The sequence below is a fragment of the Syntrophaceae bacterium genome, from assembly GCA_013177795.1.
GTDB lineage: Bacteria > Desulfobacterota > Syntrophia > Syntrophales > UBA2192 > UBA2192.
Genome location: JABLXY010000001.1, coordinates 974,124 through 1,026,914, shown reverse-complemented (window position 1 = coordinate 1,026,914; position 52,791 = coordinate 974,124). Strand labels below are relative to the sequence as shown.

The 52,791-nt window shown below is 64.9% G+C and carries 55 protein-coding genes, 1 tRNA gene and 1 riboswitch (1 of these 57 cut by a window edge); of the genes, 29 read left to right on the top strand and 27 right to left on the bottom strand.

What is annotated here, in order from left to right; genetic code table 11:
- Positions 1–154: 154 nt before the first annotated feature.
- The 3 genes from ftcD to HPY67_04820 all read left to right on the top strand — a co-directional run bounded on the left by ftcD (position 155) and on the right by HPY67_04820 (position 2,165).
- Positions 155–1,042, top strand: coding sequence for a glutamate formimidoyltransferase (ftcD, locus tag HPY67_04830; protein ID NPV04039.1), 888 nt, complete (start codon positions 155–157; stop codon positions 1,040–1,042).
- Between the two features lie 35 nt (positions 1,043–1,077).
- Positions 1,078–2,037, top strand: a complete 960-nt coding sequence (locus HPY67_04825; GenBank protein ID NPV04038.1) for a hypothetical protein — start codon at positions 1,078–1,080, stop codon at positions 2,035–2,037.
- A gap of 51 nt (positions 2,038–2,088) precedes the next feature.
- Positions 2,089–2,165, top strand: a tRNA-Arg gene (locus tag HPY67_04820).
- Between the two features lie 545 nt (positions 2,166–2,710).
- On the opposite strand, the gene HPY67_04815 is transcribed toward HPY67_04820, so the two are convergent.
- Positions 2,711–4,246 (bottom strand): hypothetical protein, encoded by a 1,536-nt coding sequence (locus HPY67_04815; GenBank protein ID NPV04037.1) that lies wholly within the window; start codon positions 4,244–4,246, stop codon positions 2,711–2,713.
- Between the two features lie 751 nt (positions 4,247–4,997).
- Here HPY67_04815 and HPY67_04810 point away from each other — a divergent pair.
- The 3 genes from HPY67_04810 to HPY67_04800 all read left to right on the top strand — a co-directional run bounded on the left by HPY67_04810 (position 4,998) and on the right by HPY67_04800 (position 6,059).
- On the top strand, positions 4,998–5,201 hold the full coding sequence (locus HPY67_04810; protein NPV04036.1) for a cytosolic protein: 204 nt from the start codon (positions 4,998–5,000) through the stop codon (positions 5,199–5,201).
- Positions 5,198–5,683, top strand: coding sequence for an NUDIX domain-containing protein (locus HPY67_04805; GenBank protein NPV04035.1), 486 nt, complete (start codon positions 5,198–5,200; stop codon positions 5,681–5,683). Before HPY67_04810 ends, HPY67_04805 begins: the two co-directional genes overlap by 4 nt.
- 79 nt (positions 5,684–5,762) lie before the next feature.
- Positions 5,763–6,059 carry a hypothetical protein gene (locus tag HPY67_04800; protein ID NPV04034.1) on the top strand — a complete coding sequence of 99 codons (297 nt, stop codon included), beginning with the start codon at positions 5,763–5,765 and terminating at the stop codon, positions 6,057–6,059.
- Between the two features lie 79 nt (positions 6,060–6,138).
- Here HPY67_04800 and HPY67_04795 read toward each other — a convergent pair whose 3' ends face one another.
- The 3 genes from HPY67_04795 to HPY67_04785 all read right to left on the bottom strand — a co-directional run bounded on the left by HPY67_04795 (position 6,139) and on the right by HPY67_04785 (position 7,723).
- Positions 6,139–6,732, bottom strand: a complete 594-nt coding sequence (locus HPY67_04795) for an HAD family phosphatase (protein ID NPV04033.1) — start codon at positions 6,730–6,732, stop codon at positions 6,139–6,141.
- A gap of 149 nt (positions 6,733–6,881) precedes the next feature.
- Positions 6,882–7,328 (bottom strand): DUF4136 domain-containing protein, encoded by a 447-nt coding sequence (locus tag HPY67_04790; protein ID NPV04032.1) that lies wholly within the window; start codon positions 7,326–7,328, stop codon positions 6,882–6,884.
- A gap of 95 nt (positions 7,329–7,423) precedes the next feature.
- Positions 7,424–7,723 carry an EF-hand domain-containing protein gene (locus tag HPY67_04785; GenBank protein ID NPV04031.1) on the bottom strand — a complete coding sequence of 100 codons (300 nt, stop codon included), beginning with the start codon at positions 7,721–7,723 and terminating at the stop codon, positions 7,424–7,426.
- 174 nt (positions 7,724–7,897) lie between these two features.
- On the opposite strand from HPY67_04785, the gene HPY67_04780 reads away from it, so the two are divergent.
- Both HPY67_04780 and HPY67_04775 read left to right on the top strand, forming a co-directional pair.
- On the top strand, positions 7,898–8,353 hold the full coding sequence (locus tag HPY67_04780) for a hypothetical protein (GenBank protein ID NPV04030.1): 456 nt from the start codon (positions 7,898–7,900) through the stop codon (positions 8,351–8,353).
- Positions 8,354–8,398: 45 nt separating this feature from the next.
- Positions 8,399–8,812, top strand: coding sequence for a hypothetical protein (locus tag HPY67_04775; protein NPV04029.1), 414 nt, complete (start codon positions 8,399–8,401; stop codon positions 8,810–8,812).
- A 12-nt stretch (positions 8,813–8,824) separates the two neighbouring features.
- On the opposite strand, the gene HPY67_04770 is transcribed toward HPY67_04775, so the two are convergent.
- Complete coding sequence (locus tag HPY67_04770) at positions 8,825–9,742, bottom strand: MBL fold metallo-hydrolase (protein ID NPV04028.1); 918 nt, start codon at positions 9,740–9,742, stop codon at positions 8,825–8,827.
- Between the two features lie 365 nt (positions 9,743–10,107).
- Here HPY67_04770 and HPY67_04765 point away from each other — a divergent pair, with 365 nt between their 5' ends.
- The 3 genes from HPY67_04765 to HPY67_04755 are packed head-to-tail and all read left to right on the top strand — an operon-like array spanning position 10,108 to position 12,180.
- Complete coding sequence (locus HPY67_04765) at positions 10,108–11,097, top strand: NAD(P)H-quinone oxidoreductase (protein ID NPV04027.1); 990 nt, start codon at positions 10,108–10,110, stop codon at positions 11,095–11,097.
- 46 nt (positions 11,098–11,143) lie between these two features.
- Positions 11,144–11,656, top strand: coding sequence for a YeeE/YedE family protein (locus HPY67_04760; protein ID NPV04026.1), 513 nt, complete (start codon positions 11,144–11,146; stop codon positions 11,654–11,656).
- Complete coding sequence (locus HPY67_04755) at positions 11,653–12,180, top strand: YeeE/YedE family protein (GenBank protein NPV04025.1); 528 nt, start codon at positions 11,653–11,655, stop codon at positions 12,178–12,180. The genes HPY67_04760 and HPY67_04755 overlap by 4 nt, the downstream gene beginning before the upstream one ends.
- 48 nt (positions 12,181–12,228) lie before the next feature.
- Here the strand turns inward: HPY67_04755 and HPY67_04750 are convergent, their stop codons facing one another.
- Positions 12,229–12,690, bottom strand: coding sequence for a hypothetical protein (locus tag HPY67_04750; protein ID NPV04024.1), 462 nt, complete (start codon positions 12,688–12,690; stop codon positions 12,229–12,231).
- Between the two features lie 153 nt (positions 12,691–12,843).
- Between HPY67_04750 and HPY67_04745 the strand changes: the two genes are divergently transcribed.
- The 6 genes from HPY67_04745 (at position 12,844) to HPY67_04720 (ending at position 17,673) form a co-directional block, all read left to right on the top strand.
- Positions 12,844–13,146 (top strand): 4Fe-4S binding protein, encoded by a 303-nt coding sequence (locus HPY67_04745; protein NPV04023.1) that lies wholly within the window; start codon positions 12,844–12,846, stop codon positions 13,144–13,146.
- The gene (locus HPY67_04740) at positions 13,143–14,294 is read left to right on the top strand and encodes a 2-oxoacid:acceptor oxidoreductase subunit alpha (GenBank protein ID NPV04022.1); all 1,152 of its coding nucleotides are present in this window, start codon (positions 13,143–13,145) and stop codon (positions 14,292–14,294) included. Before HPY67_04745 ends, HPY67_04740 begins: the two co-directional genes overlap by 4 nt.
- A 13-nt stretch (positions 14,295–14,307) precedes the next feature.
- Positions 14,308–15,174 (top strand): 2-oxoacid:ferredoxin oxidoreductase subunit beta, encoded by an 867-nt coding sequence (locus tag HPY67_04735; protein ID NPV04021.1) that lies wholly within the window; start codon positions 14,308–14,310, stop codon positions 15,172–15,174.
- 5 nt (positions 15,175–15,179) lie between these two features.
- Positions 15,180–15,779, top strand: coding sequence for a 2-oxoacid:ferredoxin oxidoreductase subunit gamma (locus tag HPY67_04730; protein ID NPV04020.1), 600 nt, complete (start codon positions 15,180–15,182; stop codon positions 15,777–15,779).
- Positions 15,780–15,845: 66 nt separating this feature from the next.
- Positions 15,846–16,601 (top strand): MBL fold metallo-hydrolase, encoded by a 756-nt coding sequence (locus HPY67_04725; GenBank protein ID NPV04019.1) that lies wholly within the window; start codon positions 15,846–15,848, stop codon positions 16,599–16,601.
- Positions 16,602–16,689: 88 nt separating this feature from the next.
- Entirely contained in the window at positions 16,690–17,673 is a 984-nt protein-coding gene (locus HPY67_04720; GenBank protein ID NPV04018.1) for a TGS domain-containing protein, read from the top strand.
- Between the two features lie 56 nt (positions 17,674–17,729).
- On the opposite strand, the gene HPY67_04715 is transcribed toward HPY67_04720, so the two are convergent.
- The 11 genes from HPY67_04715 to HPY67_04665 form a co-directional block, all read right to left on the bottom strand.
- Positions 17,730–20,951 (bottom strand): efflux RND transporter permease subunit, encoded by a 3,222-nt coding sequence (locus HPY67_04715; protein NPV04017.1) that lies wholly within the window; start codon positions 20,949–20,951, stop codon positions 17,730–17,732.
- A complete protein-coding gene (locus tag HPY67_04710; protein NPV04016.1) occupies positions 20,948–22,045 on the bottom strand; it encodes an efflux RND transporter periplasmic adaptor subunit in 1,098 nt (365 codons plus the stop codon). The genes HPY67_04715 and HPY67_04710 overlap by 4 nt, the downstream gene beginning before the upstream one ends.
- Complete coding sequence (locus HPY67_04705; GenBank protein ID NPV04015.1) at positions 22,042–23,439, bottom strand: TolC family protein; 1,398 nt, start codon at positions 23,437–23,439, stop codon at positions 22,042–22,044. The genes HPY67_04710 and HPY67_04705 overlap by 4 nt, the downstream gene beginning before the upstream one ends.
- Before the next feature lie 143 nt (positions 23,440–23,582).
- Entirely contained in the window at positions 23,583–25,115 is a 1,533-nt protein-coding gene (locus HPY67_04700; GenBank protein ID NPV04014.1) for an acetolactate synthase large subunit, read from the bottom strand.
- Positions 25,116–25,131: 16 nt separating this feature from the next.
- Positions 25,132–25,605: a hypothetical protein gene (locus HPY67_04695; protein NPV04013.1), complete on the bottom strand. Its 474-nt coding sequence runs from the start codon at positions 25,603–25,605 to the stop codon at positions 25,132–25,134.
- Between the two features lie 161 nt (positions 25,606–25,766).
- Positions 25,767–27,641: a cytochrome C gene (locus HPY67_04690; GenBank protein ID NPV04012.1), complete on the bottom strand. Its 1,875-nt coding sequence runs from the start codon at positions 27,639–27,641 to the stop codon at positions 25,767–25,769.
- 25 nt (positions 27,642–27,666) lie between these two features.
- On the bottom strand, positions 27,667–28,422 hold the full coding sequence (locus tag HPY67_04685; protein NPV04011.1) for a hypothetical protein: 756 nt from the start codon (positions 28,420–28,422) through the stop codon (positions 27,667–27,669).
- 55 nt (positions 28,423–28,477) lie between these two features.
- Positions 28,478–30,487: a hypothetical protein gene (locus tag HPY67_04680; GenBank protein NPV04010.1), complete on the bottom strand. Its 2,010-nt coding sequence runs from the start codon at positions 30,485–30,487 to the stop codon at positions 28,478–28,480.
- 122 nt (positions 30,488–30,609) lie between these two features.
- Positions 30,610–31,494 (bottom strand): sulfurtransferase, encoded by an 885-nt coding sequence (locus HPY67_04675; protein NPV04009.1) that lies wholly within the window; start codon positions 31,492–31,494, stop codon positions 30,610–30,612.
- 14 nt (positions 31,495–31,508) lie between these two features.
- Positions 31,509–32,429, bottom strand: a complete 921-nt coding sequence (locus HPY67_04670) for a hypothetical protein (GenBank protein NPV04008.1) — start codon at positions 32,427–32,429, stop codon at positions 31,509–31,511.
- 156 nt (positions 32,430–32,585) lie between these two features.
- Entirely contained in the window at positions 32,586–32,765 is a 180-nt protein-coding gene (locus tag HPY67_04665; GenBank protein ID NPV04007.1) for a hypothetical protein, read from the bottom strand.
- Between the two features lie 327 nt (positions 32,766–33,092).
- On the opposite strand from HPY67_04665, the gene HPY67_04660 reads away from it, so the two are divergent.
- The 4 genes from HPY67_04660 (at position 33,093) to HPY67_04645 (ending at position 36,911) form a co-directional block, all read left to right on the top strand.
- A complete protein-coding gene (locus tag HPY67_04660) occupies positions 33,093–33,443 on the top strand; it encodes a hypothetical protein (protein ID NPV04006.1) in 351 nt (116 codons plus the stop codon).
- A gap of 808 nt (positions 33,444–34,251) precedes the next feature.
- A complete protein-coding gene (locus tag HPY67_04655; GenBank protein ID NPV04005.1) occupies positions 34,252–35,460 on the top strand; it encodes a CoA transferase in 1,209 nt (402 codons plus the stop codon).
- Between the two features lie 105 nt (positions 35,461–35,565).
- Complete coding sequence (locus HPY67_04650; protein ID NPV04004.1) at positions 35,566–36,003, top strand: GNAT family N-acetyltransferase; 438 nt, start codon at positions 35,566–35,568, stop codon at positions 36,001–36,003.
- Positions 36,000–36,911: a DUF2156 domain-containing protein gene (locus HPY67_04645; GenBank protein NPV04003.1), complete on the top strand. Its 912-nt coding sequence runs from the start codon at positions 36,000–36,002 to the stop codon at positions 36,909–36,911. The genes HPY67_04650 and HPY67_04645 overlap by 4 nt, the downstream gene beginning before the upstream one ends.
- Positions 36,912–37,004: 93 nt before the next feature.
- Here the strand turns inward: HPY67_04645 and HPY67_04640 are convergent, their stop codons facing one another.
- Positions 37,005–37,829 (bottom strand): hypothetical protein, encoded by an 825-nt coding sequence (locus HPY67_04640; GenBank protein NPV04002.1) that lies wholly within the window; start codon positions 37,827–37,829, stop codon positions 37,005–37,007.
- A gap of 56 nt (positions 37,830–37,885) precedes the next feature.
- Positions 37,886–38,593 (bottom strand): MBL fold metallo-hydrolase, encoded by a 708-nt coding sequence (locus tag HPY67_04635; GenBank protein ID NPV04001.1) that lies wholly within the window; start codon positions 38,591–38,593, stop codon positions 37,886–37,888.
- Positions 38,594–38,839: 246 nt separating this feature from the next.
- Positions 38,840–38,931, top strand: a riboswitch (cyclic di-GMP riboswitch).
- Positions 38,932–38,994: 63 nt separating this feature from the next.
- Between HPY67_04635 and HPY67_04630 the strand changes: the two genes are divergently transcribed.
- Entirely contained in the window at positions 38,995–39,831 is an 837-nt protein-coding gene (locus HPY67_04630) for a hypothetical protein (GenBank protein ID NPV04000.1), read from the top strand.
- A gap of 114 nt (positions 39,832–39,945) precedes the next feature.
- Here HPY67_04630 and HPY67_04625 read toward each other — a convergent pair whose 3' ends face one another.
- Together HPY67_04625 and HPY67_04620 are read right to left on the bottom strand one after the other, a co-directional pair.
- Entirely contained in the window at positions 39,946–40,950 is a 1,005-nt protein-coding gene (locus tag HPY67_04625) for an IS256 family transposase (protein NPV03999.1), read from the bottom strand.
- A complete protein-coding gene (locus HPY67_04620) occupies positions 40,947–41,087 on the bottom strand; it encodes a hypothetical protein (GenBank protein ID NPV03998.1) in 141 nt (46 codons plus the stop codon). The genes HPY67_04625 and HPY67_04620 overlap by 4 nt, the downstream gene beginning before the upstream one ends.
- 151 nt (positions 41,088–41,238) lie before the next feature.
- On the opposite strand from HPY67_04620, the gene HPY67_04615 reads away from it, so the two are divergent.
- From HPY67_04615 to HPY67_04605, 3 genes are all read left to right on the top strand, one after another.
- Positions 41,239–41,544 carry a hypothetical protein gene (locus tag HPY67_04615; GenBank protein ID NPV03997.1) on the top strand — a complete coding sequence of 102 codons (306 nt, stop codon included), beginning with the start codon at positions 41,239–41,241 and terminating at the stop codon, positions 41,542–41,544.
- Between the two features lie 95 nt (positions 41,545–41,639).
- The gene (locus HPY67_04610) at positions 41,640–43,088 is read left to right on the top strand and encodes a DUF853 domain-containing protein (GenBank protein ID NPV03996.1); all 1,449 of its coding nucleotides are present in this window, start codon (positions 41,640–41,642) and stop codon (positions 43,086–43,088) included.
- 150 nt (positions 43,089–43,238) lie between these two features.
- Positions 43,239–43,886: a porin family protein gene (locus HPY67_04605; GenBank protein ID NPV03995.1), complete on the top strand. Its 648-nt coding sequence runs from the start codon at positions 43,239–43,241 to the stop codon at positions 43,884–43,886.
- Positions 43,887–44,030: 144 nt separating this feature from the next.
- On the opposite strand, the gene HPY67_04600 is transcribed toward HPY67_04605, so the two are convergent.
- Positions 44,031–44,339, bottom strand: coding sequence for an antibiotic biosynthesis monooxygenase (locus HPY67_04600; GenBank protein ID NPV03994.1), 309 nt, complete (start codon positions 44,337–44,339; stop codon positions 44,031–44,033).
- A 168-nt stretch (positions 44,340–44,507) separates the two neighbouring features.
- Positions 44,508–45,239 carry an MBL fold metallo-hydrolase gene (locus tag HPY67_04595; protein ID NPV03993.1) on the bottom strand — a complete coding sequence of 244 codons (732 nt, stop codon included), beginning with the start codon at positions 45,237–45,239 and terminating at the stop codon, positions 44,508–44,510.
- Positions 45,240–45,500: 261 nt separating this feature from the next.
- Between HPY67_04595 and HPY67_04590 the strand changes: the two genes are divergently transcribed.
- From HPY67_04590 to HPY67_04580, 3 genes are all read left to right on the top strand, one after another.
- A complete protein-coding gene (locus HPY67_04590; protein NPV03992.1) occupies positions 45,501–47,135 on the top strand; it encodes an acyl-CoA dehydrogenase in 1,635 nt (544 codons plus the stop codon).
- A 288-nt stretch (positions 47,136–47,423) separates the two neighbouring features.
- Positions 47,424–47,717, top strand: a complete 294-nt coding sequence (locus HPY67_04585; GenBank protein ID NPV03991.1) for a GYD domain-containing protein — start codon at positions 47,424–47,426, stop codon at positions 47,715–47,717.
- A 182-nt stretch (positions 47,718–47,899) separates the two neighbouring features.
- Positions 47,900–48,391: a cupin domain-containing protein gene (locus tag HPY67_04580; GenBank protein ID NPV03990.1), complete on the top strand. Its 492-nt coding sequence runs from the start codon at positions 47,900–47,902 to the stop codon at positions 48,389–48,391.
- A gap of 78 nt (positions 48,392–48,469) precedes the next feature.
- Here HPY67_04580 and HPY67_04575 read toward each other — a convergent pair whose 3' ends face one another.
- Positions 48,470–48,838, bottom strand: coding sequence for a VOC family protein (locus HPY67_04575; GenBank protein ID NPV03989.1), 369 nt, complete (start codon positions 48,836–48,838; stop codon positions 48,470–48,472).
- Positions 48,839–48,873: 35 nt separating this feature from the next.
- Entirely contained in the window at positions 48,874–49,773 is a 900-nt protein-coding gene (locus HPY67_04570) for a DNA methyltransferase (GenBank protein ID NPV03988.1), read from the bottom strand.
- A gap of 343 nt (positions 49,774–50,116) precedes the next feature.
- Here HPY67_04570 and HPY67_04565 point away from each other — a divergent pair, with 343 nt between their 5' ends.
- Positions 50,117–50,329 (top strand): heavy-metal-associated domain-containing protein, encoded by a 213-nt coding sequence (locus tag HPY67_04565; protein NPV03987.1) that lies wholly within the window; start codon positions 50,117–50,119, stop codon positions 50,327–50,329.
- Between the two features lie 150 nt (positions 50,330–50,479).
- On the opposite strand, the gene HPY67_04560 is transcribed toward HPY67_04565, so the two are convergent.
- Positions 50,480–52,369, bottom strand: a complete 1,890-nt coding sequence (locus HPY67_04560) for an alpha/beta fold hydrolase (protein NPV03986.1) — start codon at positions 52,367–52,369, stop codon at positions 50,480–50,482.
- 66 nt (positions 52,370–52,435) lie between these two features.
- Positions 52,436–52,791: the 3' end of a radical SAM protein gene (locus HPY67_04555; GenBank protein ID NPV03985.1), read on the bottom strand. It continues 553 nt past the right edge of the window; 356 of the gene's 909 nt are visible here — the last part of the coding sequence; the start codon falls outside the window, past its right edge — the gene reads right to left on this strand; it ends in the stop codon at positions 52,436–52,438.

Here is a 52,791-nt window from a genome sequence, read left to right as displayed (position 1 = left end):
CATGAGCGCATCTCCTTTCGCGGAGCACTCTAGCACACCGGGCCGGGGTTGGCGATCCTTCGAGGTGCGTTACGGATATTTTTTTGTCAAAGAACTCAGCCCCTACTCCCTATTGCGACACAGCCTCTAACGGGAGAGGGTGGGGTGAGGGTGAATGAAGATCCTCGAGTGTGTCCCGAATTTCAGCGAGGGTCGGGACCGGCGGACGGTCGACGCCATCGCGGAAGCCCTTCAGCGGGCCGGCGGGGTGCGCCTGCTGGACATCTGCACCGACGAGGACCACAACCGCACGGTCTTCACCTTCATCGGAACCCCCGAAGACGTCGAGAGAGGGGCGGCGGCGGCCTGCGACCGGGCCCTGGAGCTCATCGACATGCGCGCGCAGCGGGGCGTTCACCCGCGGATCGGCGCGGTGGACGTCGTCCCCTTCGTCCCTGTAAAAGACGCCGTCATGGCGGACGCCGTGGAGACGGCCCGGCGTTTCGGCAGGGCCTTCGCGCAGCGAAACGGCCTTCCCGTCTATTTCTACGGCGAGGCGGCCCTCGTCGAGGAACGCCGCGAACTGCCCCGGATCCGCAGCGGGGGCTACGAGGCCCTGGAAAAGCGGATGCGGGACCCCCGGTGGGCCCCCGATGCGGGTCCGTGCGTCCTCAACGAGCGCAGCGGGGCAACGGCCGTGGGGGCCAGGGACTTTCTGATTGCGTTCAACGTCAACCTTGCCTCGGCGGACCTGGAGGCGGCCCGGATCATCGCCGAGACGATCCGCTTCTCCAGCGGCGGGATGAAGCACGTCAAGGCCATCGGCGTGCCCCTCAAGAGCCGGGGCATCGTGCAGGTGTCCATGAACCTCACGAACTTCCGGGAGACCCCCGTGAAGGCGGTCTTCGACCGGGTGAAAGCGGAAGCCGGGCGCCTCGGTGTGGAGGTGCTCGAATCGGAGCTCGTCGGCCTCATCCCCGAGGCGGCCCTGAAGGGCACCACGCCCCAGGAGCTCATGCTCAGGGATTTCAGCGAGGACCGGATCATAGAAAGGCACCTGTAGGCAAGGTCCCGGGTCGAGGTCGAAGGCGGAGTGGAATGGGGGATTTTGTAAGGGAATTCCTGTTCGGCGATGCAGGGATCAGCCGTGACGGGGATGCCGTGCGCTCCGAGATCCGGATGGATCTCAGAACGGAGGGCTGGATCGGCATTCCCCACGGCGGGATCAGCATGGGGGCGGTCGTCGACCTCTATGCGGCCCTCGAGGAAGCGCGACGGCGCCGGGGTCTTCCCTTGCCGCTGGAGCTGGATATCCGGATGGGGGGCAGCCGCCTGAGAACGGGCGAAACAGTCTCCGTGACCGTCGCGCCGGAGGGCGACGGCGCGAAAGGCATCGTGTCGCTGCCCGGGGGCGATTTGCCCTACCTCGAGGCGGTCGTCACGCCGGGGACAAGGCCGGGAACACCCGGCGCCCCTTCCTTTCTGCCGCCGTCCTTTGACCGTCTGGAGCGAAGCCTGTCTCCCATGCCGTACTACAGGAACTGCTTCGTCTGCGGCGTCGGCAGGGTCCACCCGGGGCTCAAGCGGACCTTTCACCTTTACGAAACGGCCGGGCAGGGCCGGGTCGTCATCTCCAGCGCAGGCTTCGATGCCGCGGACAGGGAAGCGGTGCTGCGCTTCGAGAGAGGGGGCCGGGTTCACCCCCTGGCCCTCCTGGCCCTGGTGGACGAGACCATGGGCTGGGCGGGCTTCATGAACTATGCAAGCGGCGCCGTCACCGTCCGGCTGGGGGCCACCCTGCACCGCGAGATCGCCCTCGGGGAGAAATTCGTCGTCTTCGGCCGCGGGGAAAAGGTCCGCGGGAAAGGGGCCCGGATGCTCTACTGGACCTCCGGCGGCATCGCCGCCGTGGGGAAGGGGGGCGCCTTCGAGACCGTAGCGACCGCATCGGGCCAGTTCTTCGGCGTGCCGGAGTTGACGGAGCAGATGCGCAGGGAGCTGATCCCAAAGGATCTGACGAGACGGGCCTTCGAGATCGCCGAATCAGGTCCGCCTTGACAGTCACGTCCTGTCGTGCTACCGTCCCCCATCCTGCCATTGAACGATCGTGCCCCCTTAGCTCAGAAGGATAGAGCAACGGATTCCTAATCCGTGTGCCCCGTGTTCGAATCACGGAGGGGGCACCAAGAAAAAAAGGGTTACAGACCATGCGCTGTAACCCTTTTCTTTTCTCTGCCTTCTTCTTACCGCTATTTTGCCGCTTTGAAAAAACAAAAAGGCCAGCCAGGTGAGAAATCACGAATGGCTCTAATGCCCCCGCTGTGCGTTTGAGGGTCGCGGACCGGAAGGTGAGGGAGGGGGCGAGGGGTCGCCCGCGTTGTCGTGCAAGAGCTCGAGGGGAAGCCGGCCGGTGACGATGCTGGAGGCGCAGCCGTGGCGGTCCCCGCGGCTTCACACCATGGTATCGCCGACGCGGCAGTCACCGAGATACAGGTATTCCTTGGCCGTGGAAACCTACCGGTGGAATCGGCGGGAGGGGCAGCGGCCTCGGGGTGCGTCGATTCACGCTCCGTCGGCCGCTGACTTCAGTCCTGTGTTGAGATTGATCTGTCCAACGACCTGCGTTTTGAGCGGAGGGTCACGGGTTTACATCACCGGTAGACGCACTCGATCCCGTCCAGCCGGACCCAGGCTGATGCAGAATCGGCAGCGGGGGGGCCGCTTCTCAAAGTCAGCCGGTCCTTGTGCACCGGGGAGGCCCTGCCTTCCGCAGTCTGCAGGCTGCAAGAGGTGCAATGATCCCACCGAAAAGCAGGAGCATGGCCTCACCGGGGAACTCCAGGGCATAGACGATCAGGATCAGGGCCCAGCGGACCGCCGCCTTTGCGGGTTCGTGCCGGCTGATGAACGAGGCGACCGGCGGGGATACCCCGTTGTAAAGACCGACCAGCAGCCGGCCGGCGGCGTTCGTGAGGAGATAATTGTCCCTGAAGGAACGGAGCACACGGACGTGCGGATCCAGGGGGCTGCCAAAGGCAGCGGTGGCGATGAAACATCTGCCGCTCTCTCCCCCGGGCGCCACGCAGGCAGGCCCCACGAGAACCAGGCTCACAGTGGAGATCTGCACGTCCCCCTCCAGCCTGCTCGTTTCATAGGCGACGAGGAAGTTGGCGGAACGAGAGTTGAACGATGCGACGGGACTCACCTGGTCGTAGGGGGCACTCGAAACGACGAAGTCGCCGCCGCTGGGCGAACCGTCTGCACCTACATAACGGGCGTAGATATCGCGCGAACCACTGCGGCTGTCTTCCCAGGCGACCAGGAACCTTCGGTTGATGCCGTCAAAGACCGCAACGGGGTTCCCTTGGCCGCCGGTGGCGTCGGAGATGATGAAGTTGGAACCGCTCGGTGTTCCGTTCGCACGCAGAAGCTGACCGTAAATGTCGGAAGACGAGCCGCTTCGATCGTCCGACCATGCGACGAGGAACTGCCGGCTCGCGCTGTCGTATGCCACCGAAGGGTTCCGCTGGTCGCCGTCGGCGTCGGAGATGATGAAGTTGGAACCGCTCGGTGTTCCGTTCGCATCCAGAAGCTGACCGTAAATGTCGGAAGACGAACCGCTTCGATCGTCCGACCACGCGACGAGGAACTGCCGGCTCACGCTGTCGTAAGCCACCGAAGGGTTCCGCTGGTCGTTTGTACTCTCTGAAATCGGGAAGTTTGATCCATACGGGGTGCCGTCCGCACGCACCAGTTGGCCGTAGATGTCGTACCCGTTGACGCCTCGGTTGTCTCCCCAGACGACGAGGAATCTGCCGCTGGTACTGTCATAGACCGCTTTCGGGTTGCGCTGATCCCCGTCCGCGTTCGAGATGGTCAAGATGGGACCCAGAGGGGACCCGTCGGCACGGACGAGCCGTCCGAAGAGGTTGGCGGCGCCGGCGGGGCCCTCTTCCCAGACGACGAAAAACCTCCCCTCGGCGTCATCGTAGGCGACGGCAGGGGCGCGCTTTTCGGCATTACCCTCGGAGAGAACAAAGGCGCTGCCGACGGCGGTGCCGTCACATTGCCGGAGCTGCCCGTAGACCTGCGCTGTCAACCCGATGTCGCGCCGGACGAAGACCAGCAAGTGGCGGTCGTTCCGTGAATCGAACGCCAGGGCGGGGGCCTCATCGGCCGCCGCCTCCGGCGCGTGAAAAGCCGCCAGGGACAACAGAAACACGAGCAAGCCGATCCCGCCGAAAGCACGCCTGACCGCACCGTCCATGAGCGTCCCTCCTGCCGGGAGGATCCCCTCCCCTGCGATCCCGCCACTTCAGGGTTCGAACCGGAGTTGCTCCAGGAAGAGCCCCCAACACGGCCGCACGGACCGATCCGTCGAGCGAATTTTACATCCACTTCTTGCATCTTTGCAAGGTGCCCGATGTCTCATGAATAAATGTTACCGGAGAGGGGGAACAGATCGCTGACGGGAGAGAGCCCGCTTATAGCAGAGGCCGAAGATTTTTCACGCTTGCGATCCATGGCCCCCCTGAGCACGAAGGGGTTGAGATTCCAGAACCGAGCGGCGAGGGCGATTTTGGTTTGAATTTGTGAAAGAGCCGCCACTCGGTGCGGTACAGCTCGTTGAGCAAGGGGACCAGAGCCGGGTCATTGAAGCGTTGATAGCCGAGCCACGGGCGGATGCGGGTCTATTTTTTCTGTTCGATGTGGGCGTTTCGTCCTTTCGGCAGGCCCGGCTGCGGGTGAACTGAACGGGCCGGACGCGTTCGGTGACGTGGCGCACGAGATGCCGGTTGAGGAACTCGCCGCGATCCCAGAGGGCCCGCTGTTCGGTCCAGGTGGTCGCGATATCGACGCAGTCGAGGCTGCAGACGAACTGTCCGGCCATGGGGAGCCCGCAGTGGGCGATGGTGAGGCAATTCACCCTTGACCGGCGATTGGCGAATGCATAAACTCTTCGAACATCGTGACGGAGAGACCTGCGCTGCTGAATGCCGCGCGATCCGGAGATTGCCATGGACTGCAAGAAGGAGAAGAACCTGAAAATCTGTACCTGTTCCTACGATCCGTGCTCCCGCAAGGGGATCTGCTGCGAGTGTATCGAATACCATGTCAAGAAGCGTCAGCTTCCCGGCTGCTGCTTCCCGAAAGACGCCGAGAGGACGTACAACCGCTCCTTTGAGCACTTCGCGAAGCTGGTGATGGAGAAGCGGGTTTGACCGGGGCAGCCGTCGCGAGGCGAAGCGCGGGGCTGCTCCTCTACCGCCTCCGGGGAAGGGCCGTGGAGGTGTTCCTCGTGCATCCCGGCGGCCCTTTCTGGAGCAAAAAAGACCTAGGGGCTTGGTCCATCCCCAAGGGCGAGATTGCGGAGGGCGAGGACCCGCTCGAAGCGGCCCGCAGGGAATTCGAGGAGGAGACGGGCTTTCGCCCGGAGGGGGAGTTCCGCGAGCTCGAACCGGTGCGGCAGCGAAGCGGAAAAGTCGTCCATGCTTGGGCCGTCGAGGGCGACTGCGACCCGGCGGTGATTCGGAGCAACACCTTTTCGATGGAATGGCCGCCGCGGTCCGGCAGGCGGCAGCAGTACCCCGAGGTGGACCGGGCGGGGTGGTTCGACCTGGAACGGGCGAAAGAGAAGATCCTCGAGGGGCAGAGGCCGCTGCTTGCGCAGCTGCAGGGTCTCCTTGGGGAGCGGGGCGTCTGACCCTGAGCGAGGAAGGTGAAAACGGCATGCCCCGGAGCCTGGGGAGCACCGGCCGGGGATACAGACAAGGAGGGGACTGATGCAGTTTCTTGTGATCGCGTACGACGGGACCGATGAAAAGGCGCCGGAGCGACGGATGGCGGCCAGGGAGGCACACCTGGCGGGCATTCAGAAGATGGCGGCCGAGGGGAAAGCGCTTTACGGGACAGCCATCCTCGACGAGCGCGAGCGGATGATCGGGTCCGTCCTCGTCGTTGATTTCCCGTCCCGGGCGGACCTCGATGCCTGGCTGAAAGCGGAACCCTACGTGACGGGGGACGTGTGGAGAAGGATCGAGATCCATCCGGCGAGGGTGCCGCCGATGTTCGCAAGGTGAAGACAGGCTGACGGCCTTCCCTTCGTCCCCCGAAGGAAATGCCTCGGGCGTTCCGGTGCATGACTGGGGGGCCGGGGATCTAAGAGAGAAGATCGAAGAGGTCCTTGCGCAGCGTCGGCGCGTCGGTGAAGAGCAGCCCCCGCAGGCCCAGGTCTATTGCCGCGGCGATGTTGGCCTCCACATCGTCGATGAGCAGGACCTCTTCGGGGGGCACGGCGAGGGTTTCGAGCAGGACCTCGAAGATCCTTCTCTGCGGTTTGGATGAGCCCACTTCCCAGGAGAGGACGATGGGGTCGAAGATCCGGTAGGCCTCCCTGTCCATGAATGGCCTCGCGGGCTTTTCCGTGTTCGAAAGGATCCCCGTCCTGAAGCCGCGGCGATGCAGGTCGAGGGCCACGGCGAAGACGTCGCCCTTCTCCACGTACGATTTTTCGAATGCCGCAAACCACAGCGAGGGGGGCATCTTCCCCTTCGCGCCCGTCCGTCTCCGGATCCCCTTCCAGAACTCCTCCTCCGAGATCTTCCCCTCCTGGAAGTAGGGGATGAGCTTGCGGTAGGCCGCGAGCATGCACCCGGTGCCGATCCCGAGCACTTCCCGGCTGTGCCGGAGGATCCCCTCCGTGGGGTTCTCGATGAGCACGCCCCCCCAGTCGAAGATCACCGCCCTGATCATGACCCGTGACCCCTTCCCGTTCCCCGGCTGTGCAGTGCTGCCCGGGCGTTTCCCGTGCAGTCAAAAAAATGCGCCGAAAGCATGGCCTGCGGCGCCTTTACTCTTGCGGTTGTCCTTTTAAAGCCTTCTTCCGTCCCTGGGCCCTTCTTTCACTTCATCGGCGGAAAGCTCTTCAGGATTGCTTCCACGGCGCTCTGCAAGTCGCCCGAGCCCGCGTCGGCGCTGATGGACCCCGTCGCCGTGCCTCGCCAGATCGCCTGCCTGCCGTCGGCCTTCTGGATCGCGAGGGTGAGCATCCGGAGCCGGTAGCCGTACTCGCTGATGCCGATCTCGTTTTCGTAGCTGATCGTGATCAGCATGTCCGGGTTCTCGGCGGTCCTGCGGAACCCCTTCTTCTCGAGGACCCGGTCGGCGTGGTACTGGACGTTCTTCACGACGAGGTCCCGCCCCGAACCCGTCCCTCCCGCGGCCCAGTTGTAGCTCTTGAGCCCCGTGAAATTCGCGGCGGGGTCATAGGCATGGTTGATCGTTGCGGCGCAGCCTGCAATCATGATTCCCGCAGCGAGCAGGGCCGCGGCGACTCCGAACCGTCTCATGGATTTCATCCCGTACATGCATTCTCCTTCCGCCCGAACAGAGGGTCTCGTCCCCGAAAGCACCCGGGGACATTGCGGGCCGGGCGCGGGTGGCCCTACCGCATGATTTTCCGGACCTGCTTCACGTACTCATCCTCCGTGATCACGCCATCCCCGTTGGCATCCCAGTATCGGCAATCCTTCTCGCCCTTCTGCTTGTCCTTCCAGATGGCGAGGCACTCGTTCATGCTGAGCCTGCCGTCGCCGTTCTTGTCGGCCTGGGCCAAAATTTCGCGATACGCTTCCCTGAGCACCGCGTCGGGGGGGCCCATCGTTTGCGCCGGCGCAACGGCGGGGCATGCAAGGCACAGTGAAACGGCCAGGAAAATTCCGGCCTGCCGGCTTCTGCGTGTCATGTTGTACCTCGTTTCGATGATGGCTGATCGGGGTGCTCCCGCGATTTCTATAGCGCGGTTGCCGGAGGGGTTGCAACAGGTATTTTACCCGTTTCGACGGTCGAAAAAAGGGTCGCCCGGCCCAACCGGTCTGTGATAAAAAAACTGCGAGAATGCAGAGGTGAGAGGCGAGGCATGAAGGATGGAGTTTCCGGAAGGGCAATCCGGTTCGCCGCGGCAGCCCTTCTCTTTTTGGTGTTTCTTGCGGCTGCCTGCGGCTCCCCGCAGGCACCCCAGACGGAGGTTCCCAAGGCGAAAGGCACGGACGGGCCGCCCGCGGCCCAGCCGGTCGTCCTTCGCCCCGACGTCGGGTTTGCCTCCCAGCAGAAGCTGCTCGATCACTACCGGAAGCACGGAAGGGAGTTCGGGGCGATCACCCTCGAGCAGTACCTGCGAAAGGCCCAGGAACTGCGGGACAGGCCGGCAGGGGGGGCCGTTCTGGAGTCCGTGCGTCCCGACGGGGTGGTGACCCGGTTCGACCGCGAATCGGGGGATTTCATCGCCTTCAACCGCGACGGCACCATCCGCACGTACTTCAGGCCGGCCGACGGGGAAGCGTACTATCATCGCCAGCTCCGGCGAAAGCATTGAGACCGGGGCGTTGAAATCATGGCATGGCGGGAGAATGGGTGACAAATGAATGACATGAAAGAAAAAGACCCCGTCGGGGAGTTTTTGAGAAGGCGAGGCTGCCCGGAGCACGTCGTCCGCGGGGGGCTTCAGGGGCTCGTGGAGGGCTGGGAGGAGGTCGTCCGGTCCGTCGGGGAGGGCTACAGTCTGGGGCTCGACGACTATTTGAACGACATGGACGGCCGGCAACTCCTCGAGGAGGCCCTCGCCGTCGCCCCGGCACAGGAGAAAAAGATCGTCCTGGCCCGTGTCCGGAAGGCCGATGCGGATATGCGCGCGCTCCTCAAGCCGTCGGGACGGTGCCTTTGGGGTGAAGAGACGGCCCGCCAGGAGGGGTGGACGGAACGAAAGAACTGGTGGTATTTCAGCCGGCCGATCAAGGCCGGCGAGGAACTCCTCGCGGATCTCGACGAGGGATGACCGTTTTGGCCCTCACCCCGGCCGCTGCACGTTCACCGCATGACGCTTCATCCCCGCGATGCTGATGGGTAGGACCGTTCGTTCCCGGTTGCGGACCTCGTCGGGGAGGCTCGAAAGCCTCGCCAGCCCCGGGTCCTTCTCGAGAAGCTCCTCCAGCACCCTCTTTTCGAAGGTTCCGTCCTCCGCTGCCGCGTGTTTCACCGATAATTCCATCCACAAATCGGCCTGCTCGATGGCCGTCTTCATGACCGCCCTGTATTGACGGCTGCAGCCCCAGTGGGCAAAGCACAGCAGGGACGCGTCGAGGGAGGCAATGGTGTCCAGCGACCGCCGGTAGGCCGGATAGTGAAATCCGCCCGGGGGGGCGCCGACGCGAAGGTAGAACCCGTCGCCCGTCTCCAGGAAGATGCCGGCCGCCTCTCCCGCAAAGACGATGTCGCCGATCTTGAAGGCGAGGTGGTGGGGGGCGTGCCCCGGGGTGTCGTGGCATTCGATGAGGACCCCGCCGGCATCGAGCCGCTCCTGGAAGTGGAGGCATTCCTTGGGGACCGGCCTCGGCCTGCCGTACATCTCGGCTATGGGGCCCAGGTTCCTCAGGGAGACGTCCCAGAGCCTCCCGGGGTTTGCCAGGTGTTCCATGCCGCGCGGGTGGCAAAGAACGGGCGTGCACGGGTAGGCGTCCAGAAGCTCCGCCGTGCCTCCCCCGTGATCGAGGTGAACGTGGGTGAGGAGGACCCAATCGAGCCGCCGCACGCCCAGCCCGGCGAGGGCCCGGGTCAAGTCGGGGATCGTGGCTGCGGGGCCGGGATCGACGAGGATGTTCAGCCCCTGCGCCTGCAGGAGCCAGCTGGAGATGAACCGGCTGAAGCCCCGGCGTGGCTGCTCGAGATCGATCAGCTTGAGGTTTTCTCGGGGCTCGATGATGTCCATGGGCCGATGCCTGTCTTCGTGTCCTGCCCCCGGTTTGCCAGGCGTGCCCGTAATCTAATGCAGGGCGGGCACTCCGTCAACCGTTATCAGCGTCCCGCCCGACGATCGGCAACGGCCATGCCCTCCCTCGAAATGGGCACAGCCGGAGCCTCCCGCGGCGTCGACCCTTTTCCGCTGCGGATGCCGCTCCGCCTGGAATCTCTCCAGGCACGACGCGTTTTCAACACGATGTGCGTCGCCTTGCGGGCGCAGCGTACAATCCCGTTGACTCCTGTTTGCGGCGTGGGTATCCTTGGTAGAAATCACAAACGGCAAAACGCGGAGCGGGAGGGCGGTCCCGTTGTGCCTGCATGCGGGGAGGTTCCATGAAAGCGGTCCTGATGGAAGGGTTCGGGGGTGTCGAGGTCCTGAGGGTGGGCGAGGTGCCCGTGCCGCAGCCGGCGGAAGGCCAGGTCCTCATCCGCGTCATGGCCACCTCCGTCAACCGGCCCGACCTGGTCCAGAGGGAGGGGAAGTACCCGCCGCCGCCGGGGGAATCCGACATCCTGGGCCTGGAGGTGGCGGGCCTCATCGAGGAGACGGGGCCCGGTGTGACCGGCTGGAAACGGGGCGACCGCGTCATGTCCCTCGTGGGGGGAGGCGGCTACGCCGAGTACGCCGTGGCCTACGCGAACCACCCCATGCGCATCCCCGACAGCATGAGCTTCGAGGAGGCGGCCTGCGTCTGCGAATCCTACATCACGGCCTTCCTGAACGTGTTCATCCTCGGGGAGCTGCGGGACAACCAGGTTGCGCTGCTACACGGCGGCGGCGGCGGCGTCAACACGGCGGCCGTGCAGCTCTGCAGGGCCCTCGTCCCGAACACGAAGCTCATCGTGACGGCGTCGCCCGAGAAGATGGACCGCGTGAAGGCCCTGGGCGTGGATCTGGTCATCAATTACAGGGAGACCCCCGATTTTTCGGAGGCCGTCAAGGCCTTCACCGGCAAGCGGGGCGTCGACGTGATCCTGGACCACATCGGGGCCAAGTACCTCGAGCCGAACATGAACTCGCTGGCCTATGCGGGCAGGCTGGTTCTCATCGGCGTGACGAGCGGCATCAAGGCCGAGCTCAACCTGGGCCTCTTGATGGTGAAGCGCCAGCGGATCATCGGCTCGGTCCTGCGGTCCCGACCGGTTTCCGAGAAGGGCGAGATCGTGGCGGAGTTCACGCGCCGGGCCCTGCCGAAGTTCGCCGACAGGACCATCGTGCCCCTCATCGAGAGGGTCTTCCCCCTCGAGGAGGTGCAGGCCGCCCACCGGATGATGGAGGAGGACCGGCACTTCGGAAAGATCGTGATGAGAGTGGGCCCATGAGACCCGAAACCCGACACCCGTTGCTATGGAGGTTCGCATGAAAATCATGACACGCGGGGGATGGTCCCCCTACATTGCCGGGGCTCTGGCGGGGGTGCTGCTCGTGATGTCCGTGTTCCTGACGGGCAAGTATTTCGGCGCCTCGACGACCTTTGTCCGCACGGCGGGCATGATCGAGCAGGTCGTCCTGCCCGAGCATGCGGCGGGCCAAGAGTACTACAAGAAGGAAAAGATCAGGATCGAGTGGCAGTGGATGTTCGTCCTGGGGATCTTCTTCGGGTCCCTGGCGGCGGCGGTGTTCTCGAAGGACTACCGGCCCACTCCCGTGCCGCCCATGTGGGAGTCCCGCTTCGGGCCGTCAAAGGCGAAGCGATGGGTTGCGGCCTTCCTCGGGGGCATCGTGCTCATGTTCGGGGCCCGCATGGCCGACGGGTGACCAAGCGGCCACGGTTTGAGCGGTCTGGCTCAAATAGCGGTGAGCGGCTACATCGCCCTGTTCTGCTTTTTCGGCGCCGGCGTCATCACGGCGCGGATTCTCTACGGAGGGAAACGGTCATGAACGAACTCATCTCCGGCCTCATCACCGGCGTGATCTTCGGGTTCCTCCTCCAGAGGGGGCAGGTGCTGCGGTACGACAAGCAGGTGGGCGCCATGCGCCTTCTCGACATGACGATCATGAAGTTCATGCTCTCGGCGATCCTCGTCGCCATGATCGGGCTCTACGCCCTCCATGCGCAGGGGCTCGTCAAGTTCAGCATCAAGGAGACGATCATCGGGGCCAATGTCATCGGCGGGCTGCTGTACGGCATCGGCTGGGCCGTGGTGGGGTACTGCCCGGGGACGGCCGTGGGGGCTCTGGCCGAGGGACGCTGGGACGCCCTGTTCGGCATCGCGGGCATGCTCCTGGGCGCGGCCCTCTTTGCCGAGGCCTACCCGCAGGTCAAGGCGACGGTCCTCACGTGGGGAAGCTACGGCAAGATCACGATCCCGACGGCGCTCGGCGTGAGCCCCTGGCCCGTCATCGCGGTGCTCACCGTGCTGTTTTTGGGGCTTTTCTGGTTCTTCGAGAAGAAGGGGCTGTGACAGGAGCGCAACCGCTGATTCTGCGCGGCGTCCGGCGGCAGCCGCTGCTTAGGGCCTTACCGCCTCGGGGGACGGCGGGTAGATCTCGACGGTGTCGAGGCCGGTCCTCTTGATCACGGCCTGGATCTCCGGGGCGGAGTACCAGTCGCCGATCCGCTCGCCCCGCTGGTCGACCATCTCGAAGCCGCCCAGATTCCGGTTCGTCTCCAGGGCCTTGGACTGCATGCCTGCGACGAGCCTCTGCATCGCCGCCTCCCCGTCGACCCGCACCCAGTGACCGGCCGTGTCGAACCGAAACCGCCTATCCACGCCGATGATGACGACAGGGTGCGACTCGGGCCCGCTGAACCAGTAGTCCTGATCGGCCGCGAGCCGGAAGGACCGATAGTTCTCCGTTGCGTCCGCACTGGGCCTGAGCATGCCGTAATTCTCCCCTGACCGGCTGACAAAGAATACGATGAAGCCGATGAGAAGGGCGATCGCGACGATCAGAAAGGTTTTCTCGTCCATACCCGTCCTGTTCACGTATAATGGACCGGCCGGAGCCGGTCAATGGAAAACTTCGGGCGTTACAACGCACAAAAAAGCTTGTCGTATCGGCAACAACGTGATATGAGGCGCCTTTCCGTCCGGAAGGACGGATCCCGGCAGGACTGCAAGGACATGGCGAAAGCGACCGTTACGAAAACGAGACCCGAATCCGCCGAAACGGAAGGCACCGGAACATCCCGGAAACCCGAGAAGCCGAAAAAGCGTTACCAACCGTTCATCATCCGGGCCTGGTGCAAGAACTGCGGGATCTGCGCGGCGTTCTGTCCCAAGCAGGTGTTTCGCCGTGACGATGCGGGGGCTCACGTGGAAAAACCCGAGGAATGCATCGGCTGCCGGTTCTGCGAAATGCATTGCCCCGATCTGGCCATATCGGTGCAGGAGCGGGTTGCCGCAGCGGGAGAGACGGGCACATGAGCGGATGGTCGAAAGAAGGCAGGATCCAGCTGCTCCAGGGAAACGAGGCGCTGGCGGAAGGCGCGCTTGCCGCCGGGTGCCGGTTCTTCGCGGGCTACCCCATCACCCCGGCCTCGGAGATCGCCGAGCACATGGCGCTCAGGCTCCCGGCCATCGGCGGCACCTTCATCCAGATGGAGGATGAGATCGCCAGCATGGGCGCCGTCATCGGCGCGTCGCTTGCGGGCGTGAAGGCCATGACGGCCACGAGCGGCCCCGGCTTTTCGCTCATGCAGGAAAACATCGGCTTCGCCTGCATGGCCGAGACCCCATGCGTCATCGTCGACGTGATGCGGGGCGGGCCGAGCACAGGGCTTCCCACCCTGGCCTCCCAGGGCGACGTCATGCAGGCCCGCTGGGGCACCCACGGGGATCACCCGATCATCGTCCTGGCCGTCTCGTCCGTGAAGGATTGTTTCGACATCGCCGTGTTCGCCTTCAACCTTGCCGAGAAGTACCGGGTCCCCGTCATCATCCTCTCCGACGAGGTGGTGGCCCACACGCGGGAGACCTTCGTCCCGCCCCGGCCCTGCGAGATCGAGGTCGTCGACCGCCTGAAGCCGACGGTGCCGCCCGAGTGGTACCGACCCTACGAGGACACGGGGACGGGGGTGCCTCCCATGGCCGCCTTCGGCGACGGCTACCGCCACCACGTGACGGGACTGACGCACGACGAGAGGGGGTTCCCGACGCAGCGGTCCGACGAGATCGACGCCCTGATGCGCAGGCTCTTCCGGAAGATCACGCAGGGCTTCCACGAGATCCAGCGGGTGGAGGGCTTCATGCTGGAGGATGCCGAGATCGCCGTGATCGCCTACGGCTCCGTGGCCCGCTCGGCCCGGCGGGCCGTCCTCGAGGCCCGCGAGCACGGGGTCAAGGCGGGCCTGCTGCAGCTCGTCACGCTTTTCCCCTTCCCGCGGCGCCACGTTGAAAAAGTCTTGAAAACGTGCCGGGCGGTCCTCGTGCCGGAGATGAACATCGGGCAGATCAGCCGGGAGGTGAAGCGTGTCCACCGCGACAGCTCCCGCGTGGAGACCCTGAACCGTATCGACGGTCGTCTGATCACCCCGCGTGAGATCAGCGACTGTCTCATCAAGATGTACTACTGAGAGGAAACGACCCATGGCAGAGGGCATGACCGGGCTCGTGCACAAGTACCTCCGGCACGAGAAGAAGTTCCCCCACATCTGGTGCCCCGGATGCGGCAACGGCATCGTCCTGGGGTCGCTCATCCGCGCCATCGACCGGATCGGGCTCGACAAGGACAAGGTCGCCCTCGTCTCCGGCATCGGCTGCTCGGGGCGCATGACCACCTACGCCGATTTCAACACCCTGCACACCCCCCACGGCCGGGCCCTGACCTACGCCACGGGCCTGAAGCTCTCCCGCGAGGATCTCACGGTGATCGTCATCATGGGCGACGGCGACGCCACGGCCATCGGCGGAAACCACTACATCCACGCCGCCCGCCGCAACGTGGACATGACGGCCATCATCGTCAACAACCAGGTCTACGGCATGACGGGCGGCCAGTACTCGCCCACGACCCCCTATGGGGCCAGGACGACGACGACCCCCTACGGGATGGTGGAGCACGCCTTCGACATCTCGGCCCTGGCCGTCGCGGCGGCAGCCTCCTACGTGGCCCGCTGCACCGTGTACCACGCGGCCCTGCTCGACCAGCTCATCGAGGCGGCCATCCGCAAGAGGGGCTTCAGTTCCGTGGAGGTGCTCTCGAACTGCCATACCCAGTTCGGCAGGCGCAACAAGATGGCAAGCCCCGTGAAGATGCTCGAGTGGTTCAAGGAGAACGCCGTGCGGATGCACGCCACCTCGAAGATGAAGCCCGAGGAGATGGAGGGGAAGTTCATCATCGGCGTCCTGGCCGATTCGGAGCGGCCTTCCTACAACGAAGAGTACGAGCGGGTCCGCGAGAGGGCCATGGGGAACGGCAATGTTCCGAAGCCCCCGGCGCGGTGCGAGGGATGAGGGCGATGCCGGACAAGAGCGCTGAACAGGCAGTCCGTCACGAGATCCGTCTCGCCGGTTCGGGCGGGCAGGGGATCATCATGGCGGCCATCGTGCTCGCCGAGGCGGCCGGCGTCCACGAGGGAAAGCAGGTGAGCCAGACCCAGAGCTACGGTCCCGAGGCGAGGGGAGGAACCTGCAAGGCCGAGGTCGTCATCAGCGAGGCCCCCATCGACTACCCCAAGGTCACGCGGCCCGATTTCCTGCTGGCTATGAACCAGGCCTCCGTCAACACCTACTTCGGCGACCTCAAGCCGACGGGTCTGCTCATCGTGGACAGCACGCTCGTCAGCAAGGTTCCCACGGCCAAGACCGTCTCCATCCCCTTCACGAAGATCGCCCGGGAGGAGTTCGGGACGGACATGGTGGCCAACATGGTGGCCCTCGGCGCCCTGGGCTATCTCAGCAAGGACGTGTCCCTCGAGAGCCTGGAGGAGGCCCTGATCTCCCGGGTTCCGCCCGGCACGGAGGAACTCAACCTCAAGGCGCTGCGTGCGGGGGTGAAGGCGGCGGAAAACTACGATCTGAAGAAACTGCCCCAGACCGTGGCGGAGGAGGAAGAGTAGAGGCTGCAGGTTTCGACACGGCCCGCCCCGTTGGATCGTTGACGAAGCGACAGGTTGAGGCATCCTGTGACGCACCCCGAATCGGCGGTACAGGTCCGGTTTCTCGGCAGCGGCGATGCCTTCGGCAGCGGCGGAAGGCTACAGAGCTGCATCCTCGTCAGCCACCCCGGCGGACGGTTTCTCATCGACTGCGGCGCCTCGGCGATGATATCCCTGCGCCGCTTCGGTGTCGACCCCAACTCGATTGACGGCATCTTCCTCACCCACCTCCACGGCGATCACTTCGGAGGGCTTCCTTTCTTCATCCTCGACGCCCAGCTCGTGAGCCGCCGCACGGCGCCTCTCCTCGTGGCAGGCCCGCCCGGGCTGTGCAAGAGACTGCCCGCCGCGATGGAGACCCTCTTCCCCGGCTCTGCCGGCGTGAAACGGAAATTCGCGATCGATCTCCGGGAGATGGCGCCCGGGGCTCCCCTTGCCGAGGGTGCCGTCCGCGTGACGCCGTTCATCGGCCTTCACCCCAGCGGCGACAATGCCTATTCCCTGCGGTTCGAGGTCGAGGGGAAAGTGATCGCCTGCTCCGGCGACACGGAGTGGACCGGGGCGCTGGCCGAGGCCGCCCGCGGGGCCGACCTGCTCATCGCCGAGGCCTACCACTACGACAAGAAGATCCCCTTCCATCTCGACTACCGGACCCTCATGGAAAAGACGGCCGGCCTGGGCATCGGACGGACCGTCATCACCCACATGAGCGCGGACATGCTCTCGAAGACGGGGCTGGCCGCGTGCGAGGTCGCCGACGACGGGAAAATCTTCGAGGTCTGACCCGCCGCCTGGATTTGCCCTTGCGTTCGTTCCCGCCGGGAACATAGAATGGATACGCAGCGAGACCGACATTCGGAGGGGAGATCGAATGCCGGCCAACCTCCCGCCGGAATACTTCGAGGCAGACAGACGGTACAAGCAGGCCTCCACGACGGCCGAGAAGATCGCCGCCCTGGAGGACCTGATCACCACGGTCCCCAAGCACAAGGGGACCGACCACCTGCGCGCCGACCTCCGGAGGAAACTCTCCCAGCTCAACAAGGAGGCCCAGGAGCAGCGCAAGAAGAAGGGCGGCGGCCGCGAAAGCCTCTACAATGTCCCCCGCGAGGGGGCTGCGCAGGTCGCGATCGTCGGATTCGCCAATTCGGGGAAGTCCTCGATCCTGGCGAACCTCACCAAGGCCGCCCCCGTCATCGCCGATTACCCCCTGTCGACGGTTTTGCCTTGCCCGGGCATGATGCCCTACGAGGATATCCAGATCCAGCTCGTCGACCTTCCCCCCATCCCCAACGAAACGACGGACGGCTGGGTCTCCGGCATCATGAGGGTGGCCGATGCCCTGCTCATCGTCGTCGACCTCAGTGAGGATGCCGACGTCCAGCTGGAGCTCATCCTCGACCAGATCGGGAGGTGGAACATCCGGACGGAGAAGCCGAAGGAGGCGGAGACGCGCGTCCTCGTGAAGCGGGCGCTGGTGGCGGCGAACAAGAAGGACAAGCCGGGGGCCATGGAGAACTTCGAGAGGCTCAAGGCTGCCTACGGCAGCCGCTACCCCATCGTGGCCGTCTCGTGCCTGAAGAAGGACGGCCTCGAGGACCTGAAGCAGGAGATCTTCCGGCTGGCCTCGATCATCCGTGTCTACTCCAAGCCGCCCGGCAAGGAACCCGATCTCTCCATGCCCTACACGGTGCCCGTCGGCTCCACCGTCATGGACGTGGCCGAGAAGGTGCACAAGGACTTCGTGACGAAGCTCAAGTACGCCCGCGTGTGGGGCTCGGCGAAGTTCGACGGCATGCGCGTCGAGAGGACCCACGTGCTGAAGGACAAGGACATCGTCGAGCTGAACATGTAGAAAGCCCCGCCCGTATATTTTTCACCCGTGATATCAGGGGAGGAAGAAGCGTTCCGCTACTGTTGCAACGCCGCATCCGTCTCGTCGGGTCCCCTGTTGCGGAAGAGCTCGTAGTAGAGCAGGGGGATCACGACGAGGGTGAGCCCCGTGGCCGCCACGGCGCCGAACATCATGGCGATGGCCAGGCCCTGGAAGATGGGGTCGAAGAGCATGACGAAGGAGCCCACCACGACGGCTGCCGCCGTGAGCACGATGGGCCGGAACCGGACGGCGCCTGCCGTCAGGAGAGCATGGCGCAGGCCCCGGCCCTGCCGCAACTCGTGCTCGGCGAAGTCGACGAGCAGGATGGAGTTGCGCACGATGATGCCGGAGAGGGCGATGAAGCCGATCATCGAGGTGGCCGTGAAAAAGGCCCCGAAGATCCAGTGGCCCGGCAGGATTCCCACCAGGGTCAGCGGGATGGGCGCCATGATGATCAGGGGCGTCACGAAGCTGCGGAACCAGGCCACCACCAGGATGTAGATGATGACGAGCACGGCGGCAAAGGCGATGCCCAGGTCACGGAAGACCTCGATCGTGATCTGCCACTCGCCGTCCCATTTCATCGCGTAGGTCTCCTCCAGCCAGGGCTGGACCGCGTCGTACTGCTTCAGTTCGTAACCCTCCGGGAGCTTCAGGTTCCGGACGGCATCCTTCATCTTCAGGATCGCGTAGACAGGGCTCTCCTCGGAGCCGGCCACGTCCCCGATGACATAGGTCACGCTCTTGAGGTTCTTGTGGTAGATCGTCTTCTCGCCCACGCCCTCGCGCACGCTCACCAGCTCGGCCAGCGGGACCTGGCTGCCCAGCCGGGACGGCACGTTGAGGGACTGAAGCGTCGAGGGAGTAGCCCGGTCCTCCAGGGGCATGCGGAGAAAGATGTCCACGGGCTCCTTTTCCTTCTCGAGGTGGACGAGGCCCGCCACGGCCCCCGACAGGGCGATCCGCATGCTCTGGGAGAGTGCCTCGATGGAGATGCCGCTTTCGGCTGCCTTCGTCCGGTTCGCCTCGAAGAGGAGCTTCTTCTGGTCGGCCTCGACGTACCAGTCCACGTCGACCACCCCGGGGGTCTGCTCGAAGATATCGCGGATCTGCCGGGCGATCTCGATCCGGCGGTTCGCGTCCGGCCCGTAGACCTCGGCCACGAGCGTGCTCAGCACGGGCGGACCCGGCGGGATCTCGGCCACCTTGATCCGGGCGCCGTAGCGGTCCGCGATCTCCTTGAGGCCCGGCCGCAGCCGCTTGGCGATGTCGTGGCTCTGGGCCTTCCGCTCGCCCTTGGCGACGAGGTTGACCTGGATGTCCGCTACGTTCGCGCCGGAGCGCAGGAAGTAGTGGCGGACGAGGCCGTTGAAGTTGAAGGGCGCCGCCGTCCCCACGTAGAGCTGGTAGTCCGTCACCTCGGGCACCTGCTTCAGGTAACCGCCCATCTCCTGCGCGAGCGCCGCCGTTTTCTCCAGGGCGCTCCCCTCGGGCATGTCGATGATCACCTGCATCTCGCTCTTGTTGTCGAAGGGCAGCATCTTCACCGTGACGAGTTTCAGCGGGACGAGGGCCATCGCCAGAAGCAGCAGGCCCCCCACGCCGGCCAGGGCGAGCCGCCTCCTCTTTGCGCTGTCCATCAGCGGGGCAATGATCCGCTCGTAGACGGGGAAGAAGTCCTTTTCGGGCCTGTGATGTGCCTTCCTGCCCGCTTTCCCCAGGATGTGATAACTCATCCAGGGAGTCACGATGAAGGCCACCAGCAGCGAGAAGAGCATGGCCGCCGAGGCCCCCACGGGGATGGGGCGCATGTAGGGGCCCATGAGGCCCGACACGAAGGCCATGGGCAGGAGGGCGGCGATAACCGTCCAGGTGGCGAGGATCGTCGGGTTGCCCACCTCGTCGACGGCCCGCACGGCCTGATCGACACCGGCACCATGGTGCTTGAAGTGCCGGTGGATGTTCTCGACGACGACGATGGCGTCGTCGACGAGGATGCCGATGGAGAAGATGAGGGCAAACAGGGTCACGCGGTTCAGCGTGTAGCCGTAGAGGTAGTTGATGAGCAGGGTGAGGGCCAGCGTGACAGGGACCGCGACGGCCACGACGGCGGCCTCGCGCGTCCCCAGGGCCAGGGCGATGAGAATGATGACGGAGACCGTGGCGATGAGCATGTGCTCGAGCAGCTCGTCGGACTTTTCCCTGGCCGTCTCCCCGTAGTTGCGCGTCACCGTGACGTTCACGTCCGAGGGAATGAGCCGGCCCCTGAGCGCATCGACCTTCGCCAGCGCATCGCGGGCCACGACACTGGCATTGGCGCCCTTTTTCTTCGCGACGGCGATCGTGACGGCCTCGTTCTGCCCGGCGGGGCTCCCGGCGATGCCCTTGCGCGGGCTCGCGGGCCCGAGTCCCATGAAGACGTAGCCGGCGGGCTCCTCGGGGCCGTCCTGGAGAATCGCCACATCCCTCAGGTACACGGGCCTTGCGTTGTGCACGGCCACGACGACGCGGCCCACGTCCTCGATGCTCGAAAGGAGGGCTCCCGTATCGACCAGGATCTCTCGGTTGCCCGAGGGGTAGCTGCCGGAGGGCAGGGAGTAGTTGGATCTGCCGATGGCGTCCATGATCTGGAAGGCCGAGACGTTGTAGGCCTTGAGCCTCGCCGGGTCGAGGGTGATCCGGGCCTGCCGGCGCTGGCCGCCGATCACGGTGAATTCGGCCACGTTCTGGTCCTTCTTGATCTCCGTGCAGAGCTCGAGGGCCACCCGCCGAAGCTCGTAGCCCGTGATGCGGGGGCTTTCGCTCCACAGTGTGAGCGTGAGGATGGGCACGTCGTCGATGGACTTGGCCTTGACCATCGGCTGGGAGACGCCGGGCGGGATCCGGTCGTAGTTGGACATGAGCTTGTTGTAGAGCTTGACGAGGCTCTCCTCCATGCTCTCGCCCACGTAGAACCGGACGATGGTCAGGTTGAACCCCGGCTTGACGATGGAGTAGATGTACTCGACGCCCTTGATCTCCCAGAGGAGCTTTTCCATGGGCCGGGTGACGCGCTCCTCGACCTCCCTGGCCGAGGCGCCGGGGTAGGTCACGATGACGTCGATCATCGGGACGACGATCTGCGGCTCCTCCTCGCGTGGAGTCACGAGGACGGCGAAGACTCCCAGCAGGAGCGAAGCGACAACGATGAGCGGGGTGAGCTTCGAGAGGATGAAGGCCCGGGCGATCTGGCCGGCAATCCCGATGCGGTCGCTCATGGGGATGCTCCCCCGGTTATCTGCCCGCCGTCGACGGCTTTTTCCAGTCCGGCCGTGACGATGCGGTCGCCGGCCTGGAGACCCGAGAGAACCTCGATGCCGCCTTCGAAGGTTTTGCCGGTGCGCACCAGCCTGTAGGTCACGATGCCCCGGGGATCCACGGCAAAGACGCCCGTGAGCTGGCCCCGTTCCACGACGGCCTCTTTCGGGACGAGGATGGCCTCGCGTTCGCCCCGGGGCAGACGAACCCGGGCAAAGAGGCCGCTCTTGAGCCCCCTGCCGGCCAGGGCGATCTTCACGATGAAGGTCCTCGTCACCGGGTCCACGGCAGGGACAACCTCGATGACCTGGCCCGCCGTGTCGAGGCCCAGCGTGTCTATCGTGACGGCGGCGCTCGTCCCGACGCGGACTTTCCCCGACAGGGCTTCGTCAACGGCTGCCTCCAGCTGAAAACCGCCGTCGCCCTCGACGGTGAACAGGGGCATACCCGGCATGGCCATGCTCCCCGGGTCGACGCGCCGCTCCGTCACGACGCCCGGCAAGGGCGCCGTGATCCGGGTGAAGCCCTGCCAGACGCGCGCCTCCTCGAGCCCGGCCCTGGCCTGTTCGTACTGGGCGTCGGCCACTTTTTTCTGCGTCTCGATCTGGTCGATTTCCTGCCTGGCCAGGGCCTTTTCGTCATGGAGTTTCCTGTAGCGCTGCCAGGTCAGCTCGGCCATGGATCGCCCCTGCTTCGCCGCCTCAAAGGCCTGCTCGGCGGCGCGCACCCTCTGGGCCGCGTCGCGGTCGTCGAGCGTGGCCAGGAGCTGCCCCGCCTGCACGCGATCGCCCGCGCGGACGTGTACGGCCGTGACCGACCCCATGACGCGGCTTGCGATGACGCTCGAGACGCGGGCCCTCACGGTGCCCGACGTTTCATAGAATTCGCCGACCCTGACAGGCTGGACCTCCGAGACGGTCACGCCGGTGACGGCTGGCCTCTTCACGTCCGCCGTGCCGGGGGCCACCCTGTCGCCGCAGCCGGCCAGGAGAGCCAGGGCCATCAGGGCCGTGCGGACAGCCGCGATCCGTTTCCGTTCATCCGCTCTGATCATGGTCGGTCCTTCTTTTCATCCGGTTCGATCCCGAGATCCCGAAGGAGCGTGCCGCCCTCCCAGCCGAGGTTGAGAACGGCGACGCGGTACTCGTTTTCCCTTGCCACCAGGCCTGCACGCGCCCGGTCGAGCACGACCTGGGCATCCAGCATGTCCACGATGGGCGAGAAGGCGTTCTCGTACCGGATCTGCACGAGCCGCTTCCCCTCTTCCGCCGTTTTCAGGGCCTCCCGGGCAAGTTCCAGGTTCGCCCTCGCCTCCTCGACGCCGAGCTGCGCCTGGTAGAGCCCGTACGCTGCGGCTTTCCGCAATCCCTCGAGATGCTCATGCGCCTGCCGGGCCTGGTGTTTCGCCTTCGAGCGCTCGTGCTCGCGCCTCGCCCCGTCGAAGAGGTTCCAGCGCAGAAAGGCTGAGACCTGCCAGCTGTCGCCCGACCCCCCGAAGAGGTTGGCCGGGTCGTTCCACTGGTAGCCGCCGCCGATGCCCACGTAGGGCAGATACTCCATTTCCGCCATGCGGACGCTCTTCTCGGCATTCTCGTAGCGAAGCTCCATGGAGCGGACGTCGCCCCGGGCCCGGGAGGCCTTCGCGTACTCCTCGATATCGCGGATCTCGAAATCCGGGATCTCCCCGGACACTTCGGCCGAACCGGAAAGCCCCAACAGCAGGCCGAGCATGCGCCGGGCGAGATGGAGCTGTTTCTCTGCGGTGACCCTCCGCTGTTTCGCCTCGCTGGCCGCCGTGCCGGCCCTCAGGGTGTCGGCGACCATGCCGAGGTCGGCCTCGTAGCGCAGCTTTGCGATGCGGTAGTGCTCCTGGGCGTCCTCGACCCCTTTTTCAGCCGCCGCGAGTTGCGCCTTTGCCGTGTGGACCATGAGCCAGGCCCGGCAGACCTTGAAGGCGATCTCCTCCTTCTTGCGGGTGAACTCGACGCTTTCGGCCTCGTGCTCGCGCTTCGACATGTCGAGGCCCACCCACGCCTTTGGTGCGAAGATCGGCTGCTCGGCGGCAAACAGCGTCTGGTAGTCATTGACGGGATTCGGGTTGTTGAGACCGTCGATGGCGAAGTCCTGCTGCGCGAAGCGGCCCTGGTTGAGCTTGGCCATGAAGGCATAGGTGGGGTTGTTGGTCCGCAGGGCGCGCTCCTCGAAATAGACCTTCGGCAGGAGGTTGCTCCGGGCCGCCCCGACATCGTCCTTCCGGGCGGCAAGGGAGCTGCCGGCGGCGCGGATCTCGTTGTTGTGCTCCAGGGCGTAGCGGACGGCCTCGATGAGGGTGAAGGCCCGCTCCTGCGCGGCGGACGATGACGGGGGCCAAGCCGAGGCCAGAAGGAACATCCAGAGAAGGGTCCATGTCAATCCGGACGCAGCCGCGGCATGGATCCTGTTGCGCATGGGAACCCTCCACTGCTTACCTGCGATTCTCGGACAGTATACAGGAATGCCTCTCCCTCGGGCAAGCCGGAGAAAGAGAACGGCGGACGGCAGGGCTGGCCGTTCCGAATCCGGCCTGTGCCGGGCAGACGGTCCGGGACGGTTTACAGGACCATCTCGATAAGGTGCGGGCCGGGCTCGCCGAGGGCCTTTTTCAGCTCCCGGGCCAGATCCTCGGCCGTGTCGACGGCGACACCGGGCACGCCCAGTCCCCTGCTCAAGCTCGGCCAGTCGATGGGCGGGTTCCCCAAGTCCGTGAACGCGCGCGCCCTGGGCCCCGGGTTCGTGATCCCCGCCCGCTGCAGCTCCACGTTGATGATGTTGTAGCTGCGGTTCGAGCAGATGAGCGTCGTCACGTTCAGCCCGGCCTGGGCCTGCGTCCAGAGGGACTGGACGGTGTACATGGCGCTGCCGTCGGCCTGCAGGTTGATGACGGGCCTGTCCGGACAGGCGACGGACGCCCCCGTGGCCGAGGGCATGCCCTGGCCGATGGCGCCGCCGGTGAGCATGAAGTAGCTGTGGGGAGGCAGCGTTGCGCCCAGCGGGAAGTACGTCATGGAGGCCGTGAGGCCCTCGTCCATGATGATGGTGCCCTCCGGCTGGAGGGCCGCCAGGGTGAGACAGGCCTTCTCGGGTGTCAGCCTTCCTGACGGGACCTCGGGGACCTTGAGTCCCGCCACGACCGGTCCCGGCGCCCCCAGCTCGTCGGCGAGCGCCTCGAGCGTTTCGGCGGCGTCCTGTGGATCCCTGTCGATGCGAAGCTTGGGGACATCACGGGCGACGGGGTGGCTCCACTGGCCCTCGTAGCCGAAGAAGTTGACCGGCTGGTCCGTCCCCGCGAGCACAACGGCGCCGTAGGGGGCAAGAGCGGCCGCCGCAGGCTCGGGGAAATAGGGCACGCGGGCGACGGGCACGGTGCCGGCGCCCCGGTCGACATAGGCGGGGAAGTTGATGCAGAAGAGGTCGCAGCCCACGGCGGCCTTGATGCGGCCGGCCGCCGCGAGTCCGCGGCGCCGCAGGGCGCGGCCGTTCATGATGAGCGCCGTCTTGGACGCCGACTTCAGCATCCTCGCGGCGGATTCGATCACGCCCCGGTCGGGCGGATCGGGCACCGGGCCGTGCACGGCGGGGATGCCGCCCCGGTACTCCTTCCACTGGAGGTCGCAGGGGACGATGAGGCTGGCGACCTGCCCACGCAGGGACGCCTCGACGGCATCGGCCGTGTCCCGCGCGATGCTCTCGACGGAACGGACCGTGCGCTGCCACCCCGAGAAGGTCCGGCAGAGGCCCTCGATGTCCATGGCCAGGGGGGCGTCGGCCTTGACGTGCCACGAGGCGTGCTCGCCGATGACGTTGAGCACGGGCGTGCGGGCCCTCTTGGCGTTGTGCAGGTTGGCGACCCCGTTGGCGAGCCCCGGCCCGAGGTGCAGGAGGCAAAGGGCGGGCTTTTCCTTCATGCGGCCGTAGCCGTCGGCCGCGCCCGAGCACACGCCTTCGAAAAGGCCCAGCAAGGGCCTGATCCCCGTGATGGCATCGAAGGCCAGGATCATGGGCATCTCCGTCGTGCCGCCGTTGGCAAAGCAGGCGTCGATGCCGGCCGCCTCGACGGTCTTCAGCAGGGCTTCCGCGCCGTTCATCGGTTACCTCCCTTGGTCAGGTCTTCAGGAATCGGATGAGCAGGATGTAGCGCCTGCCCAGGTTTTCGAGGCGGAGGCGGACGTTGACCTTGTCCGTTTTCCGGATGTCGTACAGATCGGGCAGCAGCTTCAGCTGCTCGATCTGGAAACGGATCCGCTTGAGGAAGCTCTCCAGGTCGAGGCCCGCATAGTGACGCAGCATCGGTGCATCCTTCACCAGGGACGCATCCACCGTTCCCTTCCGGATCGTCGAGAAGTCGAACCCCTCGTCGATCAGCCGTGCCAGGTTCTCCACCCGCAGCCGGGCGATGACCTTGGCCGCGTCGGCCTCCCGCTTGAGACCGTGTTCGAGAACGAGGGCGGCGTTGAACTCGATCTCCGAGAGAAGGCGGTTCCGGTCCCCCCGCGTTTTCTTTCGGATCTCTGCCAGGTCCCGCAGAAGGCTGCCGCCGTCCTTGCCGATGCCGAAGATGTCGCGGATGAGGCCCATTCATTCCTCTGCTCGGTCTCTTCGTTCTGCTTGATCGAATCCCCCTCAATCCACCCTTCGCCAAGGGGGATGTTTCGCTTCCTGCCAGCCCGTTCATACCATGAACGGGACAAAAAAGGCAGAGCCCTGCGGGCTCTGCCCCTTCGTCTCTCTTTCGGCTGCTACGTAAACAGCAGCGACCACACGATCAGCACCGTCAGGAAGAGGCCCAGCAGGAGGCTTGCCAGCCCGAAGGTGGCCGAGATGAGCTTGAGCGGGATGCTCGGGTGTTCGCGCTTCAGGGACTCGAGGCGCCCCTCGGCGACGAGGCGCTCATACTCCAGGGGCCGCTGTTCCTTGAGCTCCTCGAGCCGGTAGGTCCCCGTGAAGATGAGCCGGTCCATCGGGAACTTGTTCGGGATGAAGTGCGTGTTGAAGAAGTGGATCGTGAAGATGAACAGGGCCGCCAGCAGCGCCTCCTCGGAGTGCACCAGGGCGGCGATGTTCAGGACCCAGCCGGGGACGATCCACGAGGACCACTCGGGCTTCCAGAGCAGGATCCCCGATCCCCCGATGGCGAACATGCCCCAGAAGACGGCCAGGAAGTCGAACTTCTCCCAGTAGGTCCAGCGGTCGAATTTCGGGGCCTCGCCCTTGTTGAAGAACCACAGGAACATCCCCTTGAGGTCCTGCAGGTCCTTCAGGTTCGGGAAGAGGGAGTCGGGACCGAGCAGACGGTCGATCCAGCCCTGCCTGCCCTTGCCCTTGGGGAAGAGGAACTTGAGCGATTCCCAGGTGACGTAGATCATGCCGATGATGAGCACCAGGGCCGCGCCGCGATGGAAGAGGCCCGACATGTGCGCGCCGCCCCAGAGGCGGGTGATCGTCTGCGCCCATTCCGTGTCGGCATACTTCAGCGGGAAGCCCGTCAGGACGAGCGTGAAGAAGGACAGCACCAGCAGCACGTGCATGATCCGGTATTTCACCGAGAAGCGCTCCACGTGCTGCAGCCCTTCTCCGGTCGCCACGACGGAGGGGGGCACGATGCCCTCCTTTTCCATGCGGTGATGCTCCCAGTACACCTTCCGCCACCACAGGATCGTGTGGAGCCAGAAGAAGGCGAGCGTCCCGACGAGAAGCCCCCCCATGAAGAGGAACGTGAAGTACAGGGCGGGATACTTCTGCCGGTCCGTGTAGTCCGGGTGGGCCTGGTAGCTCAAGAACCGCGGGTGGAAGCCCGAGTGGCAGCGGCCGCAGTTGGCCTCGAGATTCGCGGGGTGGATGCTGGAGCGGGGGTCCTCCTTCGGGAGGATGTTGTGCTTCGTGTGGCAGTCGCCGCAGCCGGCCACCGGTGCCGGGTAGCCCAGCTCCTGGACCTTCCCGTGGTAGGTGCCCTCGTAGTAGGCGACCATCTTGTCGGAGAGGTTGTTGCGCGCCATCATGACGCTGTCGGCGTGACAGCGCTTGCACTTCTGGGTGTAGAACTCCCGGGCCTCGACGGGGTACTGCTCCAGCGAGGTGTGGAACACCCGGGTGCTGTGCAGGCCGTGGCAGTCCGAGCAGTCGGCGGCGTCCCGGTTTCCCCTCAGGACGGCCTCCCCGTGGCCCGAGGCCGTGTAGTCGTCATTGCTGTGGCACTCGGTGCACTTCCGGATGATGGCGAGCTTGACGTTTTTGTCCGGGTCCTTGCGGATGGCGTGGATGTTGCGGTGGCAGTCGCTGCAGCGGAAGTCTTCCTGGATGTAGTGGAAGTTGTTCAGGTACTCCTTCGCAATCTTCTCATGGCAGATGCCGCAGTTGACGGGGGCGGGTCTTTCCTTGCCGTCTCGGTGTTTCTCGATGTTCGTGATGCCCGTGTGGCAGCTCGTGCACCCGTTGCCGGCGTGGACCGACCGGTTGAAGTCGACCCGGTAGAGCGGCTCGTCATGGCAGAACCGGCAGTCCTGGGCGGCGGAAGACGTGTGCGGCAGGCAGGTGAGCGTGACGGCCGCCAGCATGGCCAGTCCCGCCCGAAACCCGATTCGCCGCTTTCCTGCCGTGACCTTCATCGTTTTCATCCGTTTCTTTGTGGGGAACCCCCCGTCACTTCGCCGCCTGCATCTCCTGCCAGGCCTGCATGCCGCCGAAGAGCCTCAGGACCCGGTACCCCTTCATTTCGAGATAACTGCCGGCCAGGAAGGTCCGGAACCCGCGGTCGTCGATGAGGACCAGGGTGCGGTCCAGCGGGATATCGGAGTAATCGCGGCCCAGCCGGTAGAGCGGGACATTCACGGCGCCCTCGATGTGCCCTTCCTTGAAGGAGCGCTCCGATCGGATATCGACCAGGAGAAGGTCCTTTTGATCCTTGATCATCTGCCTGAGCGCCGTGGCACGGACCGACGGGATGGAGCCCCTGGGAATCCGTTCGACCGTCTCCATGGCGTACCCCGCCTGCTTCCAGGCGGGCATCCCCTTGTCGAGGACGTGAACCTGCGTGTAGCCGGCCTTGACGGCTGCAGCGGCCGCGCGGCAGCTCCGGTAGCATCCCTCACTCTCGCAGTAGAAGACCAGGACCCGGTTCTTGTCGGGCGGGAGGAGCGAGATGTCCTTTTCGATTTCCTCGCAGGCCAGGCACTGCGATCCGGGGATGCGGTGGTCGAGGCACTCGATCTCGCTCATCGTGTTGAACACGGGGAGTTTCTTGTCGTCGGCCATCATGGCGCGGAGGGTCGGGGCGTCGATGACCTTCCACGGCGGAGGGGGCTCTGCGGGCTTCCCGCAGGCCGCCAGCGAAACGGCCAGCATCCATGCCGCCAGCATGCACCACCGGATCAGCGTATTCCCCGACACACGCGCCATCTCTTCCTGAGCCTCAGTTTTCACCCGTAAAACGCAACCCGTAAAACGGTTTCTATTATTCCGATGCCGGCACTCCCGTGAATCCCCAATCCAGCATCTGGGGCTCCGCGTAGGGCTCTTTGGGAACGGGGTAGCTGTTTTTGAGGAACTTCCCGACCCCGCGGACTTTCAGCTTCGTGAAGAACGGTGCATCGTCGGCGTGGCAGTCCGCGCACCCGTCGGGCTTCCCCTTGTGTCCCAGGGTCTTCTTGGCCGACACGGGCAGGTTGCCGTGGTAGATCCCGAACATGACGGCCTGCGTCAGGGCAGGCGCGGGGCGGCCCTGGATCTTGCCCTTCTTGAGCTCGTAGAGCCGGTCGGCGACGAAGACGACGTTTCGGTACCCCATGGCCTCCAGGGCCCTGATCATCGCCAGGATGTCCTCCTCGGTGGCCACGGTGGCCCGTTTCACCTTCTTGCCCGTGTGGGTGCTGACCTCGACCGTGGTGAGATTCTTCTGCGCCGAGGCGGCCCTGCGCACGGCCTCCAGGCCGATGGGCCGCACGACCCCCTCGGCGAGCATCTCCCCGAACCACTGCCGGACCTTGGGCACGGCCGGCACGTAACGCTCGCCATACCCCCTGGCGCGCTCGTGGCGGTCCGTCCAGGGCCTCCACGGCTCCGAGGCCATCTGCGTCAGATCGCCCGGCCGGGTGACGAGGCCCGCCTTGTCCGTCGAGTACCATGCCGGCTGCCCCGTGCTGTGGTCCACGAGGTAGACGCTGCGGGTCTTGCGCTCCGCGGCATGGCACGACGTGCAGTGCAGCAGGTAGAAATGGAACGTCGCCTTGTGAAACAAGGCGCGGTGGAGGTTGTCGGGGTTCTTCGCCTCCTTCGGCATCCCCGGCCGCGTGGGCCTGTAGCCGTCCTCGAGATGGCAGTTCGCGCAGGTCTTCATCCCGGCCCCGTCGAGGTCGTTGCGGGCCGTGGCCGTCGGCGACCACCCCTTTCCGATTCGGTGCCGCAGCCTCTCGGCCTGCGTCCGGCCCGCCAGGGTGTGGCAGTCCGTGCAGCGCAGCCCCGCCTTGAGGTGCAGGTCGCCAGCCGGCAGGTAGAGGGTGCCCGACTTCTGCCCGTCCATCGGGCGGTGGCACTGCGTACAGTTGTCCGTCTCGACGGACTTGTTGATCCGGGCGCTGCCCCTGAATTTCCCTTCCGGCGTGAAGAGATCCCGGTTCTCCCAGGCGTACCGGACGGCGGGTCGGGCTGCAAAATTCCACGAGCCCCTGTCCCAGCCCTCGACGTCCGGTCCGGCCTCGGGGTTGGCGAAGGTGAAGACGGCGCCCCGGATTTCGCCCAGCCCCGCGCCGGCCGTTGCGGCCCAGCGGTAGTTGCGGAGGCTCAGCTGCCGGTTTCTCTCCGCGAGGCGGTAGCCCTTCAGGTGACACATGAGGCAGTCGCCCTCGACGACGCCGCTTGCCCGGAAGTGGCTCTTCCCGTCGGGCGTGTACCGGGAGGAGTAGTCCCCGTCCAGCGCATCGGGCTTCAGCGGCTCTCCCTGGGAGAGGGTTCTCGAGAGGTCGCGCCGGCCGTCGGCCCCTCTGCCGAACTCCATGGGGCCGCCGCCCGGGTGGGTCCAGCCGGGCGCCGCGGCGATGACCTGGCCCTTGCCGTCGATCTTGCCGCCGGCGGCGATCCAGTCGTAGGTGGACAGGCCCATGTCGCGGGCGCTCTTGTTTCTCTTGGCGGCGACGCGCTCCGTGAAGGTTCCCGGCTCGCCCCCCTTGCCGAAGTTGCCGGGCGACAGGACCCAGGGGCGCTTCGGGTCGTAGCCGTCGCGCATCTCGTCGAAGCCCTGCTGGAAGTGGGGGCCTGACGTGATGGTCATGTAGCCGTGGCAGGTCCCGCAGGTCTTCCGGGGCGAGTAGGGGTCGGTGCTGTTGCGTGTGGGGGTGATGCGCTGCCCGAGTTCATTCTTGAGCCAGATGTCCTCGTGCTTCCAGTCGGGCGCGCGTGCGGCGTCGAGCGCGATCGGCGCGCACAGGGCTGCAAGCAGAAGCATACTGGCGATGTTGAACCGGTTCATGAGGAATCCCGCAGTTCAGCGCAGCAGGTCGAAAACGTATCGCTTCTGATCCGGTCCGTCCGGATGTGCGGTCCCGGCGCCCCGCGGGGCGCCGGGACCGGTTCCTGACGTTACGTCTTGGCTCAGGGCTCCTTGGGTGCCGCGGGGTCCGCCAGCCACTCCATGGAGGAGCCGTCGTAGACCTTCACGTTCCGGTAGCCGAGCAGGTCGTGCAGGGCGAGCCACCAGTTCGTGCAGACCTTGCCCGTGTCGCAGTAGACGATGATCTCCTTGTCGAGATCGGTCCCCACGACGGGTTTGGCGGCGGCCTCGATCTCCGCCTTGGTCTTGAAGGTCCCGTCCGCATTGTAGAGCAGGGCCGGGGGCAGATTCACGGCGCCCTTGATGCGGCCGGTCGCGGGCACAAAGTCGAGCTTCTTTTCGCCCTTGTAGAATTCGGGCGGCCGGACGTCGACGATCACGGCCTTGCCGAGGGCGCCCGTGACCTGGGCCTTGTTTGCGAAGAACTGCTTGTTGAACTTGCCCCGGTAGGGCTTCGCCTTGGGTTTCACGGCCTCCTTCGAGAGGGGCTTCTTGTCGGCGATCCACTTCTCGATGCCGCCGCTCAGGACGGAGACGTTCTCCACGCCGGCGTAGCGCAGGGTCCAGGCGACCCGCGTCGCGTCGGTGCGGAAGGGCATGGTCTCGGCCTTCGAGACGACGACCACGTGCGTCGTGGGCTCGATGCCCGCCGCCGAGAGGATGTCCTTCAAATCGTCGTCGGAGGGCAGCTCGTTGAGGAGCACGCCCTTCTTGATGCCCCAGACGCCGTAGAAGACGTTGATGGAGCCCGGAATGTGGCCCTCGTTGTACTCCTCCACCTTGCGGACATCCAGGACGGTCACCTTGGACAGGTTCGCCTCGAGCCACTCCGTCGTGACGAACGGCTCCGCCGCAAACGCCGCAGCGGGCAGCAGCAGGAGAAGGGCCAGCAGGCTCACCATGACTTTCCGTTTTGCGTTGACCATACAAACCTCCTTTTTTATGGACTTACAGGGATCGGTTTCGGTTTCTTGATCAGCTCGAGGTTCACCCGCGAGCTGTCCTTCAGCAGGGTCTCCATGGTGAGGAACCCCTTGCGGTCCTCGTGGCAGGTGTCGCAGTTGCGCGTCCGCTCCGTGCGCTTGCGGATGTTGTGGATCGGCGCGTCCCAGTAGTTCGGCAGGGCATCGAAGTTGGCCTGCCGGATGCCGTAGGGCTTGAAGGTGTCGCGCACCGTGGGGATGATGCGCAGGGTCGTGATCTCCCTGCGGTTGCGCGGGCTCGTCCCGATGTAAAACCCGGGCTTGGCCTCGGAGTGGCCGCCGTGGCAGTTGAAGCACTGCCGGTACTCGCCCGCCGAGTGACAGGCGTAGCAGCTGGCGTTTTGAGCGTGCTTCAGGTGGCCCACCCGCGCCGTCAGCTTCACCTCGCGGCCCGGCTCGTGGCAGTCGGTGCAGCGGGGCCGGTCGCGGACCTCCTCCTTGAGCTGGTAGGCCTTGCCGTCGCCGTGGAGCTCATCCATCGTGTGGCAGTCCATGCACATCATGCCCTTCTGGTAGTGGACGTCGGCGTTGCCGCCGTACTCGCCCGTGTACTCGGGGTAGACGCGGCCGCCGTGGCAGAAGGCGCAGGTCTTGCCCTCGTCCCTGCGGACGAACTTGTGCTTGTTGATGAGGCCGAGGCTCACCCCGGCGATGGCCGGGGACTTGACGTGGCAATCGCCGCACGAGGCGTGGCAGGAGCGGCAGGACTTCTCGAAGACCTTCTCGTCGAAGATCTTCGCCTCCTCCTTCGACATCCGCTTGATCACACGGTTGCGCTGGCCGATCGTCGTGTAGTGGAGGGACTTCCTGTAGTTCGCGGCGATCTCCTGGTGGCACTCCCCGCAGAGGGCCAGGTCGTTGGACGGGCGCTTCACCATGCCTTCGTGGGCGGCGTCCTTGTCGTCGGCCTTGTCATTCCCCTTGTGGCAGTACAGGCAGCCCTTCTCGAAGTGCTTGTCCGTCTCGACGAGCTTCCGGTCGACGAGGAACGTCAGGTGGAAGGTCTCCGCCTTGACCGGCGGAGGCGCCCCCGCTCACCCTTCCGCCTCGCCCTCGGGCTTGACGAAGGGCTTGCAGGTCTTCTTGAGCATGGCCTCGTCGGTGTGGCAGGTGACGCAGCTGCTGGCCTGGTTCTGGGCGGTCGTCGACGAGGAAAGAACGAGGACCAGCGGAAGCATCAGCACAGCGATCAGGGAGATGAGCCGGGCCGTCATGGGTCCTCTTGGGGGAAGAGAATTTGAATCCTGGGCGATTTATTGTATCGTTGCCCCGGAAATTGTCAACCCGTTTTGTGCTCCTGCTCCCGGCATACCCCGGTGGCGTATCTCCGGCCTGCCGGGCCGTTGGGGTGGCCGCGGGCGAAAAAGGACTCAAGAGAATGGCTCATGCAGCCGATAGGGTTGACGGAGCCTTCAGACCGAGCCGCCTTGCAATCGAATCCCGGCATCGTGCTGCGCGTCCTGCGCGGATCGGGGGCTTGCACCCATGGGAGGGCAACCTGTCTCGCCCGTCGAGACGGGGTGAAAAAGGAGGTGTCTTCTATGGATCCGCACAACGGGCATTCCGCGTGGAAATTCCAGTATTCCCACCCGGTCAGGGTAGAAGCGAGGGGGCGGCGGATTTCCCTGCTGTCATGGCTGGCCAACCTCGTCTTCCTCTCCGGGACGCTGCTGTTCGCCTACCAGCTCTACGGGTGGTTCGAGCACAACGAGTGGACGAGGTACCCGTCCGTCGTGCTCGTGAAGTATCTGCCCGCAAGCTGTTTCAGCTTCCTCAACGAGGCTCCGGCGGTCAAGGCCTCCGTGCTGTGGCTCCTGGACCGTGCCGACCTGTCGGTCGTCATGATCCTGGCGGGGTTTCTGATCGCGAAGTTTTTCGTCGATTCGAGATGACCGCAGGGCCGGGAGTGTCCTGCAATCAGGCGGGCTCGGACGCACGACACCGGGTGCACCCCGGGTATCTGCGCAAGCGACAGGTGTCCCGGCCCAGGGGTTGCTACTTGATCCCGTAAAAGACTGCGTTGGGGTTTATCCTGTCATCCTTGACGCACTGAAGGCAGTAGTAGACCGGTATGACCGTGCCGGTGCCTGAACCAACCAGCTCGAAGCAGGCACACTCCTGGCAGAGTTGTATCTCACATCCGGTGCATCTGATGAACGAAACCCTTTTCCCACAGTGTCCGCAGATTTCCCGTTCCGTGTGACCACGGGACTGCATCTCGTCCTCTTTCCTCTCTCCCTTGCCGTCGATGGGGAACGTCGATCGGCCCGTCCGCAAAGAGAACCGTTGGTTTTGGTGCACGGTGCTCATACCAGAAAACCAACATGAATTCAAGCACTCGCTTTGCATGTGATATCAAGTCCTTGGCAGCTGTCACCCCCGTTGAACGGTTTCTGTGGCGCGGCCTGCCGATCCGTGATATAGAGTCGCCGGGTCTCGAGCGGGTCTGTCAGGGCCCCCCGTCGACCGGCCGTACAGGGTCGGGGGGGCCGTCGGCGGTCACTTCTGTCTGCCGCTGAGGGTGAAGGGCATGTGCGGAACGGCAATCCCCCGGTATCCTGAGTGATGCGGGGGTTTTTTATGCCCTCCGCCCGCCGTGGCACGGCAGGAGGTGAACGCACGGAGGCGCAAGGCGGCTCCCAGGCAGAGGCAAAAGGGTTTGAAGGAGAGGCGGTCAAAGCCCGATGAAAGGAGGGGGTTATGCTGGCGCTCGAAGGCATCAAGGTTCTCGACCTGTCGAATTATGTCCCCGGTGCGCTCTGCACCATGATCCTGGGCGATTTCGGCGCCGAGGTCATCAAGGTGGAGCCGGCCAAGGCCTTCCCGATGGCGGACATGGGGTACTCGCCGGGCGGAAAGGACAAGGAGAGGGAGGCCGCCTACTTCGCGCTCAACCGCAACAAGAAGTGCATCGGCCTCAATCTCCGGTCCGACGAGGGGCGGAGGATCTTCCACCGGATGGCTCAGGAGGCCGACGTGGTCATCGAGGGCTACCGGCCGGGCGTCGTGGAGCGTCTCGGCGTCGATTACAGGGCGATCAGCGAAATCAACCCGCGCATCGTCTACTGCTCGCTTTCGGGCTACGGTCAGGACGGTCCTTACCGCCTGTTCTCGGGTCACGACATCAACTACATTTCACTGGCCGGCGTCCTCGGCCTCATCGGGCCGAAGGACGGTCCCCCGTCCGTCCCGCTCAACATCATCGCCGACTTCGCCGGCGTGTCGCTCTACGGGGCCGTCGGGATCCTCCTGGCCCTCATGGCCCGGGGGAAAACGGGCAAGGGCCAATACATCGACCACACCTACATGGAAGGGGCCATCCATCTCATCACGTGGTTCACCCACCGGTTCTTCATGGACGGCACCGTGATGCGGCGCGGCGAGTCGTGGGCCATGGGGGCCTACCCGCACTACGCCGTCTACGAAACCCGGGACGGCAAATACCTCAGCATCGGCTGCCTGGAGCCGCATTTCTGGGACAACCTGTGCAAGGCCATCGGCAAGGAGGAGTACATGCCGGCCAAGTGGTCCATGGACATGACATTCCGGGCCCCCGACGCAAAGATGCTCGAGATCCGCGCCGGGCTCGAGAAGGTGTTTCTGTCGAAGACGCGCGACGAGTGGTTCGACCTGCTGTCGCGGCAGGACATTCCCGTCGGGAAGGTCTACGACATCGGTGAGGTCTTCAGCGATCCCCAGGTGGTCCACCGGAAAATGGTGATCGAACTCGAGCACCCGAAACTGGGCAGGGTGAAGCAGGTCGGGATCCTGCCGAAGCTCTCCGAAACCCCGGGGCAGGTGAGGCGTTTCGCCCCGGTGCACGGGGAACACACGGACGAGATCCTCTCCTCCCTGGGCTATAGCGCCGAGGAGATCGGGAAGCTGCGCAGCGACGGGACGGTAGGATGAGCCCGGGCAGGTGGCATCGGGGTCCATGAAAAGGGAGAGAAAGAGGGCGCAGGTCTTCTGTCCGGCGGCGCCTGCTCTTGACATCGGGAGGTCATGATCTTTAATATGCCAACGCGCGCCGTCCAAGTCCATTACGCATGCCTAGCGGAGCCGACCCCCGGGCAGGTCGGGGACGTGCTGGCGCTTTATCTCTTGCAGGGCTGGTGGGGCCCGACGTCGGGCAGGGACCGCGAAACGGCCGAGGCCATCATCCGGGGCAGCCACTGCTTCGTCGTCGCCGAGGCGGAAGGGCGGGTCATCGGGATGGGAAGGGCCCTCAGCGACAGGGTCAGCGATGCCTATATCCAGGATGTCGTCGTGGAACCCTCGTTCCGGGGCCGGGGGATCGGGCGCCGGATCGTGGAGGAGCTGGTGCACCGTCTCCGGCAGGACGGCATCGAATGGATCGGTCTCGGGGCCGAGGCGGGGACGCACGATTTCTACCGGAGGGCCGGGTTCACGGAGCTGCCGGGCTGCATCGTCATGCTGAAGAAGGACCCATGAATTTCAAGAAGCTGCAAATAGCCGATTACCGGTCGCTCGAGCCGTATTTCGACCCGATGCCCTACCGCCTGAGCGTCTACAGTCTGCCGTCGCTCATCGCCTGGGGCGACTGCGTCTTCGAGACGCATTACGCCGTTGCGGGCGATCTCCTCGTGATCGCCAACGAGTCGCGGCTTCGGCCGGATGACCGGCATCTGATCCTCCCGATATCCCCCGGGGGCGACCCGTCGCCCGAGCGCCTGCGCTCCCTTGCCCGGGAGAGCGGCTTTGACCGCTACTGGTGTGCCTGCGGCGACTATGTCGAGAGGCACCGCCAGGGGCTGGAGTCGGTGTTTCACATCGAGGAGCAGGCGGAGTTCGAGGACTACGTCTACCTGGCGGAGGACCTCGCGGCGTTGAGGGGCAACCGGTTCGTGCGCAAGCGAAACCTCATCCACCAGTTCGAGCGGGAATTCATGCGAAACGGCAGCCGGGCCCTCGTGGAGCCGATCACGAGGGAAAGCGTCCCGGAGTGCCTCGCCTTCCTCGAGGCCTGGTGCGCGCAGCGGGACTGCGATGTCGACGGGGACACCGATCTGGCCTGCGAGCGGCGGGCCGTGATCACGTCCCTGGAGCATCTCGATGCCCTCGGTCTCAGGGGGATCCTGGTCCGCCTGGACGGCAGGGTGAGCGCCTTCGGCATCGCCGCCCGTCTCAACGGGGACACGGGCATTCTGAGCTACGAAAAGGCATTCTCCGATGTCAAGGGGCTCTACCAGTTTCTCGACAGGGAGTGCGCAAGGCGGCTCTTCGCGGGATGCCGGTACATCAACAAGGAAAGCGACATGAGCCTGCCCAACCTCGCCGCGATGAAGAGGTCCTATCACCCGGTCCTGCGGGTCAAGTCCTACAAGCTCACATTGAAATAAGGCACAGGGTCGAGGAGCCGGGACCGGGAACGGTATTCCCGGTCCGGAGGAGTCCCCTGCCTCCCCCTCTGAACAAGGGGGAAAAGGAGGGTCTTATCTGCCGATCCGTTCCGGGACGGCCTTGCCGGCGATCCAGTCCCGGATGACCTGGATCACGGGCTTTTCCACCCCGTAGAAACCGTGGCTGCTCAGGGCGTTGCAAGGGCCGGAGGCGGCAAGGCTGCCGCCGGTCACGATGACCACGTCGACCTGCGGGCTTTCCGTAAGTCTCTTCTTCAGCTCGAAGGCGCCCTGAACGGGCGTGACACGGCACTCGTCGTAGAGGTGATGGATGATGAGGACGGGGTCGTCGATGTCCGAGAAGTCGATGCCCGCGCATTCCGAAGGGCGGTAGACAGCCGTCAGGATCACGCCGCTGATCGCCGGCTCGTCGAACACGGCTGCCAGGTAGGCGGCGGAGAGGGTGCCCTTGCTCGTGCCCACGAGGTACAGGGAGGAGATGCGGTGCCTCTCCTTCAGGTGGGCGATGACTTTGCGCACGTCTTCCGCATGCTCGGGCGAAGTCCGGAACCGGTCCGTCATGCCGGAGCTCTGGTCCGAGGGGGCATCCAGGGTCACCACCATGAAGCCCGCTGCAGCAAGATCGCGGGCGGCACGCAAGAGGAAATTGTTGCTGACCCAGAACCGGCCGTCTCTTTCCCCGAAGTGCTTCGCGCCGTCCGCGCCCGGGAAGAGAAGCAGGGCCGTGGACGGCTTTGCGATGGCCTTCATTACCAGCAGCCGCACTGTCACGCCGGGCCGCGTGGGCACGATTTCGATGGCCTCGTAACCCCCGGCCGAGGCGGATGCAGCTGCCAGCAGACCGACCGCCAGCCCGGCCAGGAGGAGTTGAATCCTTCGAAGCAGCGTCAAATGCATGGGTTGGACGTTCTGCGCTCCCCGTGCCTTCCTCGAGCCTGATACCGCGCGGCGCATCACTCCTCGATCGCCATGAGCGATTGCCACCGCTCCCACTCCGTGCCGACGGGAAGCCCCCTGTCCCTGAGAATGCCGACGATGGCCGGGTCGTTGAACCGCAGGTAGGGGTTCACCTTCAATTCTTCCTGGAGCAGGGAGCGGACGCAATCGGGTTCATGGCCGTCCATGTAGGCATCGAGGTCCCTGTTGGCGGGCTCCAGGCTGCGTGCAAAGGCAACGGCCAGCGCCCTGTAATCGTGCCCGGGAAAGATCACCGTGTCTTCCGGGAGGGCCATGAGCCTCCGCACGGATTCGTAGAAGGCCCGGAGGTCGCCCGAGAAGCAATTGCCGATCGTCCCGGTGAAGAGCGTGTCGCCCGAGAGCAGGTATCGTCCCGCATGGAAACAGACCGAGTCGATTGAATGGCCGGGCGTACGATACACATGGACGGGTTCCCCGTCAAGGGTGATGATGGAACCGTCCTGCAGGTCCTGGAACAGCAGGAGGCGGGCCCCCGATTTTTCGAGGAGTTCCTCGCTGCCCTCCAGATGGTCGTGGTGGCGGTGGGTGTGGGTCACGTAGCGCAGCGCCAGGTGATAACGGTCCGTGAAATCGAGGATCTCCCGCCAGGCCCCCCCGTCGACGGCCATGGCCTCGGACCGGCCGAAGATGAGATACCCCAGGTTGTCGCGCCCGTATCGGAACTGTTCGACGTGCAGGGCCATGGCGGCTCTCCTCCCTTTCCTCTTGGCCCGGCGATCCCCTCGAGACCCCTCTCGGGGAACGGGCCTTCCCCGCCCCCGGTTGCGCCGCGACGGCGTGCCGCGCCCCGGCTGCGGGCCGCCCCGCGTGGCCGCAACCATAGTACAGCCCGGGCGTTTGTTCAAGGGTTCGATTCCGGGCTAAAGGTTTTGCCTCGAACTGCCGATTCCGAGGTCTGAAAAGACCCCCTCCTGTTCTTTCCGCAGGAAGCCTGTGAAGGGCAAACCGTCCGAAAGGGCGGGACGCAAAGCCGCTGACCTACGTCCGCAGAAACGCCGGATAGGGTGGCAGGGCTGCCAGGCGTCATCGGCGCACACCGTGCGGGACGCCTCGGGTGAAAAACCGCATGGAGGTGTCTCCGGCCATGATCGGCAGAAACGCTTCTCTTCCCCTTTCCGTTCGACTCATTGTCATCCTCGTCTTCGCCGCGATCCTGCTGTCCGGCATTCCGGCCGGGGCCGCCGAGGTCACCTTGGCCTGGGACCCGAACGCGGAGCCCGATCTCGCGGGCTACAAGGTCTACAGCGGGACGGCCAGCCGGAATTATTCGGGCACCGTCGACGTGGGCAACTGGACCCGCTGCGTCATGGGGGGCCTCGAGCCGGGCAGGACCTATTACTTCGCCGCCAAGGCCTACAATGCAACGGGGTCGGAGAGCGATTACTCCGCCGAGGTCGTCTACAGCGTTCCCGCGGCCTGCAGCTTCTCCCTCTCCACGGGCAGCCAGAGCTTCGGCCCTGAAGGCGGGACGGGGAGCGTATCCGTCTCGACCGCCTCGGCGTGCAGCTGGAGCGCGGTGAGCGGCGCTTCCTGGCTGACCGTGACGGCAGGGGCGAGCGGGACCGGCCCGGGGTCGGTTTCCTTCGCCGTCGCAGCCAATACGGCAAGCGCATCGAGGACGGCGACCCTCTCCGTCGGGGAACAGGTCTTGACGGTGACCCAGTCCGGCACCGCGGGGCCCTTCACCATTACCTCGTCGGCGGGCCCGGGCGGCACCATCTCGCCGTTGGGCACCTCGACCGTCGCTGGCGGCGGCAGCAAGACGTACACCATCACGCCGAAAACCGGCTACGCGGTCTCGTCCGTGCAGGTCGACGGGGTCAGCGTCGGCGCCGTCTCCGCGTATACCTTCAGTGCCGTCAACGCAAATCACGCCATCAAGGCGCTCTTCAAGAAAAAGAGCCGCCTGGTCTGGTGGTGAGCCGACCCGCCTCCGCGCACCCGGGGCAGAACCCCCGGGGGCGGCTTCGTTTGTCCCAAGGGTAACGTCAAGTGTTATGTGTCATGACGAGGAAAGGGGTCATGGTTTTTTCTTTCAGGTTCTCATGGGTAAAGATGGCATAGAGGATTCTCTCCATGCTGGTTCGATCGGAGAAGACGCCCATGGGCGGGTTCTCCTGCGGACCTCGCGGAATCTGCGTTCGATGAGGTTGGTGGTCCGGATCGTGGGCCAGAGCTTGGGATGGGGCAGCCGGAAGAACGCCAGGAGTTCTTCCTCGTGGCTCATGAGGCTCTTGACGGCCTTGGGATAGAGCGGGCGCCAGATGCGGCAGAAGCGCTGCAGGACGGCTTGGGCCTCGCGCAGAGAGGCGGCATGGCTGATGGCGTGCAGGTCCTTCTTCATGGCGGCCTGGTCGCTCTTGCGGGCGTAGTTGAGGACGTTGCGGGTTTTATGCACCCAGCAGCGCTGCAGGGGCACCTGCGGATAGACAAAGGGCAGGGCGGCCAGCAGGCCCCGGCCCCCGTCGGTGATGATCATCTCGAGCCCCTCGCCCGTGAGTCCCCGTCGATACAGATCCGTGAGGAAGACCTCCCAGGCGCTCTGTGACTCGGCGTGGGCGATCCGGAAGTCGATGATCTCCTTGCGGCCCTGGGCCGTCACCCCCAGGACCACCAGGACGACGCGCGTGGAGGCCCCGGCTCCGGTTCTGCGCTTGAGCACCACCCCGTCGAACAGCAGGAACCGGTAGGCTCGGCGCAGCGGCCGTCTGTGGAAGGCGCTCACGGCCGCATCGAGCCTCCGGGCCACCCGGCTCACCGTCGTGGCGCTGACGGGCTCGCCCAGAACCGGCATCAGGGCGTGGGCGATCTTGCGGGTGGAGATCCCGAGGACAAAGCACGCCAGGATCATCCGCTCCACGCAGCCGATGCGGCGGGCGTAGGCCCGGACCACCCCGATCATGCTGGTCTTGCGGCTCCGGGGCACCCGCAGCTCGATATCCCCCAGCTCGGTGAGCAGGTGACGGCAGTAGCTGCCGTTGCGCCGGTCCGCCAGCGAGCGGCCCACCTCGTCGAGATAGCGGTCCAGCCGGTCGTTCACTGGTCTTCCAAGATCCCGACCAGGGCCTGACGGGCCGCAGAGCGGTAATCCGCATCCCACTCCGGCGACAGGTTCATCTCCTTGATTATCCGGTGCGCTTGTGACAAACTCTTGATCGGCAAACCAACTGTCCTCATGGGGTACCTCCTTATGGGATGTCGCAATCTTGGGGGTACCCCTTTCCTGTCTCTGACACAAGATATGATACGCTACCTGTCCCAAGGACTTTCTTGACATTTCCCCGCCGTCATCTATAGTAACAGCACACCACACACAAGGAGGGATCCTATGAAGCGCATCGTCATTGCCCTTGCGATCGTGTTCCTGTCCGTCACCGTCGCCATGGCCGCCGGCCCCAAGACCTACCAGGTCACCGGTCCCGTCCTCGAGAAGAAGGACGGCGTGATCGTGGTCCAGAAGGGAAAGGAAAAGTGGGAGATCGCCACGACGAAGGACACGAAGATCAAGGGTGACCCGAAGGTCGGCTCGAAGGTCACCATCGAGTACACGATGACCGCCGCGAGCATCGACGTCAAGGAGGAGAAGAAGGCACCCGAGAAGAAACCCGCCGAGAAGCCCCCCGCAAAGAAGTAAACGGCAACGCAGCCTTGCCCGGGTATGCGCGGCCCGCCCCAGGGCGGGCCGCCGTCCCATTCCTGCCAACCCATTCCGACCGCACGGGAGGTCTCATGGCTTCGCAACCGCCCCCCATCCTTGTCGCCAAGGCAACGGACGAGATATACCTTTACCCGAAGATGGCCAACCGCCACGGCCTGATCGCCGGGGCCACGGGCACCGGGAAAACGGTCACCCTGCGGGTGCTGGCCGAGCAGTTCAGCAACATGGGTGTGCCCGTCTTCATGGCCGACGTGAAGGGGGACCTGTCGGGTCTCGCGAAGCCCGGCGGGGACAACCCCAAGATCGCCGACCGGGTCAGGGACCTGAAACTCGACGGGTTTGCCTACGAGGGATACCCCGTTGCCTTCTGGGACGTCTTTGCCGAGAGGGGTCACCCCGTCCGCACGACCGTCTCCGAAATGGGCCCGCTGCTTCTCTCCCGGATTCTCAACCTCAACGAGACCCAGGCCGGCGTGCTCAACATCGTTTTCAAGATCGCCGACGACAACGGTCTTCTCCTGCTCGACTTCAAGGACTTGCGCGCCATGGCCCAGTACGTGGGCGACAACGCGAGCCAGTTCAAGGTCCAGTACGGCAACATCTCCTCGGCCAGCATCGGGGCGATCCAGCGCAACCTCCTCGTCATCGGGGAGCAGGGCGGCGACAGGTTCTTCGGCGAGCCCGCCCTCGACATCAACGACCTCATGCAGGCCGACGCGAAGGGCAGGGGCATGATCAACATCCTGGTCGCCGACCGGCTGATGCAGTCACCCAGGGTCTACGCCACCTTCCTGCTGTGGCTTCTGTCGGAGCTCTTCGAGCGGCTCCCCGAGGTGGGCGATCCGCCGAAGCCCAAGCTCGTCTTCTTCTTCGACGAGGCGCACCTGCTCTTCGAGGACATCCCGAAGGTTCTCCAGGACAAGATCGAGCAGGTCGTGCGTCTCATCCGATCCAAGGGGGTCGGGGTCTACTTCATCACGCAGAACCCTCTGGACATCCCCGACACCGTCCTGGGACAGCTCGGAAACCGCGTCCAGCACGCCCTGCGGGCCTACACGCCGCGGGACCAGAAGGCCGTGAAGGCCGCAGCCGAGACCTTCCGGGCCAATCCCAGGCTCGACACGACGAAAGCCATCCTGGAGCTCGGCGTGGGCGAGGCCCTCGTGTCCATGCAGGACGAGAAGGGGGTCCCCACCATGGTTGAGCGGGCCTGGATCGTGCCCCCGCGCAGCAGTCTCACCCCCCTGCAGCCCAACGAGATCGCGGGCATCGTCAGGGCATCCGTTCTGTACGGGACGTACGAGAAGACCGTCGACCGGGAATCGGCCTACGAGAAGCTTACGGCCAGGGCGGAGAAGGCCGCCGCCGAGGCCCCAGCCGCCCCCGCCAGAAAGGAGGCCAAGTCCGGAACGGAGGTCCTCGTGGGGGCCCTGGCCAAGAGCGCGGCGCACGCCATCGGAAGCCAGATCGGCCGGCAGATCATTCGCGGCGTCCTGGGCTCGCTGTTCGGCAAGAAATGACGGGTGCCGGAAGCGGCGGCCCGCAGCAAGGAAGGCAGGGAGCCCTCCCTGCCTTTTCCTTCCCGTTCACCGGGCTGTCGTGTCAACCGCCTCCGGGCCGCATCGTTTTTAAACCGCAGGATGTGAATTTCTTGCCAGGAGGGATGATCCATGAGAACCCGGGTCGCGGTGTATCTTGCCGTTTTGCTGACGGGCATCCTCGCTCTTTCCGGCTCGGCACACGCCCAGCCCTTCCAGACGACGAGCCCGTTTTATCTCGGGGTCTTCGGCGGCTATGTCGCCCCCGAGGACATGACGTGGACGTCGAGGGCGACGGGGGCCTCGGCCGACCTTGCCCTGGACGAGAGCGGGATGATGGGGGTCAAGTTCGGCTACATCCTGCCCCAGGCGCGGGCCCTGGCCGTCGAGCTCGAGTGGAACTACATGTTCGAGCAGAATATCCCGCCCCAAGTCATCGGCGGGGTGAGAGAATCGGGCGATGTGCGCCTGAACAATGTCCTCGTGAACCTGATCCTGCGCTACCCCGAGGGGAAGGTCCATCCCTACGTCGGAGCCGGCATCGGGGCCTCGTCGATGAACATCCGAAACACGGAATCCGTGGGCGGCACCGTGTACGTGGCCGAGGAGACGGAAACGGGATTTGCCTGGCAGCTCCTGGCGGGCGTGAACGTCGAGCTGGCGCCGAACCTCTCGGCGGACCTGGCCTACCGGTACTTCGGCACGAAACCGGACTTCACCCTGATCGACGTGGATTACCGGACGCACGCCGTCACCTTCGGCCTCAATTTTCATTTTTAGCGGGTCTGTGGGCCGGGGCGCGTCTTCAGCATGAGACAGTGTATGCGAAGGGAAGAGGGTGAGAAGGTTGGATGAGCCGGAGGCTATTCGCACGCCTGCGGTTGCCCCGAGCTTCTTGCCTTCTCCGCCTCTCGACTTCTCTCTTTATGCAGGCGTCAGCACCTGGATCGAGACGCTCTTCATCACGTCCTTGACCCGCTCGCGGTACTCCAGGAAATGCGGCTGCGTGAGGTGGAGCTTCAGTGCATCCACGCTTTCCCACCGCTCGATCAGGGTCACCGTATTTTCGCGCGGCGCCGGCTGGATCGGGATGCCCGTGGGCACGTCCACCGTGGGCCCGTACTCGAGGCAGCCCTTCTCCTTGTGCACCAGGGGCATGACCCGCTTGAGCTCCGCCAGGTATTTCTCCTTGCCGCCGGGGCTCAGCTCGATCGTCGCAATCACGTAGATCATCGGCATTCCTCCCAAGGGTTGTTTGTCCGGAAACTGCCGTCCATCCGGAATCTTCTGTTATCGTGACCGGGCATGCGGGGGGATCGGAACGAGCAGCAAGCGACAGGCCTCAGGCAACAGGACAGTGCAGGAATCCTGGAGCCTGGTGCATGAACCCCGGCGCTCGGCTCACTGCATCTTGCGGATCCTGACCTCGATCCCCTTTTCTCCCTGCAGCAGCTCCACGAGCCTCCGCAGGTCGGTCTCGCCGTGGTGATAGGGGTAAAGGACCTTCGGCCGGAAGGCCTTTGCCGCGTCGGCCGCCATCTCGGGCGTCATCGTGTAGGGCAGATTCACGGGAAGGAAGGCCACGTCGATGTCCCGGAGAGCCTTCATTTCCGGCGTGTTCTCCGTGTCGCCGGCGACATAGACCCGCTTGTCGGCGAAGCGGATGATGTATCCGTTGCCGGTTCCCTTCGGGTGGTAGGGAACGCCCGGGCTTCGCATGTGGACGAGGTTGTAGGCGGGGACCGCCTCGACAGGGACGCCCAGCCATGTCCCCGAAGCGCCGTTCTTCAGGACTGAGGCACCCTTGATCTGCTTCGCCGCCGCTTCCGAGGCGACGATCTCCGTGCCATTCTTCCTGACCGTCTCGATGGCCTTGATGTCCAGGTGGTCCCGGTGCTCGTGGGTGACCAGGATGAGGTCGGCCTTCGGCAGCTTCCCGTAATCGGCCAGCTGCGTCCACGGATCCACGTGGATGACCTTCCCGCCATGGCGCAGCATGAGGGTCCCGTGACCGATGAAGGTGATCTCCAGGTCGCCCGCCGAGGTGGGGATGACATCCACCTCGAAGGCCCCGGCGGCCCCGGGAGACAGGCCCGCGGCGACGAGAGCGAAGAGCAGCAATAGTCCTTTCATGGTCCCCTCCTTTTCAGTTTTCGCCGATGGTACACCGATCGGGGCAGAGATACAAGGGCAGGGACGGAGGGATCCGTTGCAAAGGCGGTGAAAATAGTGTAGAAGGGGGACAAAATGCTGACCGGCGGTCAGTTCCATTGTGGCTTTTTCGTCAAAAATCATTGCATAACAAATGCTTAACGATCAAAGGAGGGGGATTCCATGCTGTTCAATCCGAAGAAATACGCGAGCGACTACCCCTGCGAGAAATCGAAGGAGATCATGCGCAAGACGATCGACTTCTTCGAGCGCAAGGGCAAGCAGCGGATCAAGGCGGACGACCAGTGGTGCGTCTGGTACGATGACTTCATCCAGTTCATCAAGGACAACAGGATCTTCGCCACGCTGCTGACGCCCTCGAAGTACGGCGACGCCGACTGCCGCTGGGACACGTGGCGCAATTGCGAGTTCAACGAGATCCTCGCCTTCTACAGCCTGTCGTACTGGTATGCCTGGCAGGTCTCGATCCTGGGGCTCGGCCCCATCTGGATGAGCCGCAACGAGGAGATGAAGAAGAAGACCGCCCGGCACCTGCAGTATGGGCGGATCTTCGGATTCGGCCTCTCCGAGCGGGAGCACGGCGCCGACATCTACTCCACGGACATGCTGCTCAAGCCCCAGCCCGACGGCACCTACCTTGCCGAGGGCGACAAGTACTACATCGGCAACGCCAACCAGGCCGTCATCGTCTCGACCTTCGGCAAGATCGCGGGGACGGGCGAGTACGTCTTCTTCCCCGTCGACTCGCACCACGAGAGGTTCGAGCTCGTGCGCAACGTCGTGGCGAGCCAGATGTACGTGGCCCAGTTCAACCTGCACGACTACCCGATCCGCGAGGACGAGATCCTCGAGCGCGGCCAAGAGGCCTGGGACGCCTCCCTCAACACGGTCAACGTGGGCAAGTTCAACCTGGGGTGGGCCACCATCGGGATCTGCACCCACTCCTTCTACGAGGCCATCAACCACGCCTCGCACCGCATCCTGTACGGCAAGGCCGTCACGGAGTTCTCCCAAGTCAAGCAGCTCTTCGTCGATGCCTATACGCGCCTCGCGGCCATGCGCCTGTTCGCCCTGCGGGCCATCGACTACTTCCGCTCCGCCTCGGCCCAGGACCGCCGCTACCTGCTCTACAACCCCATGGTGAAGATGAAGGTCACCATGCAGGGCGAGGAGGTCATCAACCTGCTGTGGGACGTCATCGCCGCCAAGGGCTTCGAGAAGGACACCTACTTCGAGATGGCCACGCGCCACATCCGCGCGCTGCCCAAGCTCGAGGGGACGGCCCACGTGAACATGGCCCTCATCGTGAAGTTCATGGCCAACTACTTCTTCAACCCCGGAACGTTCCCCGAGATCCCGCGGCGCAACGACCCCGCCGACGACACCTTCTTCTGGGAGCAGGGGCCGGCAAAGGGCCTCAGCAAGATCCAGTTCCACGACTACAAGCCGGCCTACGACGCCTACGACCTGCCGAACCTGGCGATCTTCAAGGAGCAGATCAAGCTCTTCAAGGCCTTCCTCGCCACGGCGACCCCCACGCCGGAGCAGCAGAAGGACATCGACTTCCTGCTCATCCTGGGCGAGCTCTTCACCTGCGTCGTCTACGGGCAGCTCATCCTGGAGAACGCGAAGATCTACGGCGTGGACAGGGACCTCCTGGACCAGATCTTCGACTTCATGGTGCGCGACTTCTCGAAGTACGCCCTGCAGCTCTACCACAAGCCCTCGAGCACGGAAAAGCAGATGGGGCTCTGCATGCAGATGATCCGAAAGCCCGCTGTGGACGAGGGGCGATACGAGCGGGTGCTCGCCAACCACGTCTATGCGCTGAAGGACGTCTACGAGATGAATCCGTAGGGACAGGCGAAAGGCAAGGAAAACCAAGGCGGAGAAGGCCGCGGGAAGAAATCCCCGCGGCCTTCGCGCACCATGCCCCGCGCCGCTCCCTTTCAGCGGGATTGACACGTCCCGCCCCATTTCTTATAGTGGCAGAAACGAAGCATGCGTGTTGGTCCAGCCCGTCGGCCTGCGGGGTCTGTTTGGGCCCGATCCTCCTGAAACAGTCGGGCACACCGTTGCCCGGCTTTTCCGGGGGAACGGGTCCATGACGATGGCGGTTTCCGTCTGCACAAGGGAGGGAGTCACATGCCGGTGTTCATGATGTTCGGGAAGTACAACGCGGAGGCCCTGAAGGGCGTTTCCCCGGAACGAACGAAGAAAGCGGTCGAAATCATCGGGCAGCACGGCGGGAAGGTCATATCCATGTACGCCGTGCTGGGCGAGCACGATCTCGTCTTCACCCTGCATTTCCCCTCGACGGAGAAGGCCCTGGCAGCATCCGTCGCGCTCAACATGCTGACGGGGATCACCTTCACCACGTCGCCCGTGGTCGACGTCGAGCAGTTCGACCGCATGATCACCGAGATCAAGAACCTGTAAAAGGCCGGAATCGGTCCCGGATGGGCCTGCCTGCGGAGGTCGTGCCGCGACCCGTGAGTGTTCGAGGATCGGCGCGGCAGGCGTGATGTGTGCGTTGGCGTCCGCTGCCCTGCCAAACGGGGTCGTCACGCGGGGTTTGGGGACAAGCGCGCCCGAGAACCGGAAAACAAAGGAGGTTGATGATGTTGAACAGAGCCGCACTCGTTGTCTTGATTCTTTTGCTCTGCGCCGTGCCTGTCGCGGCTGCAGAAGGCGCGAAAGAGGGAACCGGGGATGCCGGCGGCCAGCCGTGGGTCGTCGACATCGACAAGCTGACCGTCAAGAACGTGAACTTCCGGGCCGCCCATTGGACGGGGAAGCACCTGCAGATGACGGTCATGTCCATCAAGCCCAAGGGGGAAATCGGGCTCGAGGTGCACGAGGCGGGCGATCAGTTCATCCGTGTCGAACAGGGCAGGGCCCGCGTCGTGATGGGCCCCGCCAAGGACAGGATGACCTTCGACAAGAGAGTTTCGAAGGACTGGGCGATCTTCATCCCGGCGGGCTTCTGGCACAACATCATCAACGTGGGGGACAAGCCGCTGAAGGTCTATGTGATCTACGCCCCGCCGGAGCACCCTGCCGGGACCGTGCACAAGACGTTCGAGGAGGCCGAGGCCGCCCACGGGCATTGATCGTCGGCGGCACGGTGCGCAACCCCGGGCCGTGACCGGAAGACCCGGAAGCGCCCGGGGGGAGCCCCTCTGTATGCTTTACCGCATCGAGTGGAGCCCCACGAGATTCCCTTCCGTGTCCTGGAAGAGGGCGAAGTGGCCGTACTCGTCGGTGATCTTCGTCTTGGATACGATCACCTTCCCTCCGGCCGGTTCCACCCGCTCGAGGGATTCGGCGAGGTCCTCGCCGGCGTTGAGGTACACGACGGTGCCCCGCGCGCTGGGCTCGTAGCCGTCGCCGCGGACCAGGGCGCCGCTGTTGCCGTGTCCCGCCATGGGGAAGAAGGCCATGAGGACCCCCCCGAGGTCCTGCAGGGGCAAGTCGTAGCCCAGGACGTTGCTGTAGAAGAGCCTCGCCCGCTCCATGTCCCTCACGGGGATCTCGAACCACACGGCGATGTTTCTCATGCAGACACCTCTGTCATCGGGTACGGTCTCGGGAGTCATGCCACGAGCCCCGGGAAGGCTTCAAGGACCTTGCGAACGGCGGCGACGGAGAGGCTGTTGCCCAGGAGATGCCATTTCTTCCGCAGCGTCATGCGGTCCGGGAAACGGAACCCATCCGGGAAGTGCAGGAGCCGGGCAATCTCTTCCGGCGCGAACCGCCGCACGCCTCTCTCGCATCGCAGGTAGGAGCCCGCGTACATGAGGGATCGTCCGTACCCCGAGGTGAAGCAGGTCGTGTAGGCCTGCGGGTCCTTCGGGTCGAGAATGCGGAAGCCCTTGCCGAATCTCTCCACCACGTCGCCGGCCAGGAGGAGCCCGTCGACGCCGTCGCCGTTGAGGTAGACCCCGAGAGGGGTCAGGGGCATGTCCACGACGAGGGTCGGCGGCTCCAGGGGCCCGCGGGAAGCCATGCAGTAGTACCTCGGGCGGCGCATCGGCACGCCCAGCTCCGTCGGGCAGAGCATGCACTCCTGAATCGAGTACCCCCGCGCCGAAAGAAGGCTGACCAGCCTCGCTCTCATCTCCGAGCGTGCGAAGCCCTCCACGTTTTCCAGCGCCAGGTGCCGGGGCATCCCGTCGTCTCCCATCCGGGCCATCACGTCGAGAATCCGGCGGAAACTCAGCGCACGGGGGTCCGCCGCGTCGCGCCCGGCGCCTCGCACCGTGTAGGGCTGGCACGGCGGCGAGAGCCACCAGAAATCGGCCTCGGCGGACTGCAATTCCTCGAGCGTCACGTTCTCCAGGTTCAGCTGCCAGGCGTCGTGCCCGGGGAAATTCAGGCGATAGACCTCGAGGGCTGCGGGGCTCTGGTCGATGGCGCACGCGATGCGGAGATTCGTCCCCGCCGCGGCGGCCGCAAAACCGCCGATACCGCAGAAGAGTTCGAGGGCACGAATCACCATAGGCCGTTCAACGCCTTTTTGCCGTCGCTGAACCAACCATAACAGCCCATCACCAACAAGGCAAGAGGGACACAGGGGCCCGCCGCACCGGGCTGCCGATGGCCGTCGGTCCCGTGCAATGCGGGGAGGCGTCGGCCCGGCACGTCCCTGCAGGCCGTGCCGGAACAGCCGGGGATGCCCTGCGAGGGGCCGTTTGCCTTCGGGTCCCCACTTTCCCCTCGTGTCCGGCTTTGCATTTTCTCAGCGGATATCCAGATTCGAATGATTGCAATCTACAGGATATTTGTTATAAAGATTGCATGTGCTGAAAATGATCAAATCTCAGGAGGTGCGAACGATGCAGAATATCGAATTCAGTGTGAAGGACATGGACTGCAAGTCCTGCGTGAACATCATTATGAAGAAACTCAACTCCTTTGAAGGAGTCAAGAATGTCAAGATCGATCCCGCCACGAAAAAGGTCAGGGTTGAATGGGAGAATCCCAAGGTCTGCGACAGCGATCTGACCTGTGCCATAGAAGAACTGGGATACAAGGTAACCCAGGACTGAAATCTCATGCCGGTCACCTGAAGGCGCGGCACCCGGCGGGTTGACGCCGCCGGCGTCACGGCAGGGAAAAGCGAAGGGAGGCACCGCCGGATGCCTCCCTTTTTTTTGCAAGGGCCGGGGCAGCGTGCCATGGCGGGGCTGTGCGCTCCGTCAGGGCTGTGCCAGCCCCCGGCAGGCGTCGGCCTGGCTCGCCGGGGCCTGATGGTTGACGATCGTCTGGAGCGTGACACAGATCGTCGGCCAGTGGTGGGGGAAGTTGCTGTGGGTTTCCGCCGGCACGCCGGTGATCTCCATGTTGAAAACGTCCGGCGCGTGATTGCGGGCCAGGCGGCGGCCGAGGCAGTCGAGGGACTGGGTGTGCCCGCCCACGACGAGATCCGCGTTCCCCGCGGCGTAGAGGTTCACGTACAGCACACCGTCCGGCACGCCCGGCCTGCTGCGGGGCGCTTCGAGCGCCGGGGCGGGAATGGCCGACTCGTTGCAGTTCATCCGGAAGTCGTGCCCGTTCAGGTCGTTCAGGAAGGACTGGTCTCCCGCCAAGTTCGTCGTGAAGGGGGCGAGCGGAGAGGGGCAGGAACCGCAGGGGAACAACTGGCTCACCGCGGTGGCCGTCATCCCGCCGCAGAGCTGGCGCGTCGAGCGGTCCGGCTCGTTTTCATTGCCGCAGGACAGGGAGCCGCCGACGCCGTGGGTCGGCGCGGCGAGGGCGACGAACTCGGAGACCGTGATGGCGCCGTTTTTCCGGCTTCCCATGAGATTCTTCAGGTAGTACCGGCTGCTGATCGCCCCCTGGCTGTAGCCGACGAGGGCCACCTTCGTCGCGCCCCCGTAGGCCGGGTCGTTCAGGATCCCCGTCTGCGGCCGCCCGTTCGAATCGTTGCCCCCCTCGATGGCGGCGAGGATGTCCGTGGCGTCATCGGCGATACTGCGCCCGAAATTCTCCGGGTGGCTGCTCCCGTGGAGGGGCAGCGACAGGTAGACGGGCCGGATCGGCAGGGTCGGGTTCGCCTCCAGGGCGGCCTTGAACGACGTCGTCCCCGCACTCCCGGGGTTCTCCCAGGCCGCGTCCTTTCCCCCGCTGTGGCCGTGGACGAACAGGACGGGGATGATCCCGCCCTGCCGTGTCGGCGCGATGGCGGCGGGCGACGTGTCCCTCCATTCGTTGTTCGTCAGCCGCCGCTGGTTTTGGCCGTCGAGCCCGATCGAAAAGATTTCCTGCTTCCGGCCGATGTCCGTCCCGGGGATGCCGGATGCCTGGACGGAGACGTACAGCCCCTGGTCGTCGGCCCGGAACGACAGCCCCGAGATGTTGATGTCCGCGGGCGGCTGGAGCGTGATCTCCCGGACGGGGGCCCAGGTTCCCGTGCTGACGATGCGGATCGAGTCCCGTCCCCCGCTGTGGGAGTAGGCGCGATACGCCAGAAGGCGCCCGTCGTGGGAGACCACGGGGTCCACTTCGCTGACGTCGGGCGTGTTCGTGATCCGCTGCGCTGCCCTGGTGCCGTCGGATTTCACCGCGTAGAGATCGCGTCTCTGCGTCGCACGGTCCCAGCGCGAAAAGACGATCATCCTGCCCGCATCGTAGAAATCGTGCCCGCTGTCGTCGGACTCGTCCGGACCGGGACTCGTCACGGCAGCAAGCCCGGTCCCGTCGCTGCGGATTGTCCAGATCCGGGCTTTTCCCGTGTAGGCGGGGTAGGCGAAGGCGATGAGGCCGTTGGGCGCCCACCTCGGCCGGGCCCTCTGCCCGGTGCCGGTCGTCACCTGCCGGACGTTGCGCCCGTCGAGATCCATGATGTAGATGTTCTCCCCGGGTGGGTTCCGGAAGGACGAAAAGACGATCTTCGTGCCGTCGGGGGAGAGGTCCGGGGAATGCTCGTAGGCGTCGTTGTTGGACAGGTTTCGCTGATTGAACCCGTTGTCGGCCATGCTGTAGATCTGGTCGTGACCGTCGCGGTCCGACACGAAAACGAGGGCTGCCCCGCAGCCGCACACGAGGAGCAGCATGGCAAGCATCGAGCAGATTGCGATCTTCTTCATGGCTTCATCCCTCCGGCCCGGTGATGCCGCTTCCGTGACGGCTACCTGTGATGACAGCGGAACGGCCTACAGAAAACGCATCCCCTGGAGTTCGAGGTTGGTGAGCCCTGCGGCGCGGGCCCAGGCCACGGCCTCCTCGTACTCCCCTCGGGTGATGCGCCGCGCGATCTCCGGGTAATCGTGGGCCTTGTAGGCCGGCGTGTACTGGGACATCAGGTTGACGTAGGTGTCCTTCGGCAGGTTGGCGGCGATCCACTCGACGACCTGTTTCGTCCCCGCCACGCGGTTCGGCATGACGAGATGGCGGATGATCACGCCCCTGTAGAGCAGGCCGTCTTTCGCGGGTTTGGCCACGCCTACCTGCCGGTTCATCTCGATGAGCGCAGCCTTCGTGATGTCCGGGTAGGTGGCCGCGCCCGCGG

Excerpts from the sequence above, each read along its gene's own strand:
- ftcD (NPV04039.1), top strand. The coding sequence starts at position 155 with ATGAAGATCCTCGAGTGTGTCCCGAATTTCAGCGAGGGTCGGGACCGG.
- HPY67_04825 (NPV04038.1), top strand. The coding sequence starts at position 1,078 with ATGGGGGATTTTGTAAGGGAATTCCTGTTCGGCGATGCAGGGATCAGC.
- HPY67_04815 (NPV04037.1), bottom strand. The coding sequence starts at position 4,246 with ATGGACGGTGCGGTCAGGCGTGCTTTCGGCGGGATCGGCTTGCTCGTG.
- HPY67_04810 (NPV04036.1), top strand. The coding sequence starts at position 4,998 with ATGGACTGCAAGAAGGAGAAGAACCTGAAAATCTGTACCTGTTCCTAC.
- HPY67_04800 (NPV04034.1), top strand. The coding sequence starts at position 5,763 with ATGCAGTTTCTTGTGATCGCGTACGACGGGACCGATGAAAAGGCGCCG.
- HPY67_04795 (NPV04033.1), bottom strand. The coding sequence starts at position 6,732 with ATGATCAGGGCGGTGATCTTCGACTGGGGGGGCGTGCTCATCGAGAAC.
- HPY67_04790 (NPV04032.1), bottom strand. The coding sequence starts at position 7,328 with ATGAGACGGTTCGGAGTCGCCGCGGCCCTGCTCGCTGCGGGAATCATG.
- HPY67_04785 (NPV04031.1), bottom strand. The coding sequence starts at position 7,723 with ATGACACGCAGAAGCCGGCAGGCCGGAATTTTCCTGGCCGTTTCACTG.
- HPY67_04780 (NPV04030.1), top strand. The coding sequence starts at position 7,898 with ATGAAGGATGGAGTTTCCGGAAGGGCAATCCGGTTCGCCGCGGCAGCC.
- HPY67_04775 (NPV04029.1), top strand. The coding sequence starts at position 8,399 with ATGAATGACATGAAAGAAAAAGACCCCGTCGGGGAGTTTTTGAGAAGG.
- HPY67_04770 (NPV04028.1), bottom strand. The coding sequence starts at position 9,742 with ATGGACATCATCGAGCCCCGAGAAAACCTCAAGCTGATCGATCTCGAG.
- HPY67_04765 (NPV04027.1), top strand. The coding sequence starts at position 10,108 with ATGAAAGCGGTCCTGATGGAAGGGTTCGGGGGTGTCGAGGTCCTGAGG.
- HPY67_04755 (NPV04025.1), top strand. The coding sequence starts at position 11,653 with ATGAACGAACTCATCTCCGGCCTCATCACCGGCGTGATCTTCGGGTTC.
- HPY67_04750 (NPV04024.1), bottom strand. The coding sequence starts at position 12,690 with ATGGACGAGAAAACCTTTCTGATCGTCGCGATCGCCCTTCTCATCGGC.
- HPY67_04745 (NPV04023.1), top strand. The coding sequence starts at position 12,844 with ATGGCGAAAGCGACCGTTACGAAAACGAGACCCGAATCCGCCGAAACG.
- HPY67_04740 (NPV04022.1), top strand. The coding sequence starts at position 13,143 with ATGAGCGGATGGTCGAAAGAAGGCAGGATCCAGCTGCTCCAGGGAAAC.
- HPY67_04735 (NPV04021.1), top strand. The coding sequence starts at position 14,308 with ATGGCAGAGGGCATGACCGGGCTCGTGCACAAGTACCTCCGGCACGAG.
- HPY67_04730 (NPV04020.1), top strand. The coding sequence starts at position 15,180 with ATGCCGGACAAGAGCGCTGAACAGGCAGTCCGTCACGAGATCCGTCTC.
- HPY67_04720 (NPV04018.1), top strand. The coding sequence starts at position 16,690 with ATGCCGGCCAACCTCCCGCCGGAATACTTCGAGGCAGACAGACGGTAC.
- HPY67_04715 (NPV04017.1), bottom strand. The coding sequence starts at position 20,951 with ATGAGCGACCGCATCGGGATTGCCGGCCAGATCGCCCGGGCCTTCATC.
- HPY67_04710 (NPV04016.1), bottom strand. The coding sequence starts at position 22,045 with ATGATCAGAGCGGATGAACGGAAACGGATCGCGGCTGTCCGCACGGCC.
- HPY67_04705 (NPV04015.1), bottom strand. The coding sequence starts at position 23,439 with ATGCGCAACAGGATCCATGCCGCGGCTGCGTCCGGATTGACATGGACC.
- HPY67_04700 (NPV04014.1), bottom strand. The coding sequence starts at position 25,115 with ATGAACGGCGCGGAAGCCCTGCTGAAGACCGTCGAGGCGGCCGGCATC.
- HPY67_04695 (NPV04013.1), bottom strand. The coding sequence starts at position 25,605 with ATGGGCCTCATCCGCGACATCTTCGGCATCGGCAAGGACGGCGGCAGC.
- HPY67_04690 (NPV04012.1), bottom strand. The coding sequence starts at position 27,641 with ATGAAAACGATGAAGGTCACGGCAGGAAAGCGGCGAATCGGGTTTCGG.
- HPY67_04685 (NPV04011.1), bottom strand. The coding sequence starts at position 28,422 with ATGGCGCGTGTGTCGGGGAATACGCTGATCCGGTGGTGCATGCTGGCG.
- HPY67_04680 (NPV04010.1), bottom strand. The coding sequence starts at position 30,487 with ATGAACCGGTTCAACATCGCCAGTATGCTTCTGCTTGCAGCCCTGTGC.
- HPY67_04675 (NPV04009.1), bottom strand. The coding sequence starts at position 31,494 with ATGGTCAACGCAAAACGGAAAGTCATGGTGAGCCTGCTGGCCCTTCTC.
- HPY67_04670 (NPV04008.1), bottom strand. The coding sequence starts at position 32,429 with ATGGTGAAGCGCCCGTCCAACGACCTGGCCCTCTGCGGGGAGTGCCAC.
- HPY67_04665 (NPV04007.1), bottom strand. The coding sequence starts at position 32,765 with ATGACGGCCCGGCTCATCTCCCTGATCGCTGTGCTGATGCTTCCGCTG.
- HPY67_04660 (NPV04006.1), top strand. The coding sequence starts at position 33,093 with ATGGATCCGCACAACGGGCATTCCGCGTGGAAATTCCAGTATTCCCAC.
- HPY67_04655 (NPV04005.1), top strand. The coding sequence starts at position 34,252 with ATGCTGGCGCTCGAAGGCATCAAGGTTCTCGACCTGTCGAATTATGTC.
- HPY67_04650 (NPV04004.1), top strand. The coding sequence starts at position 35,566 with ATGCCAACGCGCGCCGTCCAAGTCCATTACGCATGCCTAGCGGAGCCG.
- HPY67_04645 (NPV04003.1), top strand. The coding sequence starts at position 36,000 with ATGAATTTCAAGAAGCTGCAAATAGCCGATTACCGGTCGCTCGAGCCG.
- HPY67_04640 (NPV04002.1), bottom strand. The coding sequence starts at position 37,829 with ATGCATTTGACGCTGCTTCGAAGGATTCAACTCCTCCTGGCCGGGCTG.
- HPY67_04635 (NPV04001.1), bottom strand. The coding sequence starts at position 38,593 with ATGGCCCTGCACGTCGAACAGTTCCGATACGGGCGCGACAACCTGGGG.
- HPY67_04630 (NPV04000.1), top strand. The coding sequence starts at position 38,995 with ATGATCGGCAGAAACGCTTCTCTTCCCCTTTCCGTTCGACTCATTGTC.
- HPY67_04620 (NPV03998.1), bottom strand. The coding sequence starts at position 41,087 with ATGAGGACAGTTGGTTTGCCGATCAAGAGTTTGTCACAAGCGCACCGG.
- HPY67_04615 (NPV03997.1), top strand. The coding sequence starts at position 41,239 with ATGAAGCGCATCGTCATTGCCCTTGCGATCGTGTTCCTGTCCGTCACC.
- HPY67_04610 (NPV03996.1), top strand. The coding sequence starts at position 41,640 with ATGGCTTCGCAACCGCCCCCCATCCTTGTCGCCAAGGCAACGGACGAG.
- HPY67_04605 (NPV03995.1), top strand. The coding sequence starts at position 43,239 with ATGAGAACCCGGGTCGCGGTGTATCTTGCCGTTTTGCTGACGGGCATC.
- HPY67_04600 (NPV03994.1), bottom strand. The coding sequence starts at position 44,339 with ATGATCTACGTGATTGCGACGATCGAGCTGAGCCCCGGCGGCAAGGAG.
- HPY67_04595 (NPV03993.1), bottom strand. The coding sequence starts at position 45,239 with ATGAAAGGACTATTGCTGCTCTTCGCTCTCGTCGCCGCGGGCCTGTCT.
- HPY67_04590 (NPV03992.1), top strand. The coding sequence starts at position 45,501 with ATGCGCAAGACGATCGACTTCTTCGAGCGCAAGGGCAAGCAGCGGATC.
- HPY67_04585 (NPV03991.1), top strand. The coding sequence starts at position 47,424 with ATGCCGGTGTTCATGATGTTCGGGAAGTACAACGCGGAGGCCCTGAAG.
- HPY67_04580 (NPV03990.1), top strand. The coding sequence starts at position 47,900 with ATGTTGAACAGAGCCGCACTCGTTGTCTTGATTCTTTTGCTCTGCGCC.
- HPY67_04575 (NPV03989.1), bottom strand. The coding sequence starts at position 48,838 with ATGAGAAACATCGCCGTGTGGTTCGAGATCCCCGTGAGGGACATGGAG.
- HPY67_04565 (NPV03987.1), top strand. The coding sequence starts at position 50,117 with ATGCAGAATATCGAATTCAGTGTGAAGGACATGGACTGCAAGTCCTGC.
- HPY67_04560 (NPV03986.1), bottom strand. The coding sequence starts at position 52,369 with ATGAAGAAGATCGCAATCTGCTCGATGCTTGCCATGCTGCTCCTCGTG.